The 57671-nt window shown below is 68.8% G+C and carries 46 protein-coding genes (2 of these 46 only partly in view); 27 read left to right on the top strand and 19 right to left on the bottom strand.

What is annotated here, in order from left to right; all coding sequences use genetic code 11:
* The 3 genes from G4D83_RS12635 to G4D83_RS12625 all read left to right on the top strand — a co-directional run.
* A protein-coding gene (locus G4D83_RS12635) for a thiamine pyrophosphate-dependent dehydrogenase E1 component subunit alpha (protein WP_163864970.1) crosses the window boundary here: on the top strand, window positions 1-364 show its 3' end. The gene continues 644 nt to the left of window position 1, outside the view; only the last 364 of its 1008 coding nucleotides appear in the window; its start codon lies beyond the left edge, outside the window; it ends in the stop codon at window positions 362-364.
* 2 nt (window positions 365-366) lie between these two features.
* Window positions 367-1425, top strand: a complete 1059-nt coding sequence (locus G4D83_RS12630; RefSeq protein ID WP_163864969.1) for an alpha-ketoacid dehydrogenase subunit beta — start codon at window positions 367-369, stop codon at window positions 1423-1425.
* Between the two features lie 197 nt (window positions 1426-1622).
* Window positions 1623-2024, top strand: coding sequence for a GNAT family N-acetyltransferase (locus G4D83_RS12625; RefSeq protein WP_240356299.1), 402 nt, complete (start codon window positions 1623-1625; stop codon window positions 2022-2024).
* Window positions 2025-2053: 29 nt separating this feature from the next.
* Here G4D83_RS12625 and G4D83_RS12620 read toward each other — a convergent pair whose 3' ends face one another.
* Entirely contained in the window at window positions 2054-2422 is a 369-nt protein-coding gene (locus G4D83_RS12620; RefSeq protein ID WP_163864967.1) for a TIGR02266 family protein, read from the bottom strand.
* 193 nt (window positions 2423-2615) lie between these two features.
* On the opposite strand from G4D83_RS12620, the gene G4D83_RS12615 reads away from it, so the two are divergent.
* Together G4D83_RS12615 and G4D83_RS12610 are read left to right on the top strand one after the other, a co-directional pair.
* Window positions 2616-3482, top strand: coding sequence for a hypothetical protein (locus G4D83_RS12615; RefSeq protein ID WP_163864966.1), 867 nt, complete (start codon window positions 2616-2618; stop codon window positions 3480-3482).
* Window positions 3483-3695: 213 nt separating this feature from the next.
* Window positions 3696-4964: an SGNH/GDSL hydrolase family protein gene (locus G4D83_RS12610; protein ID WP_163864965.1), complete on the top strand. Its 1269-nt coding sequence runs from the start codon at window positions 3696-3698 to the stop codon at window positions 4962-4964.
* 30 nt (window positions 4965-4994) lie between these two features.
* On the opposite strand, the gene G4D83_RS12605 is transcribed toward G4D83_RS12610, so the two are convergent.
* The 3 genes from G4D83_RS12605 to G4D83_RS12595 all read right to left on the bottom strand — a co-directional run bounded on the left by G4D83_RS12605 (window position 4995) and on the right by G4D83_RS12595 (window position 9352).
* Window positions 4995-5702, bottom strand: coding sequence for a hypothetical protein (locus tag G4D83_RS12605; protein WP_163864964.1), 708 nt, complete (start codon window positions 5700-5702; stop codon window positions 4995-4997).
* 26 nt (window positions 5703-5728) lie between these two features.
* Window positions 5729-8401: a phosphoenolpyruvate carboxylase gene (locus tag G4D83_RS12600; RefSeq protein WP_163864963.1), complete on the bottom strand. Its 2673-nt coding sequence runs from the start codon at window positions 8399-8401 to the stop codon at window positions 5729-5731.
* An 84-nt stretch (window positions 8402-8485) separates the two neighbouring features.
* Window positions 8486-9352 carry an SDR family NAD(P)-dependent oxidoreductase gene (locus tag G4D83_RS12595; protein WP_163864962.1) on the bottom strand — a complete coding sequence of 289 codons (867 nt, stop codon included), beginning with the start codon at window positions 9350-9352 and terminating at the stop codon, window positions 8486-8488.
* A gap of 108 nt (window positions 9353-9460) precedes the next feature.
* Here G4D83_RS12595 and G4D83_RS12590 point away from each other — a divergent pair, with 108 nt between their 5' ends.
* A complete protein-coding gene (locus G4D83_RS12590) occupies window positions 9461-10369 on the top strand; it encodes a LysR family transcriptional regulator (protein ID WP_163864961.1) in 909 nt (302 codons plus the stop codon).
* Window positions 10370-10690: 321 nt separating this feature from the next.
* Window positions 10691-11182 carry a hypothetical protein gene (locus G4D83_RS12585; RefSeq protein ID WP_163864960.1) on the top strand — a complete coding sequence of 164 codons (492 nt, stop codon included), beginning with the start codon at window positions 10691-10693 and terminating at the stop codon, window positions 11180-11182.
* 3 nt (window positions 11183-11185) lie between these two features.
* Here the strand turns inward: G4D83_RS12585 and G4D83_RS12580 are convergent, their stop codons facing one another.
* Window positions 11186-13732 (bottom strand): DEAD/DEAH box helicase, encoded by a 2547-nt coding sequence (locus G4D83_RS12580; RefSeq protein ID WP_163864959.1) that lies wholly within the window; start codon window positions 13730-13732, stop codon window positions 11186-11188.
* 201 nt (window positions 13733-13933) lie between these two features.
* Between G4D83_RS12580 and G4D83_RS12575 the strand changes: the two genes are divergently transcribed.
* Window positions 13934-16636 (top strand): galactose oxidase-like domain-containing protein, encoded by a 2703-nt coding sequence (locus tag G4D83_RS12575; RefSeq protein ID WP_240356298.1) that lies wholly within the window; start codon window positions 13934-13936, stop codon window positions 16634-16636.
* A 29-nt stretch (window positions 16637-16665) separates the two neighbouring features.
* Here the strand turns inward: G4D83_RS12575 and G4D83_RS12570 are convergent, their stop codons facing one another.
* Window positions 16666-19404 (bottom strand): bifunctional acetate--CoA ligase family protein/GNAT family N-acetyltransferase, encoded by a 2739-nt coding sequence (locus G4D83_RS12570; protein WP_163864958.1) that lies wholly within the window; start codon window positions 19402-19404, stop codon window positions 16666-16668.
* A gap of 90 nt (window positions 19405-19494) precedes the next feature.
* Window positions 19495-20217 carry a siderophore-interacting protein gene (locus G4D83_RS12565; protein WP_163864957.1) on the bottom strand — a complete coding sequence of 241 codons (723 nt, stop codon included), beginning with the start codon at window positions 20215-20217 and terminating at the stop codon, window positions 19495-19497.
* A 297-nt stretch (window positions 20218-20514) separates the two neighbouring features.
* Between G4D83_RS12565 and G4D83_RS12560 the strand changes: the two genes are divergently transcribed.
* Window positions 20515-21228, top strand: a complete 714-nt coding sequence (locus G4D83_RS12560) for an iron-containing redox enzyme family protein (RefSeq protein ID WP_240356297.1) — start codon at window positions 20515-20517, stop codon at window positions 21226-21228.
* A 38-nt stretch (window positions 21229-21266) separates the two neighbouring features.
* Here the strand turns inward: G4D83_RS12560 and G4D83_RS12555 are convergent, their stop codons facing one another.
* A complete protein-coding gene (locus tag G4D83_RS12555; RefSeq protein ID WP_163864955.1) occupies window positions 21267-22166 on the bottom strand; it encodes an NmrA family NAD(P)-binding protein in 900 nt (299 codons plus the stop codon).
* 80 nt (window positions 22167-22246) lie between these two features.
* Between G4D83_RS12555 and G4D83_RS12550 the strand changes: the two genes are divergently transcribed.
* The 6 genes from G4D83_RS12550 (at window position 22247) to G4D83_RS12525 (ending at window position 29151) form a co-directional block, all read left to right on the top strand.
* A complete protein-coding gene (locus G4D83_RS12550) occupies window positions 22247-23260 on the top strand; it encodes a LysR family transcriptional regulator (RefSeq protein WP_163864954.1) in 1014 nt (337 codons plus the stop codon).
* A 125-nt stretch (window positions 23261-23385) separates the two neighbouring features.
* A complete protein-coding gene (locus tag G4D83_RS12545) occupies window positions 23386-24006 on the top strand; it encodes a DUF2378 family protein (RefSeq protein WP_163864953.1) in 621 nt (206 codons plus the stop codon).
* A 186-nt stretch (window positions 24007-24192) separates the two neighbouring features.
* Entirely contained in the window at window positions 24193-24990 is a 798-nt protein-coding gene (locus G4D83_RS12540; protein WP_163864952.1) for a DUF3014 domain-containing protein, read from the top strand.
* Window positions 24991-25076: 86 nt separating this feature from the next.
* A complete protein-coding gene (locus G4D83_RS12535) occupies window positions 25077-27191 on the top strand; it encodes a two-component system sensor histidine kinase NtrB (protein WP_163864951.1) in 2115 nt (704 codons plus the stop codon).
* Complete coding sequence (locus tag G4D83_RS12530) at window positions 27181-28542, top strand: sigma-54-dependent transcriptional regulator (RefSeq protein WP_163864950.1); 1362 nt, start codon at window positions 27181-27183, stop codon at window positions 28540-28542. Before G4D83_RS12535 ends, G4D83_RS12530 begins: the two co-directional genes overlap by 11 nt.
* Before the next feature lie 243 nt (window positions 28543-28785).
* The gene (locus G4D83_RS12525) at window positions 28786-29151 is read left to right on the top strand and encodes an OmpA family protein (protein WP_240356296.1); all 366 of its coding nucleotides are present in this window, start codon (window positions 28786-28788) and stop codon (window positions 29149-29151) included.
* Between the two features lie 141 nt (window positions 29152-29292).
* On the opposite strand, the gene G4D83_RS12520 is transcribed toward G4D83_RS12525, so the two are convergent.
* The 8 genes from G4D83_RS12520 to G4D83_RS12485 form a co-directional block, all read right to left on the bottom strand.
* The gene (locus tag G4D83_RS12520) at window positions 29293-30084 is read right to left on the bottom strand and encodes a LytR/AlgR family response regulator transcription factor (RefSeq protein WP_163864948.1); all 792 of its coding nucleotides are present in this window, start codon (window positions 30082-30084) and stop codon (window positions 29293-29295) included.
* Window positions 30081-31160, bottom strand: a complete 1080-nt coding sequence (locus G4D83_RS12515; protein ID WP_163864947.1) for a sensor histidine kinase — start codon at window positions 31158-31160, stop codon at window positions 30081-30083. The genes G4D83_RS12520 and G4D83_RS12515 overlap by 4 nt, the downstream gene beginning before the upstream one ends.
* The gene (locus G4D83_RS12510) at window positions 31157-31747 is read right to left on the bottom strand and encodes a hypothetical protein (RefSeq protein ID WP_163864946.1); all 591 of its coding nucleotides are present in this window, start codon (window positions 31745-31747) and stop codon (window positions 31157-31159) included. The genes G4D83_RS12515 and G4D83_RS12510 overlap by 4 nt, the downstream gene beginning before the upstream one ends.
* A 165-nt stretch (window positions 31748-31912) precedes the next feature.
* A complete protein-coding gene (locus G4D83_RS12505) occupies window positions 31913-32545 on the bottom strand; it encodes a hypothetical protein (protein ID WP_163864945.1) in 633 nt (210 codons plus the stop codon).
* Window positions 32546-32870: 325 nt separating this feature from the next.
* Window positions 32871-34565: an FG-GAP-like repeat-containing protein gene (locus G4D83_RS12500; RefSeq protein ID WP_163864944.1), complete on the bottom strand. Its 1695-nt coding sequence runs from the start codon at window positions 34563-34565 to the stop codon at window positions 32871-32873.
* A gap of 100 nt (window positions 34566-34665) precedes the next feature.
* Entirely contained in the window at window positions 34666-35271 is a 606-nt protein-coding gene (locus G4D83_RS12495; protein ID WP_163864943.1) for a hypothetical protein, read from the bottom strand.
* Window positions 35272-35472: 201 nt separating this feature from the next.
* Window positions 35473-36786, bottom strand: coding sequence for a zinc-dependent metalloprotease (locus G4D83_RS46800; RefSeq protein WP_163864942.1), 1314 nt, complete (start codon window positions 36784-36786; stop codon window positions 35473-35475).
* Window positions 36787-37116: 330 nt separating this feature from the next.
* Complete coding sequence (locus G4D83_RS12485) at window positions 37117-37293, bottom strand: hypothetical protein (RefSeq protein ID WP_163864941.1); 177 nt, start codon at window positions 37291-37293, stop codon at window positions 37117-37119.
* Between G4D83_RS12485 and G4D83_RS12480 the strand changes: the two genes are divergently transcribed.
* The 7 genes from G4D83_RS12480 (at window position 37226) to G4D83_RS12445 (ending at window position 45303) form a co-directional block, all read left to right on the top strand.
* Window positions 37226-37474, top strand: a complete 249-nt coding sequence (locus G4D83_RS12480; protein WP_338041915.1) for an RCC1 domain-containing protein — start codon at window positions 37226-37228, stop codon at window positions 37472-37474. The genes G4D83_RS12485 and G4D83_RS12480 overlap by 68 nt on opposite strands.
* 75 nt (window positions 37475-37549) lie before the next feature.
* Window positions 37550-38818, top strand: coding sequence for a S8 family serine peptidase (locus G4D83_RS12470; RefSeq protein WP_163864938.1), 1269 nt, complete (start codon window positions 37550-37552; stop codon window positions 38816-38818).
* Between the two features lie 58 nt (window positions 38819-38876).
* On the top strand, window positions 38877-39572 hold the full coding sequence (locus G4D83_RS12465) for a hypothetical protein (RefSeq protein WP_163864937.1): 696 nt from the start codon (window positions 38877-38879) through the stop codon (window positions 39570-39572).
* 850 nt (window positions 39573-40422) lie between these two features.
* The gene (locus G4D83_RS12460; protein WP_163864936.1) at window positions 40423-42114 is read left to right on the top strand and encodes a C2 family cysteine protease; all 1692 of its coding nucleotides are present in this window, start codon (window positions 40423-40425) and stop codon (window positions 42112-42114) included.
* Between the two features lie 134 nt (window positions 42115-42248).
* Complete coding sequence (locus G4D83_RS12455) at window positions 42249-43532, top strand: dickkopf-related protein (RefSeq protein ID WP_163864935.1); 1284 nt, start codon at window positions 42249-42251, stop codon at window positions 43530-43532.
* Window positions 43533-43841: 309 nt separating this feature from the next.
* Window positions 43842-44747 (top strand): alpha/beta hydrolase family protein, encoded by a 906-nt coding sequence (locus G4D83_RS12450; RefSeq protein ID WP_163864934.1) that lies wholly within the window; start codon window positions 43842-43844, stop codon window positions 44745-44747.
* A gap of 271 nt (window positions 44748-45018) precedes the next feature.
* Window positions 45019-45303 carry a hypothetical protein gene (locus tag G4D83_RS12445; RefSeq protein WP_163864933.1) on the top strand — a complete coding sequence of 95 codons (285 nt, stop codon included), beginning with the start codon at window positions 45019-45021 and terminating at the stop codon, window positions 45301-45303.
* A 39-nt stretch (window positions 45304-45342) separates the two neighbouring features.
* Here the strand turns inward: G4D83_RS12445 and G4D83_RS12440 are convergent, their stop codons facing one another.
* From G4D83_RS12440 to G4D83_RS12430, 3 genes are all read right to left on the bottom strand, one after another.
* Window positions 45343-45507: a hypothetical protein gene (locus G4D83_RS12440; RefSeq protein ID WP_163864932.1), complete on the bottom strand. Its 165-nt coding sequence runs from the start codon at window positions 45505-45507 to the stop codon at window positions 45343-45345.
* Window positions 45508-45813: 306 nt separating this feature from the next.
* The gene (locus G4D83_RS12435) at window positions 45814-48519 is read right to left on the bottom strand and encodes a beta strand repeat-containing protein (protein ID WP_163864931.1); all 2706 of its coding nucleotides are present in this window, start codon (window positions 48517-48519) and stop codon (window positions 45814-45816) included.
* A gap of 657 nt (window positions 48520-49176) precedes the next feature.
* On the bottom strand, window positions 49177-50100 hold the full coding sequence (locus G4D83_RS12430) for a hypothetical protein (protein ID WP_163864930.1): 924 nt from the start codon (window positions 50098-50100) through the stop codon (window positions 49177-49179).
* Window positions 50101-50821: 721 nt separating this feature from the next.
* Between G4D83_RS12430 and G4D83_RS12425 the strand changes: the two genes are divergently transcribed.
* The 5 genes from G4D83_RS12425 to G4D83_RS12405 form a co-directional block, all read left to right on the top strand.
* Entirely contained in the window at window positions 50822-54109 is a 3288-nt protein-coding gene (locus tag G4D83_RS12425; RefSeq protein ID WP_163864929.1) for an RCC1 domain-containing protein, read from the top strand.
* A gap of 225 nt (window positions 54110-54334) precedes the next feature.
* A complete protein-coding gene (locus G4D83_RS12420; RefSeq protein WP_163864928.1) occupies window positions 54335-54757 on the top strand; it encodes a hypothetical protein in 423 nt (140 codons plus the stop codon).
* Between the two features lie 386 nt (window positions 54758-55143).
* A complete protein-coding gene (locus tag G4D83_RS12415; RefSeq protein WP_163864927.1) occupies window positions 55144-55956 on the top strand; it encodes a hypothetical protein in 813 nt (270 codons plus the stop codon).
* A complete protein-coding gene (locus G4D83_RS12410; RefSeq protein WP_163864926.1) occupies window positions 55953-57164 on the top strand; it encodes a Kelch repeat-containing protein in 1212 nt (403 codons plus the stop codon). The genes G4D83_RS12415 and G4D83_RS12410 overlap by 4 nt, the downstream gene beginning before the upstream one ends.
* A gap of 225 nt (window positions 57165-57389) precedes the next feature.
* On the top strand, window positions 57390-57671 hold the 5' portion of the coding sequence (locus G4D83_RS12405) for a hypothetical protein (RefSeq protein WP_163864925.1). 231 nt of this gene lie beyond the right edge of the window; the window shows 282 of its 513 coding nt (coding positions 1-282); it begins with the start codon at window positions 57390-57392; its stop codon lies off the right edge, out of view.

The following is a 57671-nucleotide window of genomic DNA, read 5'->3' as shown; positions in this document are numbered from 1 at the left end:
CAAGGCGTTCAACATCCGCTCGAAGACCATCAACGGCAATGACCCGGTGGAGGCGTACACGGAGCTGAAGGAGGCGATGGAGTACGTGCGCACCGAGCGCAAGCCGTTCCTCCTGGAGGCCAACGTGTCGCGCCTGTACGGGCACTCGTCCGCGTCCGGCGCCAACTACGTGTCCGAGGAGCTCGACTGCCTCAAGCAGTTCGAGACCCGGCTGGAGGCGGACGGAGTCCTGACGCGCCAGCAGATGGACGAACTGCGCAACCGCTACACCGAGGACATGGCCGCCGCCGCCCGCATCGCCCGGGACGAGCCGCTGCCCGCCCCCGAGACCATCTGGAAGCACATCTTCGCGGAGGACAAGTAACCATGGCCAACATGGCGCAGGCCATTCGCATGGCCCTCCACTACGCCGAGGAGAACCTCGGTGTGACGGACATCTTCGGAGAGGACGTCGGCGCTCCGCTCGGCGGCGTCTTCACCTGCACGCAGGGCTTGAAGACGGCGTGGAACTCGCCCCTGGACGAGCGCGGCATCATCGGCGCGGCCATGGGAATCGCCCTGGGGGGTGGCAGGCCCGTCGCGGAGATTCAGTTCTGCGACTACGTCTACAACACCATCGACCTGCTCAAGCTGGCGGGCAACACCTGCTGGGCGAGCAACGGCGACTGGAACCTGCCCATGGTGGTGCGCACGCCGGTGGGCAGCGGCATCCGCGGGTCCATCTACCACTCGCACTCGTTCGACGCGACGATGACCCACATCCCCGGCTGGAAGGTGGTCATGCCCTCCACGCCGCTGGACGCGTACGGGCTGCTCATCTCCGCGTGCAAGGAACAGAACCCCGTCATGTTCCTGGAGCCCAAGGCGCTGTTGCGCGTGAAGGGCGACGAGCGCATCCCCGGCGAGCCGGACGATGACCGCGCGCTGTCGAAGATGATCGACGCGCCGTTGGGTGACCGCTCGCAGTGGAAGCCGCAGTGGCCCGCGGAGCTGGAGGCCTTCGCCATCCCCATCGGCAAGGGCAAGCTCCTGCGCGAGGGCACGCAGCTCACCGTCGTCAGCTACGGGCGCACCCTGCCCCTGTGCTCGCGCGCCGCGCAGACGCTCGCCGACGAGGGCATCAGCGTGGAGGTCATCGACCTGCGCTCGCTGTGGCCCTACGACTGGGAGATGATCAAGACCTCCGTCCAGAAGACGGGCCGCGTCCTGTTCGTCAACGAGGACACCGAGGTGACGAACTTCGGCGAGCACCTGCTGCGCCGCACGGTGGAGGAGCTCTTCTACTCGCTGCTCGCGCCGCCCCGCCTCGTGGCCGGCAAGTTCATCCCCGGCATCGGCCTGGCCGACACGCTGGAGATGGCCTCCGTGCCCCAGCAGAACGACATCACCGACGCCCTGCGCTCACTCGCTGGCGAGCAGCCGTAAGCGTCGCACCCACAAGTACGCTGACGTTCCCGCACCACGGAAAGTTCCGGGCCGCCGTTCCTCTTTGGAGGAGCGGCGGCCCTTTCGTTAGACTCCCAACTGCCTTGTCACAGCCAATCGTCCGGACCGCCACCCCCGCGGGTGCAGATGCTCCCGCCTTTCGCATTCGCCGCGCCCGTCGGGGCGACGCCGAGGCCATGGCCTTGCTGCTTCGCGAGCTGGGTTATCCACAGGGCACGGACCAGCAGACCGTGCACTGGGTGGTCAGCCATCCGGAGATTGAAATCTTCGTCGCGGGAGACCCGCAGGACAAACCCGTGGGCATGCTGTCGTTCTCCCACCGGCCGCAGCTGCGGCTGCGCGGGCGCGTGGCCACCATCGACGAGCTGGTGGTGACGGAGACCTGGCGCCGGCGAGGGGTGGGCCGCGCGCTCATCAAACAGATTCTGGAGCGCTGCAAGGTGCTCAGCGCCCGTCAGCTCCAGCTCGTCTCGCCGATGACAATCACTCCGGAGGCGCGCAACTTCTATACGGCGTGCGGCTTCTCCGAAATCGACGCGGGCGTGTTCCGCCATGCGGAGACGGAGGGCGGCCGCTAGGGCCAGCCCCGTCTCGCCTCCACCGGACGTCAGCGCTTGAAGCTCTCCACCACCCGGTGGAGCCGCGCGCGGTCCTCGTCATTCACGTCCGTGAAGCGCACGCCAATGGCCTCTTCCTCATCGCGCACCCACGCGATGATGCCATTGAGGTGGAACTCCTCGCCCGCGATGTCCATGGACAGACGCACCTGCGAGCCTACGTCGTAGGCCTTGCGCGTGCGCAGGCACAGGCCGCCCGCTGACACGTTGATGGAGAACACGCGCAGCGCTCGCGCGGCATCCGCCGTGTGTTCGAAACGAACGGCGAACTTCGCCGCCACGCGCTCGTCGGCACGCCGGTTCGCGTACGCGGAAGGATCCCCTGGTGCCATCTCTGCTTCCGCCACCTTGCTAGTCATGTGCACCCGCTACCCCCTGGCCACTGCTGGCGACCCGCTGCCATCCCAACCTCAGGGATTCTGACGCGCCGAGCCACCCCTTGGGCATCGGTCATCCGGCAAGTGTCCGCTGCTTTCCAGGCACGATTCAAGAGGGTCCCCCAGAATGAAGTCCATCAGCTAAGTCCCCGCTGACTTCGATTGGGGAGCATGGATGCGCGCGTGGCTCGCGGTGTTGACGGGGACCCTCTTCCTGGCGCTCTGGGTGCCCGGGTGCAGTGACGACAACAAACCCGGTCCGAACAATGGCGACTCCGGGGTGCCGGGAGACCCGGACGGTGGCGGTGGACCGACGGGAGATGGCGGGACGAACCCCGACTTCGCGTGCAACGTCGCAAGGCAGGAAGGCTGCGGAACAGGCCAAAGCTGCCACTTCGCGGACCTGGGCGGCGGCAGGACGGGCAGCCGGTGCTTCGCGGCGGCGTGCGACGTCGTGCAGCAGAACTGCGCGCAGGGGCAGCGCTGCACCTACGCGGGCGTGGGAGCGACGACGGAGCGGCGGTGCGTGGAGGCGGGCACGGGCGTGGAGGGCGCGCGCTGCACGCTGGCGGCCTCGGACGGCGGCGTCGAATACGACACGTGCGCGGCGGGCCTGTTCTGCAAGGACGAGCGGCAGGACGATGGCGGCACGAGCTTCTTCTGTCGCCGGCTGTGCCACGCGACGACGCAGTGTGGGGACGCGGGCGAGTGCAACACGGTGCTGAGGCTTGCGGGCACGTCGGAGCTGCCGCTGCTCTGCGGGCCGCGCTCGCAGGCGTGCGACCCCTTCGCGCAGGGCTGCACCGCGCCGCTGAGCTGCTATCCGTCCGCGTCCGGCCCCGTGTGCGCGGGCAGCGGCACGCGCGGCACGGGTGAAGCGTGCGATTTCAGCAACCAGTGCGCGCCGGGCAGCGCCTGCGTGAATACGGGGCGAGGGCTCAACTGCCGGCCCCTGTGCCGGTCCTCGGGCTCGCCCGCATGTTCCGCCGGGACGTGTCGTCCACTGAATGACAATCCGGGGGTGGGCGCCTGCATCCCATGAACCGCGGTGCCCACGCTGGGTAACTCCGTCGCCCCACCGGGCTGTCTCGCGGCCGAGCAAGGGCCGTGAGCGCGCACGCGAAGGAAATCCGTCGCTCCGTCTCGCCCGGAGACCAGGGGGGCGTGCGCCGCGCGACTCGGGACTTGCGCGTGTGTTGGGTGGTCGTCGCGGGAATGCGCGGTGAGCATCGTGCGTCCTCGGGAGGGAGCGACGATGCGAATGTGGCGAACGTGGCTCGGGGTCCTGGTGTGTGTGGGGAGTGCGCAGTGGGCATGCGCTCCCAGCAACGCCGATGACCCCGTATGGGAAGAGCCCTCTCAAGAAGAGCAGAGTGAAACCTCGAGCGCGCCGGACGCGTCGGTCGACGTGGCGCCCGCGCTCGTGCTGAACGACGAAGGCCAGGTGCGGACGACGCCTCCACCGTCGCCGCTGCCGGCCATCGGCTTCCAGCCCGGCTTCCACCAGGCGCTGCGCTGGTCCTATAGCGTGAGCAGCGTCACCACGTTCCGGATGCGAGTGCCGGTGGCGCGCACCGGCGACCGGATACAGGTGACGTTCCGCTCCGGTGATGGAGCGCTCACGCTCCAGCGCGCCACCGTGGCCCGTGCGGGCGCGGACGGCTCGCTCCTGTCCACGCCCGTGCCCTTGAACTTCGAGGGCAAGCCGGGCTTCACCGCGGGGGCTCGCACCCTGGTGACGTCGGACCCGGTGGCCTTTCCGGTGACGTTCCGGGACGACCTGGCCATCACCTTCGAGGTGCGAGGCGCGCTGGCGGCCAGCGCCATCAACGCGTTCCCTGGCAGCTTCGCTCGGGTCGGCACCCACTCCCAGGCGCTGACTGCGCTCGGGGGCGACACCTTCGAGCGCTCCGTGGGCGTGGCGACGGTGGAAGTGGAAGGGCCCACCGGCCGGGCGTTCCTGGCCATGGGCGACAGCATCACCGAGGGCTACGTCGACCTGCGCAACGACTCGCGCAACGCGTGGCCCGCGCTGGTGGAGGCGCAGCTCGGCGTGCCCGTGGTCAACGCGGGCGTCAGCGGCCAGGGCTTCTACGACGCGCTGATGATGCTCGACGACGAGGTGCTCTCGGTGAAGGGCATCACCGACTGCCTCGTCCTCCTGGGCACCAATGACTTGGGCGACGCGGGCGCGGAGGAGCAGATGGAGACGCGGATGCTGCTGCTGGTGCAGCGGCTGGAGCCGTTCTGCCACGTCTGGGTGAGCACGCTCTTGCCGAAGGAGAAGACGAACTACGGCGCCTATGAGTACGTGAAGTCGCAGCGGCTCAGCTTCAACGCGTGGCTGCGCGCCGGAGGCACGGGCGCGGAGGTCATCGACCTGGAGTCGGTGATGCGGCGCACGGGCAACGTGCACCTCTACCTGGAAGGGCTGGGCGTGGACGGCATCCACCCGAGCACCGAGGGCCACAAGGTGATGGCGGCCGAGGTGGTGCGCACCCTGCGCGAGCGCGGCCAGATGTAGCCGCGCGCGCCGCATCGGTGTGGCGGCGGCTCAGCGAGGACCGAGCACGCCGTGCAGCACGAGCAGCTCCGCCAGCCCCGGCGGAGCCAGCACCCAGTCGTTCTCCGCGGGCACCCAGCGCACCGGCGCGCCCGCGGACTCCAGCAGCGCATTCACGCGCAGCAGCAACGGAGAGAATGTCGTCGCGGGCGCGTCCCAGTCCCCCTCGCCGACCTCGACCTCCACGCCCCCCGGGTCCAGGACGAAGGCGTTGCGCCCCTGCAGCGGCTTCACGGCGAAGCCCGGGAGGTAGGGCTGCATCGCCGCCTCCAGTCGCTCCAGCAGCGCGGCGTCCTTGAAGGGATGGGACAGCTCCCAGTCGAAGAACGTCGGCAGCTGGGACAACAGCTCCCGGCGCAGCGGGTCCTCGCGGCTGTCGCGCCAGTGGTGCTCCGCCAGCTCCATCGCCGTGGCGGGAACCTTGAGTTCCCAGGGCTCCAGCTTCGCGAGCAGCTCTCCCATGCGCTCCACCAGCTCATACGGAGGCTCCGCGCGTGACACCCAGGCCACATCCGCCACGGACTGTCCCCTCCGCTGGCCCGTCACCCGGTCTCCCGCGCGGAGCTGGAATGGCGGCGCGCCGGACTCCGGCTCTGGATAGAGGGGTGCGTTGAAGAGCCCCTCGCCTGAGTCCGGACGCAGCCTGGCGAAGCCGTGCTTCGGGTTGACGTCCTCCACCGTGAATGTGTCTCTGGCCATCCGTCGCCTCCTCGATGAAAGACGCCCTACCCCGTGTTGCGCATTCCGGCAGCGATGCCGTTGAGCGACAGCAACAGGGGCCTGTCGCAGTCACTGGCTCCCTCACGCTTGCGGCGCATCAGCTCCACCTGGAGGAAGGACATCGGGTCCACGTACGGGTTGCGCAGGGAGATGGCGCGCTGGAGCTGGGGGTTGTGGTCCAGCAGCCGGGCCTCCCCCGTCAGCCGCTTCACCTGCCGACGCGTGCGCCGGTGCTCCTGTTGAATCAGGCGCCACAGCGGGCGCGTGGAAGCGGGAGCGAGCGCCGCGTAGCGACCCGCGATGGCCATGTCCGACTTGGCCAGCACCATGGTGACGTTGTCGATGACGGCCTTGAAGAAGGGCCACTGGCGATACATGCGCTTGAGCAGCGAGGGCCCGCCGGGCTCCTTCGCGAACGCCTCCAGCGCGGAGCCCACGCCGTACCAGCCCGGGATGATGGCCCGATTCTGCGTCCAGGCGAACACCCACGGAATCGCGCGCAGCGACTCCAGGCCTCCCGCCTTGCGCTTGCTGGGGCGCGAGCCGATGGGCAGCGCGGAGATCTCCTCCACCGGCGTCGCGGTGGTGAAGAGCTCCAGGAACCGGGGGTCTTCCCACACCAGGGCGCGGTACGCCTCGCGGCCCGTCTCGGCCAGCGTGTCGAACGCGGCGCGGAACTCCTTCTCGTCCTCGGGCGACGGGCGCGGCTGCGCATCCAGCAGGTGCGGCAGCACCCCACCGACGATGAGCTCCAGCGTGCGGCGAGCCAGCTCGGGGCGCGCGTACTTGTGGTCCAGCGCCTCGCCCTGCTCCGTGGCCTTGTAGCCACCGGCCACCGCGCCTGGGGGCAGCGCGAGGATGGCCTCCTGCGCCGGGCCTCCTCCGCGAGCCACCGACTCACCGCGCCCATGGAACAGCCGCAGCGGGACGCCCGCCTCGCGCGCCGCCTCGGTGAGCGCCACCTGCGCGCGGTAGAGCGCGGCGCTGGCGGCCAGCAACCCCACCTCCTTGCCGGAGTCGCTGTAGCCGACCATGACCTCCTGCGCGCCGCGTGCATCGACGTGCTTTCGGTACTCGGGATGCGCGAAGAGCGTGCGCAGCACGTCCGGCCCGGAGTCCAGCGCGCCGAGCTGCTCGAACAGGGGCACCACGTCCACGGTGGCGCAGCCGCGCGCGGCGTCCCACAGGCCCGCGTGCTTGATGCAGCGGAAGGCCGCGAGCACGTCCTCGGCGGTGCTGGCCATGCTGAGGATGAGGGTGCGGCAGGCGGGCTCACCCGCCTCGGACTGGGCCTCGCGCAGCTTCTCCAGCACCGCTAGCAGGCGCTTTCCACCTTCCGACGGCGCGGGCCCACCCGCCTCCAGCGAGGCCGCCGCGCTCACCGCGTCCTCGGCCGGCACACGCGCCTCCAGCTCGGCCAGCGCCAGGCCCAGCGCGCACACCCGCTCGCGCATGCGGCGCACCTGGCGGAGTCCCGCGTTGCCGGCCTTCGCCTCCGTGAGCGAGCGCGCCAGCAGGTCCAGGTCGGCCAGCAGGGCCTCCGGCGTCCGGTACGCGCTCTCGGGCATCGCCCCCGGGTCACCGGTGCGCTGGGCCAGCACGTGGCGCAGGGCCTGGTTCAGCCGCTCCTCCATGAAGCGCAGCTTGCGACGCCAGGGCTCGCCCACGGTGCGAGGCCCCAGGCGCTGCTCGGCCTCGGGGAGCTGCGCCGCATCACGCGCCAGCGAGGCGAGCAGCTCCTGCGACGGCGTCGCGTGCCGGTCCGACTGAGAGAGCATTCCGCCCAGGCGCTCCAGTCCCTGAATCAGGAGACGCAGCCCGCGAGCGCGGTGCGCGCGCAGCGTGTCGCCGAAGACCTCGGGCGTGACGAGCGGGTTGCCATCCATGTCCCCGCCCACCCACGAGTGGACGCGCACCGGCGTGTCCACGTGCCCCAGCGGCTCGCCATAGGCGCGCTCGAAGGCCCACTCCAGCACCTCGGGCAGCTCCGAGAGCTGCTCGGCGAGCACCTCCTCCACGTACCAGAGGATGTTCTTCACCTCGTCGCCCACGGTGGGCCGCTCGCGGCGCAGCTCGTCCGTCTGCCACAGCGTGGTGATCTCTTCCCGGAGGGACTCGACGTTGTCGGCGCTCTCCCGAGGGGTGAGCTCACAACGGTCCCTCTCCTCCAGCAGCCCCGCCATCCGGTAGAGCTTCTCCAGCAGCGTGCGGCGCACGGCCTGCGTGGGATGCGCGGTGAGCGTCAGCGTCACCTGCATCTGTCGAAGCGCCTCGCGCACGCGTGACGCGGGGATGCCCGCGTCCTTGAGCGACAACAGCGTCGCCTCCAGCGAGCCGCGCTGGGGACTGGGGGACTCGGCGCCGGCATGGGCCCGGGCGCGGCGGATGCGGTGGTGCTGCTCGGCCAGGTTGACGAGCTGGAAGTAGACCGAGAAGGCGCGGAGCACGGGCTCGGCCTGCTCCAGGGGCAGGCGTTTCAGGATGTCCGCCAGCTCGGCCGCGGAGGCACGTCGCCCCGGCACCGGGCCGCGCCGCCGCTGGATGGCCAGCCGGCGCACCTCCTCCTCCAGGTCGAACAGCGCCTGCCCTTCCTGCTCGACGAGCACTTCTCCCAACAGTCGCCCCAGCAGGCGGACATCACGACGAAGCGGCTGATCCACGGCGCGCATACGAGCCATATGTCGTGGACCGTAACCGCTTCCGCCACGGTTCGCCCGGGCAATGTCCGGGCTCCCTCCACTTCTGCGCAGAGGACCTGACAGTCAGGGCTTCGCGTCGAACGCTGTCGCTCGGGCGATGGCCTCCGTCCGGTCGACGTCGGTCGCGATGAACGCGAGCTTCGCGCGAATCTGTTCGACAGCGTCGCCACCGAGAGGCAGTCGGAACGGAAGCGCCTCGCTCGGCCGCGCGACGACGTCGGCGATGGTGCGAGCGGCCTTCGCGGGGTCCCCGGCCTGCTTGCCGTCCATCTGCTTCACCCAGTCGCGAATCTGTCCCACCGTCGCGCCATACGCGTCCATGGCAGGCAGGTGTCGGAACGCCGAGCCGAACAGCGAGGTCCGGAAGGTCCCTGGCTCCACCACCAGCACCCGGATGCCCAGGGGCTTCACCTCCTGCGCGAGGCTCTCCGACAGCCCCTCCAGGGCATGCTTCGCCGCGCAGTAGGCACCGAAGCCCGGCGCGGTGGAGAGCCCCGCGACACTGGAGACCTGGACGATGGTGCCACTCCCGCGCGCCCGCATGTGGGGCAGGACCTCGCGCGTGGTCGTGATGGCGGCGAAGAACATCACCTCCATCGTCGCGCGCAGGGCCTCTTCGTCTGTCTCCTCGACCGCGCCCAGGATGCTGAAGCCCGCGTTGTTGACCAGGACGTCGAGCTGCCCGAAGTGCGAGAGGGCCGCCGCGACAGCCTCACGCACCTGCTCGGGACGCGTCACGTCCAGTTCGATGAGTTTCAGACGCCCATCGGCACGCCCCACGAGCTCCGCGAGGACCTGGGGCCGTCGCGCGGTGGCGACCACACGGTCTCCGCGACGCAGCACCTCCTCGACGAGCGCGCGTCCCAACCCCGACGACGCTCCCGTGACGAACCAGACCTTGGACGACAGAGATGAACCTTGGCTGCTCATGGCGGACTCCCTCGACTTCAAGTTCGCGACACAAGGTAGGGGCCTCGGACCTGCTCAACCATCGGTGGAATTGCGATGGGTTTTTAAGTTTCGCTAAAAGATGAAGACATGAGGGACGACTACTCGGGGCTGACCGCGCTGGCGGCGGTGGCGGACAAGCGCAGCTTCACGGCCGCCGCGACGATGCTGCGCGTGACGCCGTCGGCACTCAGCCAGAGCATCCGCGCGCTCGAGGAGCGGGTCGGCGTGCGACTGCTCCAGCGCACGACGCGCAGCGTGGGCCTGACGGAGGCGGGTGCGCGGTTCCTCGCGCAGCTCAGGCCCGCGATGGCCAGCATCCATGCGGCGTTCGAGTCGCTCGACGCGGTCCGGGGTCGTCCGTCGGGGACGTTGCGAATCAACGTGCCACGCCTGGCCATCACCCCGGTGCTCGAACCCCTCCTGGCGGCGTTCCTCGCCACCTATCCGGAGCTCCGGCTCGACATCGTCGTGGATGACGGTCTCACCAACATCGTCGAGCAGGACTTCGACGCGGGCATCCGCCTGGGCGAGACGCTCGACAAGGACGTCGTGGCGCTGCGACTCACGAGTGACCTGCGAATGGCGGTGGTCGGCGCGCCCGCATATCTCTCGGAGCGCGGGCGGCCGAAGCACCCGAGAGACCTGCACGCGCACGACTGCATCAACTTCCGCTACCTCCGGAGCGGCGCGGTGTACCGCTGGGAGTTCACCGACAAGGGCCGCGAATTCACCGTCGCCGTGGAGGGGCGGCTGGTCACCAACGACAACGCGCTGCAGGTTCGCGCGGCGCTCGACGGGGTCGGCCTCGCCAACGTCATGGAGCACACGGTGGCGAAGGAGCTGGCCGACGGTCGCCTCATCCGAGTCCTCTCCCGCTTCTGCGCTCCCTTTCCGGGTCTGTTTCTCTACTACCCGAGCCGCACCCAACTGCCCCCCAAGCTGCGCGCGCTGGTCGACTTCCTGCGTGCGAGACCTCCCGAGGCGATGGCGCCCTGACCCGCGTCGGAGGGACACGGGTACCGCTCGCCCTGGTCGAGGTCCTGCACGCTTGAGGCCCCCACTGCTCGTCACGGAGCTGTTCTCCTCCTGCCTGCCCGCGCAGGTCACCGCGCGAGGAACCGCGGCAGCCGGGGCGGCCTGGAGAAGTGCCCGCCTTCGACAGTCGCCTCGCGCGGAAACACATGACCGGATTGGCCCCCCGGACACAGACCCACCGCTGTGTCTCCGCGCCCGCACTCAGCCTCGGTCCGCGCCTTGCAGAACCCCTGTGCACGAGACGCGGCCGACAGTGCCGCCGAGGAGCACAAGGTCATGTGGATGACACGGTGTTGGAAGGTGGCGGCGATGTGCGGTTTTCTGGCCGCGCCCGGGGCCCTGGCGAAGCCAACGACGCTCGCTCAGCCCTCCGAGGAGGCAGACACGACTTCGTCCCTCTTCGACGCGGGGATGCCGGAACTCGATGACCACTTCGCCGGCGCACCCGACGAGATGGCCCCGCCCCGCCTCCGCCACGCGGAGCCCGTGTCCTGCATCGCCGCGCCGGAGGGCCGCCTGTGGGTCGCCTCCACCGAGGAGTGTGGCGACAACGAGTGCATCGACAAGATGACCGTCTGGGTCGGCTCCTGGACCGTCGAGGACGTGGAGGTCGACGTCCAGTGCGACGCCGAGCACGTCATCCTCTCCACCCACGACTGGCGGATGGTCCTCATCCCCGACGGCAAGGGCGACTTCGACGTCGAGGAGTCCACCCTGGGCGAGGAAGCCCCGCTGGCCGGAGGCGAGCTGTCCACGCCCGCCTCCGAGAGCTGAACCTCACGGACCGATGCGGCGCAGGATGAGAATGGGGCCCTCGTCCAGCCGCCTGTCCCTCAAATCAATCTCGCAGTCGATCATCCAGTCGCCATGGCCCTCGGGGTCCATGATGCGCTGCTGGACCTCCCAGAGCCTCGGCCCCGTGTCCTTGAGGAACGTGTTGGCCGGCTTGCGAGCCTGGGGCGTGAGCACCACGATTTTGTGCTCCTCGTGGTACGGCACCATGGCCTGCTCCAGCTTCGGCGCGGTCCACTCGCCCAGCGCGTTGTCCAAGAGCGACAGCGCATCCGAGTAACGCTTCTGCCCCAGCGCGCGCAGCAGCCGGTGCAGCTCCTCGCGCACGCGGGCCGCGAACGCGCGCGGGTCCTCGGTGAGCTCCTTCGGCTTGAGCTCCACGGCCGGCTTCGCCTCGACGACGGCGCCCGGGTTTTTCATCCGCTCCCACTCGTCCACCAGGCTGGAGTCCACCTGACGAATCGTGGCCCGCAGGTGGTCGATGATGTCCTCCACCTCCTCCGTGCGGAAGCGCTCCGGCACCGTCTGCGACAGCGTCTTGTACACGTCGCTGACGTAGCGCAGCAGCACGCCCTCGCTGCGCTGCAACCCGTACTCACGAACGTAGTCGTGGAAGGACATGAAGCGCTCGAACATGTCCCGCACCACGGCCTTGGGACGGATGTTCTCCTCGCCCACCCACGGGTGCTTGCGCGCGAAGGCGTTGAAGGTGCCGTAGATGAACTCGCGGTTCGGCTTCGGCCACTCCAGCTTCTCCAGCTCCTCCATCCGGTCGTCGTACTCGACGCCGCGCGCCTTCATCTCTTGAATCTTCTCGCCCTTGAGCTGGTGCAGCTGCGCGTAGAGCACCACGTCCGGGTTCTCCAGGATGGACTCCACCAGCGTCACCACGTCCAGCGCGTACGTCTCCGTGGTGGGGTCCAGCAGCTCCAGCGTCTCCAGCAGGTACAGCGACAGCGTGTGGTTGAGGCTGAAGTCGTACTGGAGCTCCTGCGCCACCTTCACCGTGGCCCCCGAGCCGCCCTCGCCGCGCGTCACCTCCACGATTCCCGCGCCGCGCAGCGTGCGGAAGTCCCGCGCCGCCTCCCTCAAGTGCCTGCGCTTCAGGAAGTCCGAGTCATGGCAGCGCTGGATGAGCTGCACCAGCCGGTGGTAGCCCCCCGTGCCCCGGATGTGGTCGCTCTGGAGCAGGTTGAGAATCATGCCGTGGGACACGGCGAAGCGGGACTCCAGCGGCTCGGGCATGCCCGTCTGGAGCCGCTCGAAGGTGCTCTTGTCGTACTGGACGAAGTTCTTCTGCGGCGGCTTCGCCTTGGGCGTCTTCTTCTTGCCCGCGGCTTCCTTCGCGGCCTGCTTGACGTTCTCGACGACGTACTCGGGCGCCTGGGCGACGACGCTGCCCTCGTTGTCGAACCCCTTGCGGCCCGCGCGACCTGAAATCTGCAGGAAGTCGCGCACGCTCAGCGTGGTGAGCTTCTCGCCGTTGAACTTGAAGAGCTGGGTGAAGGCCACCGTGCGGATGGGGATGTTGACGCCCACGCCCAGGGTGTCCGTGCCGCTGATGACCTTGAGGTGGCCGCCCTGCGCCAGCTTCTCCACCAGCAGGCGATACTTGGGCAGCAGGCCCGCGTGGTGCATGCCGATGCCGTGGCGAAGGTAGCGCTGGAAGTCCTTGCCGTAGGGCGTGTCGAAGGGCGCGTCCATCAGCGCGAGGCGGATGGCCTCCTTCTCCTCCTTGGTGGAGAAGTCCACGCTCATGAGGTTCTGCGCCTGCTCGGCGGCGGCGCGCTGCGTGAAGTTCACCAGGTAGATGGGGTACTTCTTGCGCGCGATGAGGTCTTCAATCGTCTCGTGCAGCGCGGACTCGCGGTAGTCGAAGTCCAGCGGCACCGGGCGCTGGGTGCTGCGCACGGTGGCGACCTCGCGGCCGGTGAGCTTCTGGAGGCTCTCCTCGATGATGTGCGTGGGGCCCAGCGTGGCCGACATCAGGAGGAACGTCGCCTTGGGCAGGGCGATGAGCGGAATCTGCCACGCCACGCCGCGCTCCTTGTCCGAGTAGTAGTGGAACTCGTCCATCACCACGTAGTCCACCCGGGCGCCCGCGTCGCGCAGCGCCAGGTTGGCGAGGATTTCGGCGGTGCAGCAGATGATGGGCGCGTCGCGGTTGATGCTCGCGTCGCCGGTGAGCATGCCCACGTTCTCCGCGCCGAAGGCATCACAGAGCGCGAAGAACTTCTCGTTCACCAGCGCCTTGATGGGGCAGGTGTAGAAGGAGACCTTGCCCTCGGCCATGGCCTTGAAGTGGAGGGCGGTGGCCACCAGGGACTTGCCCGAGCCGGTGGGGGTCTTGAGGAACAGGTGCTTGCCCGCCAGCAGCTCCAGGATGGCTTCCTCCTGGGCCGGGTAGAGGCTGAGGCCATTCGTCGAGACGTAGCCGACGAAGCGGTCCAGGATGCTGTCGGCGTCGAGCGGAGGCTCGCCTTTCTTGGGAAGCAGGGCGGCGAGCGGCGCTTGGGACTCAGGGGTGTCCATCACCCGGCGGACTCTAGAGCAGCCACCGATTCGCGTCCGCTGCGAAATCAGACACCCGTGCCCCACGAACAGTCCCGACCCGGACGCGGGCGCTGGGGCTCGGTCCACCCCGCGTCATTGTCCACGCACGCCGGAACGATGTGGCTCGCAGGGCCCGTGCCTACCGTTGCGCGACCTTTCGACCAACAAAGGGGCAGCGTGATGTTCCATCCGTGGCGTCTTGCCTTCCTCGCTGTCTGGGCTTCGATTTCGGTCGCCCAGGCCCAACCCGCCTCCGTGGGCCAATGGACCCCGGTCCAGCAGTGGCCGTACTCCGCCGTCCACACCCACCTGCTGCCCACGGGCAAGGTGATGTTCTTCTCCGAGTTCGGAGACGGCGACACCCCCACCCTCTGGGACCCGGCGACCAACGTCCTCACCACGCTGCCCAAGGCGGGCTTCAACATCTTCTGCGCGGGCCACGCCTTCATGGCGGACGGCCGGCTGTTCGTGGCCGGTGGCCACATCACGGATGACTCCGGCCTGCCCTACGCCTCCATCTTCGACCCGTTCAAGCTCACCTGGACGCGACTGCCGAACATGAACGCCGGCCGGTGGTACCCCACCGTCACCACGCTCCCCAACGGCGACATGCTGGTGGTGGGCGGCGCCAAGGAGGACCGGACCAAGAACCTGGTTCCCCAGGTCTGGCAGTCGTCGAAGAACTCCTGGCGCAACCTCACGGGCGCGAGCCTGGAGCTCATGTACTACCCGTGGATGTTCGTGACGAACACGGGCAAGACGCTGATGGCGGGCTACTGGAAGCCCGCGCGGTACCTCGACACGGAGGGCACCGGCGCCTGGTCCTCCGGCCCGCGAACCACCTACGCGAACAGCCGCAACGCGGGCAGCGCGGTGATGTACGACGACGGCAAGGTCCTCATCACCGGCGGGGACAATCCCCCCACCAACAACGTGGAGATATTGGACCTCAACGCCGCGAAGCCCACCTGGCGCTCGGTGGCGCCCATGCGCTACGTGCGCCGTCAGCACAACAGCACGGTGATGCCGGATGGCTCGGTGCTCGTCACCGGCGGCCACAGCGGCCCCGGCACGGACAACCCCAAGTTCCCCCGCCTGGAGACGGAGCTGTGGAACCCCGTCACCGAGCAGTGGTCCCTGCTGGCGCCGTCTTCCGCCTATCGCGGCTACCACTCCACCACCCTGCTGCTGCCGGACGGCCGCGTGCTCTCAGCGGGCAGCCGCAACGTGAAGACGATGCAGGTGTTCTCCCCGCCCTACCTCTTCAACGGCCCGCGCCCCACCATCTCCTCCGCGCCGGAGGCCATCGCCTATGGCGAGACGTTCCGCGTCAACACCCCCGACGCGGCCAGCATCACCATGGCGTCGTGGATTCGCCTGGGCTCCGTCACCCACGCGTTCGACGAGAACCAGCGCTTCATGAAGCTGCGCTTCACCGCCAGCGGCGGCGGGCTCAACGTCGTCGCGCCGCCCAACCCGAACGTCGCGCCGCCCGGCCACTACATGCTGTTCCTGCTCAACTCGAAGAAGGTGCCGTCAGTGGCGAAGATCATCCGCATCGGCGGTGGAGGCACCACGCCGCCCCCGACAGACCCTCCTCCCAACACCGGCTTCACCGCCGTGGCCTTCGGCTCCGAGTGGAAGTACGACGACCGCAACGTCGACCCGGGCGCGGCGTGGACGTCGCCTGGCTTCAATGACGCGGCGTGGAAGAAGGGCCTCGCGCACCTCGGCTACGGCGAGACCGACGAGCGGACGGTGTTGGCGAAGACGACGCCTGTCCAGCCCTCCGTCTACTTCCGCCGCAAGTTCACCATCCACGGCATGGTGGAGCAGGCCACGCTCCAGGTGGTTCACGACGACGGCGTGGCGGTGTTCCTCAACGGCACCCAGGTGTTCTCCAAGTACGTCGGCTCCACCGCGCACGGCGCCTACGCCTCCGGCACCAGCGCCGACAACACCCTGAGCACGACGACCATCCCCGGCTCCCGCTTCATGATGGGAGACAACACGCTGGCCGTCATGGTGAAGCAGGCGAACGCCACCTCCAGCGACTTGTCCTTCGACCTGGAGCTCAAAGTCACTACCGACGGCATGCAGCACGATGCCCTCTTCATGGAGAGCCCCAACGGTGGCGAGACGCTGCGCCCGGGCAACGTGCAGATGCTCCAGTGGATGACCCACGGCTCGGGTGTCGACAACGTGCAGGTCCAGTTCTCGCCCGACAACGGAGCCCACTGGACGATGGTCGACCCGAGCGTCCCCAACATCGGCTTCTATGAGTGGACGGTGCCGGGCACCGAGACGTCCAACGGCGTGCTGCGCATCTCCGATGCCTCGCGGCAGGACGTCGAGGACCGCACCGACCTGCCCTTCACCATCAGCCGGACGCCGCAGTTCCGGGCCATCGCCTTCGGTGAGTACTGGAAGTTCGACGACCGCAACGTGAACCCGGGCGCCTCGTGGACGGCACACAACTTCGATGACAGCGCGTGGCGCTCGGGCCCCGCGAAGCTCGGCTTTGGCGACGGGGACGAGCACACCGTGCTCAACAAGACGACGCCCCTGCAGCCCAGCGTCTACTTCCGCAAGAAGCTCACGCTCGGCGAGGCCATCCGCACCGCCAACCTCCGCGTGCTGCATGACGACGGCGTGGCCATCTGGGTGAACGGGAAGCTCGTCTACTCCCGGTACACCGACAACGGCCTCGGCCATGGCACCTTCGCCAGCGGCGTGCTGAAGGACGCCGTCATCAGCACCGCCAGCTTCGACGGCTCCGCCTTCGTCGTGGGGGAGAACACCATCGCGGTGATGGTGAAGCAGGCCAACGCGGAGTCGAGCGACGTGGGGTTCGACCTGGAGCTGAACCTCGAAGCCCGTTAGCCGCCGCGGCGCCCGGTCCCGGACGTGAGTCAGAGCACCTTCACCGCTTTGACCATGTCCGGGGCCAGCTCTTCATGGGCGAGGATGGAGAACCCCAGCCGCTTGCTGACGTTCTGCATGGCGCGGTTGCCCGCGAGGATGTCCGCGACGATTCGGTGCATGCCCCACGCGCGGCCCACCTCCACCAGTCGCCGCAGCATCTCCGAGCCCAGGCCCTGGTGCTGCACCTCGTCGCTGATGAGGATGGCGTACTCCGCGTCGCGAGTCCCCCGCAGCCGCGTCAGTCGCCCCACTCCCAGAATCTCCCCGCCGCGCCGCTCGGCCACCAGCGCCATCTCCCGCGCGTAGTCGTTGAAGCAGATGCGCGCCAGCCGCTCGTGCGCCACACGCGTACTCAACTGCATCAGCCCCGCGTAGCGCAGGAACACCGTCTGCTCCGAGAGCGTCCGATGGAAGCGCTCCATCTTCGGCTCATCCTCTGGACGGATGGGCCTGAGCATCAGCTCCTCGCCGCTCTTCATCCGGAACGGCGCCACGTACTGTTGCGGATAGGGCTCGATGGCCAGTGGGGGCAGCTCCGCTTCCGTCACGTCCGGAGGATGCAGCACCACGCGAGCATCCAGCACGAGCAGCCGCTCCGGCGAGGCCAGCAGGGGATTGATGTCCACCTCCTTCACCAGCCGCTGCTCGACGACGAGCTGCCCGAAGCGAACGAGCAGCCGCTCCAGCTCCGGCAGGTCCACCGGCTTCGCGCCGCGCACGCCGCGCAGCGCCTGGAGGATGCGGGTCTGCTCCATCATCCGCCGCGCGAGCGTCGTGTTCAGTGGAGGCAGCCCCAGCGCCCGGTCCTTGAACACCTCCACCAGCGACCCACCCGCGCCGAAGAGCAGCACCGGCCCGAACTGGGGGTCCAGGCTGCTGCCTACAATCAGCTCGTAGCCTCCCAGCTTCACCATCGGCTGGACGGTGACGCCGTCGAAGGCCTCGACCTGCCCCAGCTCCACCAGTCGCTCACGGATGCCTCGGAACGCCGCGCGCACCGCCTCCGCGTCCGGCAGGTCGAGCCGCACGCCTCCGACGTCCGTCTTGTGCGTCACCGTGAAGGAGTGGAGCTTGAGGACCACGGGATAGCCGAGCGCCTCCGCCTCGGCCACCGCGCCCTCCTCCGTCGTCGCCAGCCGCGTCTCGACGGTGGGGATGCCGTAGGCGGCCAGGAGCTGCTTGGACTCGTGCTCTGTCAGCAGCGTGCGCCCTTGCGCGCGCGCCGCGTCCACCAGTCGCCGAGCCACGTCGCGCCCGCCCGTGGGCTCCTCCGCCAGCGTCGGCGTCTCGTACAGGCCCACGAGGTTGTACGAGTAGCGCCACATGTAATTGAAGATGCGCGCGGCCGTGTCGGGATAGCCGAATGTCGGGATGCCCGCGTCGTTGAGGATGCGCTCTCCCGCCACGACTTCCGAGCCGCCCATCCAGCTCGCCAGCACCGGCTTGCCGGACAGCTTCGCGTAGGGCTTGAGCCGGTCCGCCGTCTGCGTGGGCTCCGTCATGTCCTGCGGGGTGAGGATGACCAGGAGCCCGTCGCTGTTGGGGTCCTTCCCCGCCACCTCCAGCGCCTTCGCGTAGCGCTCCGGGTCCGCGTCGCCCAGCACGTCCACCGGATTGCCGTGACTCCACTGGGGCGGCAGGAAGCCATCCAGCGCCTTGCGCGTCTCGTCGCCGAGCACCGCCAGCTCACCGCCGCCCGACACCAGCGCATCCGTGGCGAGCACCCCCGGCCCGCCCGCGTTGGTGACGACGGTGAGGCGACGGCCCGCGGGGCGCGGCTGCTTCGCCAGCGTCTCCGCCATGTAGAAGAGGTCGGAGATGGAGTCCACGCGCAGCACGCCGGTGCGGCGGAACGCGGCGGTGAGCACCTCGTCGCTGCCCGTCAGCGTGCCCGTGTGCGACGCGGCGGCCTGCGCGGCCTGCGCCGTGCGCCCCGCCTTGATGACGATGATGGGCTTGGTGAGCGCCACCTCGCGCGCGGCCGACAGGAAGGCCCGCGCGTCGCCGATGGACTCCATGTAGATGAGGATGGAGCGCGTCATCGGGTCATCAGCCAGGTAGTCGATGAGGTCACCCCAGCCCACGTCCAACATGGAGCCCACGGAGACGAAGGCGCTGAAGCCCACCGACTCGCGCAGGCTCCAGTCGAGGATGGCGGTGAGCAGCGCGCCGCTCTGGCTGATGAAGGCCACGTTGCCCGGCCGCGCCATCGACCCGGCGAACGTCGCGTTGAAACCCGTGGGCGGACGCATCACCCCCAGGCAGTTGGGGCCGATGATGCGCATCCGCGCCGCCTGGGCAATCTGGAGAATCTCCCGCTCCAGCTTCGCGCCCGCTTCCCCCGTCTCCTTGAAGCCCGCGGAGATGATGATGGCGCCCCGCACGCCCAGCTCCGCGCACTCGCGGATGACGTCCGGGACAGCCGGCGCGGGCGTGACGACGACGGCCAGGTCCACCGGCTCCGGCAGCGAGCGCAGCGATGGCCACGCGCGAATGCCCAGCACATTGGGACGCTTCGGGTTGATGGGGTAGACGGTGCCGCCAAAGGGATTGCTGATGAGGTTCCAGAGGACGGTGCGCCCCACGCTGCCCGGACGCTCACTGGCCCCCACCACCGCCACGCTGCGCGGCTTGAAGAGCACATCCAGCGGCTGCCGGGTGCCCTGCTGGTGCAGCACATTGTAGGAAGGGTCCGACTTCCGGGGGCCAGGCGCGCGCTCGTCCATGAGGACATCGTCTTTGAAACGACGCGCGCGCACACGCAAGCGCTTCGCCCGACAACCGTGCGGCAGCCGTCATCCGTCCGGCCCCATTGCTCAGTCGAGGCCTCTCTTGCCCTCGGCCCAGTACGCTTTCACCTTCTGCCCGGCGTGAGCCACTCCACTCGCGCGGAGCTGACTCCTCACGGCCTGGATGGCGTGCGCCCGCCCCGTCAGGACCAGGTGCGCGCCCCGCCGACGCTCCAGTGCCGTCCGCAGCCGGGCCTGCACGTCCGCGAGGTGCGCCTCCCCCGACTGCTTCTCCACCACGGAAGCACCCGCGAGGCCCAGCTCCCCCAACACCCCTTCTGACTCCGCGCGCGAGGAGACCTCGAACACGTACTCGACGTCCGCCGAGCCCGCCTTCAGGTTCTTCAGCGCGTGAGCGACGGCGAACGACGTCTCGTCCCCGAAGAGGACCACCGGCCCGGGAAGGGACGGGAGCGCGATGGAGCCTCGCGGCCCGAAGAACTGGCAGCGGTCACCCACCTTCACGCCGCGCCCCCACCGCGCACCGGGACCGTCCCCGTGCAGGTAGACAAGGAAGCGCGTGGACCCCAGCGTCGAGTCCCAGCCCAACGGCGTGTACGTCCTCATGCCCACGTCCGGGATGAAGACCTGCACCTTGTCCCCCGGGCTCCACTCGATGTCCCGCAGGCCCTCGCCCACCAACTCCATCCAGCGGAAGTGCGGTGACACGTCGCGGACCTGTCCCACGCGCGCTTCCGTGAAGAAGAACCGACCCAGCAGCCCGCTGATGATTGCCTGCCCCGACGCCATGCTTCTCTCTCCACGTGTGGTGACAGCCGCATCCTCACTCCAACCCTCCCCCTTGGGGATGAACTGAGATGACGCGGCCGTGAAGAAGTGTGAAGCTGATGAAGCGCGGACGCGCACCGACAACGCGTCCCCGCGCATGGCGACGTCGTGGCCCGACTCCCCCGCAGGCAGGTGCTGTCTCCTGGACAGACTCGAGGCCCCACCCGTGTATCGGAACGGTGCAGAACAAACACCTGGGCATGCCCGAACCGTCTGATTGCCATGCCCCAATCACAACCAAAACCCCAGGAGTCACCCGTGTCTCTGACCTCTCCCAGCGCAGCGCCGAAGCTGCGTCATTACATCGCCACGTTCAAGGAGCGTGGCAATCACATCAAGTCCAGCAGGTACCTCAACGCCCTGATGGGGGGTGACTTCGAGCAGGCGGACTTCGTGGAGACGCAGGTCCACATGCGCTTCGCCGTCGCGAACTTCTCGCGCCCCATGGCCCTGCTCATGAGCCGGCTCCCGGACCTCTCCGACCGGCTTCCCATCCTCGAGAACGTGTTCGACGAGCACGGGCGGGGAAAGCTCGGCGATGGCCACGACAGCACCTTCCGCCTGCTCCTGGAACGACTTGGCGCGTCGCGCGCGCAGGTGGAGAAGTGTCGTCCCTGGCCGGAGATTCTCGCCTACAACACGTCACTGGCAGGCACGGCCTGTTTCGAGTCCGTTCACTTCGGCATGGCCGTCTTCGGAATGATCGAGGACTTGTTCGGGGAGGCCGCGTTCGTCACGGGCGAGAGCATCGTCAAGCGCGGCTGGCTTCCGAAGGACCGTGTGGTCCACTACCCGCTCCATGCCACGCTCGATAACGAGCATGCCGAAGGCTTCTACCGGTATCTCGACGCCCCCTATGAGTCAGACCCGAAGGCGGCCCTGGACATCGAGCAAGGTCTGGCATTGGGCGCCCATCTCATCATGACCTTCTTTGACGACCTCTACCGGGCGAGGCATCGCCGCGCGAACTGACCCGGCGCGGCGATGCACGAGGAGCAACGCGCACGGCGCTACGCCGCGGCCGTGCGCGCCTGCTCCAGCGCGGGCTTGAGGACCTCGCGCGCCCACTGAGCCAGCGTGGTGGACGTGGTGGTCTCCGCCGACCGGGGCTCGGCCGCGTCCATCAGCCCCTTGGGGATGGCCTCGTACATCTGCACGTAGAGGTCGACCATGAACCCGGGCAGGCCCATGCCCAGCATCGCCTTGCGCGCGTCGTCGAAGGAGACCTGCACATAGCGCACGGGACGCCCCAGCTCTCGCGAGAGGATTTCCACCACCTCCGCGTACGTGAGGTCCTGGGGCCCGTGGACGCCGACATACCGGTGCCCCTTCCAGCCCGCGTCCAGCAGCACGTCCGCCGCCTTGTGCGCGATGTCCGCCGTCGCGACGAAGGGCGCCCTGCGCTCGGGGGAGGTGGTCAGGAAGAGGGAGCTCGCGTTCAAGAGCGACGGCAAGTCGCGCAGGAGATTTTCCATGAAGTAGCCCGGACGGAGGATGGTGACGTCGGCGACGGCGGCCTTGAAGGCCTCCTCCACGCCCTTCAGCACACTCACGGGCCCCGTCCCCGGGCCCGACTGCGCGCCGACGCTGGACAGCACCACCACCCGCTTCACGCCGTGCTGCTTCGCCTTCTCGGCCGCCAGTCGCGCCATGCCCTGGGTCCAATCGGCGAAGTCCGGCCGCATGGCCGGCGGCGTCAGCCAGAAGACCGCCGAGGCTCCCGCGAAGGCCTTGTCCAACACGGCCGCGTCGTCGGAGGACCCCTCCACCACCTTCGCGCCCCGCTTCGCCAGGTCCGCCACCTTCTCCGCGGTCCGGCTGATGACGGTGATGGACTGCCCCGCATCCAGCAGCCGCAGGGCGAGGTTCCGGCCAATGTTTCCATTCGGGGTGTTGATGACGACGCTCATGGACGCCTCCAGTGACTTCGAGATGGGCCTAGAGTGTCCCTCCCCCCAACATGAGGCCACTGCATGTTACTCATGCGCTCATGAGCAAGTCACATGTCGCCAAGGGCAAGGGCCGCGCCCCGGCACCCCGGAAACCTCGCCCCACTCCCGCGCCGAGCCAGCCGTCGAGCACGGGGTTGGACCTGGCCGGCATCAACCTCAACCTCGTCGTGGCCCTGGATGCGCTGCTGACGGAGGGCAACGTCACCCGGGCGGCCGCGCGCGTGGGCATCACCCAGTCCGCCATGAGCCATGCCTTGCGGCAGCTCCGGGAGCAGCTCGGTGACGCCCTGCTCATCCGGGGCCGGGGCGGGATGATTCGCACCCCTCGCGCCGAGCAGCTGGCAGCCCCCCTCCACCGGGGACTGCTGGAGGTCCAACGCGCGCTGCGCAACGAGTCCGTCTTCGAGCCCCGCACCTCGGCCCGGCGCTTCACCATCGCCTCGGGTGACTACTTCGCCGCCGCGCTGCTGCCCGCCTTGCTGGAGCTGTTCGACAACGAGGCGCCCCGGGTGGACCTCACCATCCGCCCCCTCGTCATCCCCCAGGCGGAGGCCCAGTTGGAGAGCGGCGAGGTGGACCTCATCATCGCCGCCTTCCCGGACCCCAGCCCCGCGCTGCGCCAGGTGAAGCTGTTCACCGAGGACTTCGTCTGCGTGGTCCGGCGCGACAACCCTGTAGTGAAGCAGGGGCTGGACCTGGAGACGTACCTGAGCCTGCCCCACGTCCTCATCAGCCCCCGGGGCGAGGGGGCGGGCGCCGTGGACATGGCGCTTGAAAGACTGGGCCGCAGTCGACGCATCGGCCTGCGGCTCCCCTACTTCCTCACCGCCGCCCTCTCCGTGGTCCGCTCCAACCACGTCCTCACCGCGCCTCGCAGGCTGGCCGAGCTCTTCGTCGACCTCTCCCCCCTTCGCCTCCTGCCCCCGCCCATCCCCCTGCGCCCGTTCGACGTCCTCCAGGTCTGGCACGAGCGTTTCGACGACGAACCCGCCCACCGATGGCTGCGCGGCATGGTCTCCCGCGCCGCCGCCGCACCGCGTGATGACCGCTAAACCATGGAGAATCCAACGGTTTTTCTGTCGGAACAGCCCGGCTGTCGATCACCGACAGAGGCACTGAACGTCGATTCACCTGTAGGCGAGCATCCGATGGGCCGACCGGTGTAGGGTGCGACCCTATGACTTCTTCCGAGAAGCTGATTTTCACGCAAACCGTGGAAGCGCTCTTCGTGCGCGCCCTCGAGAACCGCCTCACGCCAGCGTGTCGGGAGCACCTGCGCCGAGCGGGCCTGGACCTCGACCAGAAGCTTGGGCGGACGTATTCGCTGGAGCAGTGGAAGGAGTTCCTCCGCATCGCCGCTGGGCACGTCTACGGCGGAGTTCCCGCCGAAGCCGCGTACTACTCGCTGGGCGAGCGGTTCATGGACGCCTACTTCGGGACCTTCTTTGGTCGCGCGCTCCTGGGCGTCGTCCGGCTGGCCGGCCCTCGGCGGATGCTGCTGCGCGCGGGGATGGGCTTTCGTGCCGGCAACAACTTCAGTGTGGTCGAAATCGTTGAGCGCAGCCCCACTTTCCTGGAGCTGAAGATGAACGACGTGCTGGCGGACGTGCCGACGTTCTCGGCCGGATTGCTGGCCCGGGCGGTGGAGCTGTGTGGAGGCTTCCGGGTGGTGGCACTACCCGAGGAGTTCGACGGGACGTCGGCGACGTTCCACATCCGCTGGGCGGAAGTCACGGCCGAGTCGGCGATGCCGCCCCCCGAGGACGGCTCCGCGGGTGCATCCCGTCCGCGTGCGTGAGTGAGTCCCGCGCGCCCCCGGCGCAATCCGCCAGGGTGGCGCGCGGAACGCCATGCTCGCGAAGCTTGCGAGCGGGCACGCTGACGGCTCCGGGAGCACGCGCTCCCGAGTGAAGCCTCGCGGCCCACCCTGCTCCCTGTCGCTGGCATCGCCGCTGCAATCCCTGGGTCCGGACGCGGAGGACTCATGGACAACGACGGCGGCGGTGCGATGGTGAAGCTCGAACGGGGCGCGCTCTGGGGTTGGGGGCTGGTGATTCTGGTGGCGGCGGTGCTGGCGGGAGCCGGCGTCTGGCACGGGCTGCTCCATGGAGCGCCCGACACTCCCACCGCCGTCGCCCAGGTGCCGGTGGCGCCCTCGGTGGTGGACCGGGCACCGGACGCGCCCTTGCCGCCCGCGGCGGAGGTCGACGCGCTGTTGCGCTCGCGGCTCGCCGGGGCCTCGTCGCTGCCGCAGTTCGGCGCCTGGCTGCGGGAGGCGGACCTCCTGCGCCGCTTCGTCGCCGTCGTCTCCAACATGGCCAACGGCGACAGCCCTCGGGCCGTGGTCGCCTTCCTGGCGCCGTCCGGAGACTTCCAGGTGAGCAGCCGCGAGGGCCGCACGCTCGTCGCGAAGAAGGGGTACACCCGGTACGACACCGTGGGCCGGGTGGTGGGCAGCCTCGACTCCACGCTGCTGGTGGATACGTACCGCGAGGTGCACCGGCTGACCGAGCGGCTCCATCAGGAGAGCGCCCCGCCGGGCAGCTCCTTCGAGGCGACGCTGCAGCGGGCCTTCGAGCAGGTGCTGGCGGTGCCGGTGCTCGACGGGGACGTGGAGGTGGTGGCGAAGGGCGCGCTGTACGTCTACGCGGACCCGGCGCTGGAGGCGCTCACGCCCGCGCAGAAGCACCTCTTGCGGATGGGGCCCGCGAACCTGCGCCACATCCAGGGCAAGGTCCGCGAGGTGTCCCTGAAGCTCAACCAGCAGGCCTCGAGGCCCTGAGGCCCCGTCAGCCCCCCAGGCGGGCCCCCGAGACGCGGGAAGGGCTTCCCTCCCCTCCTCGCGCCGGGATGTTGGTATCTGCCCTCATGCGCTCCTCCCTCCTGCCCGTGTTGCTGCTGTGCACGGCGCTCACCGGCGTCATCGGTGGCGCCGTGTATTTCATCCAGCGGGACAGGCAGGCGCTGGTGGACCAGTTCGCCCGCGAGCGGCGGGCCCAGCTCCAGGAGGCCGCCCGAGGTGTGTCCGAGGCCCTGGAGGACGTGGGTGAGGACCTGCGCTTCACCGGTGAGCTCTTGTCCCAGCCGGGCACGGCCGAGGAGCACCGGCGCGAGCTGCGCGCGCTGCTCGAGGCCGTGGGGCAGTACAAGGCCATCGTCGTCTTCGGGCCGGATGGGAAGGAGCGCCTGCGGCTCCTGGACAAGCGCACTGGCGCGTCGCTCGCGAAGCAGTACCCAGGCGAGGAGCTGGCCCGCACCGCGAGGAGCGTGCTGGAGGGAGCCTCGGGACACATCGCGTCCTCGCCGCCCCTGTCCGGGGATTCGACGGGGTGGCTGCGGGCCTTCGCCACCGCCCTGCCCGAGGATGCGCCCGATGGCGGCGGGGCCGTCGTCGTACTGGTGGACGCGGAGCCGCTGTTCGCGCCGCTGAAGCTGCTCACCGCGGAGAGCGACACCCATCTCCTGCTGCTCGGCGCGCATGGCTCACCCACCGCGCTGAGCGCCCCGACGCTGGCGGCCCGCTATCAGCGGCTCGGCACGGATGCGAGCGGCACTCCGGGCCTCGCGGCGCTGTCGCGGCGGATGCTCGACGGGGAAGCGGGCTCGCTGGTGATTGAGCGGACGGAGGCGGTGAAGCTGGGGCTGGGAGACGCGGAGGTGGTGGCGAGCTTCGTTCCGGTGCGCATCAAGAACGGCGCGCTGTGGCCGCTCGCCACGCTGTCCTCCACGCGCGGGCTGCGCTCGCACGAGCGGAGCCTGGTGCTGCGGCTGTCGTTCGCGGCGTTCCTCATCTCGACCTTCCTCATCGCGTTTGGCGTGTACGTGGTGCTGGCGCGCAGCCGCGCCGTGGCGCTCCAGGAGAGCCTGCGACATGCGAGCCGCCTGGCCCACCTGCACGACAAGACGCAGAAGATTCTCGACCACATCCCCACGGGGGTGCTGGCCCTGTCGACGTCGGGACGCATCACCTCCGCGAATCGCGCGCTGAGCACGAAGATGCCGCCGGACGTGGTGGGCGCGACGCTGGCCACGGCGTTTCCGCAGGCCCATGCCCCCGTCATCCAGCGGCTGGAGGAGCTGGTCAACGCGGCGGGCGGAGACAACCGCGTGCGCAGCCTGCACGGCGAGCCGCTGCGGCTCTTCGCCGAGGAAGGGCAGTACAACGTCCACGCGGTGCCGCTGGAGCCGCACCAGCCCGACGTCCGCACGCTGCTGGTGCTGGAGGACCTGAGCAACCTGCGCGCGCTGGAGGGACAGTTGCTGCGCGCGGAGAAGCTGGCGACGGTGGGCGTGCTGGCGGCGGGAATCGCGCACGAGATTGGCACGCCGCTGGGCGTCATCCGGGGCCGGGCCGAGTACGTGCAGGACAAGCTGGGCCCCGAGCATCCGCAGTCCGCGGGGCTGGGGACCATCGTCGAGCAGATAGACCGGGTGAGCCGCACCATCCGCCAGCTGCTGGACTTCTCGCGGCTGCAGCCCGCCGAGTCGCGGGCGGTGACGCTGCCGTCCGTCGTGAAGAGCGTGCAGGAGCTCTTGCGCGTCGAGGTGGAGCGGCGGCGCGTGGACCTTCACCTGGATGTGTCACAGCCGTTGCCGGCGTTGGCGGCGGACGCGGACCAGCTTCAGCAGGTGCTCGTCAACCTGCTGCTCAACGCGTGTGATGCGTGTGAGCCGGGGGGACAGGTGCGGCTGACGGCGACGCCGGGCGAGGCGGATGCATCGGGGGCCTGGGGTCGGGTGCGCATCACCGTCGAGGACGACGGGTGCGGCATCGCCGCGAGACATCTGCATCAAGTGTTCGACCCATTCTTCACCACCAAGAAGCGCGGACTGGGCACGGGCCTGGGGCTGACCATGGTGGCGCACATCGTGCGGAACCATGGCGGGCGCATCGAGCTGGACAGCGCGCCCGGACAGGGCACGCGTGTGACGCTGCAATGGCCCGCCGCGGCCCCCGCGCGAGAGGAGCAACATGTCGGTTAGAGCCCGGGTTCTCGTCGTCGATGACCACGTCGAGATGGGACAGATGCTGCGCGAGCCCTTGTCGGATGCGGGCTACGCGGTGGATGTGGCCTCGGGAGGCGCGGATGCCATCGCGCAGCTCCGGGGCGGGGTGTACGACGCCGTCATCTGCGACTTGCGGATGCAGGACGTGGATGGCTTCGACGTGCTGGAGACGGCGCGCAAGCTGGACCCGGACCTGCCGGTGTTGATGATGACGGCCTTCGGCGGCGTGGAGAACGCCGTGGAGGCGATGAAGCGCGGGGCGTGGCACTACTTCGCCAAGCCCTTCCGGTTGGACGAGGTGCGGCTGTACGTGGGCCGCGCGCTGGAGGAGCGGCGGGTGCGCTCCGAGCACCGCACGCTGAAAGCGCAGGCGGAGGACCGGGGCCGGCTGGGGGCGATGGTGGGGCGCAGCGCGGCGATGCGAGCGCTGTATGCGCTGGTGGAGCGCGTGGCCTGGTCCAGCGCGCCGGTGCTGGTGCGGGGAGAGAGCGGCAGCGGCAAGGAGCTGGTTGCCCGGGCCCTGCACTTCGAGGGCACGCGTCGCGCGGGGCCCTTCGTCGCCGTCAATTGCACCGCCCTGCCCCACTCGTTGCTGGAGAGTGAGCTGTTCGGCCATGTGAAGGGGGCCTTCTCCGGAGCGACGAGCGCCAGGCGAGGCCTCTTCGTGGAGGCGGATGGGGGGACGCTGTTCCTGGATGAAATCGGGGACATGGCGCCGGAGCTGCAAGCGCGGCTGTTGCGGGTGCTGGCGGATGGCGAGGTGCGGGCGGTGGGAGCGGACGGCTCGCGGACGGTGGACGTGCGGGTGGTGGCCGCGACGCACCAGGATTTGGAGGCCCGGGTGAAGGAGGGCCGCTTCCGGGCGGACTTGTTCTACCGGCTGAATGTCGTGACGTTGCAGGCGCCGCCGTTGAGGGAGCGGCCCGAGGACATTCCGGCGCTGGCCGAGCACTTCCTCAAGCAGGCGCGGGCGCGGAATCCGCGGTCTCCGGTGCAGCGCTTCGAGCAGGAGGCGGTGTCCGCGCTGTGTGCGCAGCGGTGGCCGGGGAATGTGCGCGAGCTGGAGAACCTGGTGGAGCGGTTGGTGGTGCTGGGGACCCGGGACACGGTGGACTTGGAGCAGCTCCGCCCACACGTCATCGAGGGCGGCGCGGAGCAACACCCGTTGCTGGAGGCCCAGCGGGAAGTGATTCCCCTGCGCCGGCTGGAAAGCGAGTACATCTCCTGGGCCGTCGCGCGGTGCGGCGGAAACAAGACGCGAGCGGCGGAGCTGCTCGGGATTGACGTCTCCACCATCCACCGTCGGGAGCGTTCGGAAGGCAAATAGCCAGGGGTGCCTGGGCGTTCTGCAAGGCCGCGCGGGGAGGACTCGCGGGGCTCTCGACGGAAAGGGCTCCCGGCACGGCGCGTGCTCTGTGACGAGCGCATGCGCCCTCTCCTCTTCACGCTTTTCGTCGTCGTTGGACTCGCGGGTTGTGCCGCGCGGCAGCCCACCCCCACCGCGTCCACGGATACGCAAACACCCCATGCTCCGGTGGCAGTGAGGCCGGAGCCGGAGCGCCCCTCCTCCATGACCGAGAACCCAGACAAGGACCTGCTCCCCCTGGCGTTGGAGCCTGTCTACTTCGAGCTCGACTCGACGACGCTGCGCCCCGAGTTCCGGGACACGTTGACGCAGCTTGCGGACGCGCTGCGCAAGAGGCCGCAGGCCCGCGTCAATATCACCGGGCACACGTGTGAACTGGGGACGACGGAGTACAACCTGGCCCTGGGCCAGCGCCGTGCTTCCGTGGTGCGGGATTACCTGCGGCGGCTGGGTGTGGAGCCTGCGCGGCTGTCCACGCTGTCGTATGGCGAGGAGCGGCCCCTGTCGACGACGGAGTTGGAGAAGAACCGTCGCGCGGAGGTGAAGGTTTCGTCGGAGTGGATGAACTGATTGAGGGCGTTGGGCGGGTTTGGCGCCCATACCTCCCCTCTGCTCCCCCCTTCTCCCCCATTCGCGCTCCTGTCCTTCCCATGCTCGGGATGCCCCAGGGCCGATCTCGCGCACTCGAGTGCCCCGCCCAGGCCCGCTGCCTCATGGCCATGAGCGACGGCCTGAGGAACTCCGCCCCCCGGCAGCGCCACCCAACCGCTCGCGGAGTTCACGCAGCCGGTCGCGCGCCACGGAGAGCACCGTCCCGTCCTTCAGGTGCACGCGCGCGTCGCCGTAGCCCCCCAGGACCTCCACAATCGCATCGAGCTGGACGAGCGTGGCGCGGTGGATGCGCAGCCAGCGCGTCGGGTCGAGTCGGCGTTCGAGCTCCGCGAGCGACATGTCCACCACATCGGCGCGCCCGGCACGCGCCACGTAGACGAGCCGGTCCTCGGCGTACAGGTGCGTCGCGTCCGCGAGCTCCACCACCCGCACGCGTGTGCCCGTCCTCGAGGTGAGCCGCGACAGAGGCGCGGGTGGCTGGAGCGCCGCTTCCAGCGCACGCAGCCGCTCCTGCGCGAGCAGGGGGTGCATGCGCACAAGCTTGTCCAGCGCACGCGCAAGGCCTCGCGCGTCCACCGGCTTGAGCAGGTAGTCCACGGAGCTCACCTCGAAGGCCTGCAGCGCGTACGTATCGAAGGCGGTGGTGAACACCACGGGCGGCGGCATGGGGAGTGCCCGCACCAGCTCGAAGCCGCTCATGCCCGGCATCGACACATCCACGAACAGGGCGTCCGGGGGCGCGGCGCGCAGTGCCTCCGCGGCCTCCACCGGATCGGTGTACGTGGCCACCACCGTCACACGCCCGGTTTCCTCGAGCATGCGAGCGAGGCGCCGCAGCGCGAGCGGCTCGTCATCCACGAGCACGGCGCGAAGGAGCCCGGGTGCACTCATGCGGCCTCCGTGCGCGGAAGCCACACCCGCACGCACGCGCCGACACCGCCCTCGCCACGCGAAATGGACAGGCCCGCCTCCTCCGCCCCGTAGGAGGACACCAGCCGCCTCGTCAGCATGTCGAGTCCGTGCCCTGGCGGCGGCGGCCCCGTGATACCAGGCCCGTCGTCCCGCACCTCCAGGTAGACGCGCCCGGCGTCCGCGCGCACCGACACCCGGACCTCGCCGCCCTCGCGCCTCAGGGACACGGCGTACTTCACGGCGTTCTCCACCAGCGTCTGCACCGCGAAGGGAGGCACCGCGAACCGCTCGAGGCCCGGCTGCACGTCGAGCGAGCAGCGCAGCCGCGCCCCCAGCCGCACACGCTCGAGCTCCAGGTAGTCGGACACCAGGTCCAACTCGCGCCGCAGCGGTACATGGCGCCCCGCCCCCGCATCCAGCGAGGAGCGCAGCACGGACGCCAGCCGCTCCACCATGGCCTCCGCCGCGCGCGGGTCCTCGCGCACCAGCGTGGCGATGGAGTTGAGGGTGTTGAAGAGGAAATGGGGCTGCAGGCGCGCGGACAGCGAGTCGAAGCGCGCCTCGGCCTCCAGCCACTCGGCACGCTCGCGCAGCGCCTCCGCCTCGCGCACGCGCGCGTCCCGCCCGCGGATGCGGCCCGCCATTCGGGAATACACGAACGTGCACACTCCCGCGGGCAGGCTCAGCACCAGGCCGATGCCACCCTCGACGAACAGGTGCCGCTGAAGCTCCGAGGCGGGAAAGGCGCCCAGGCCCGCCAGCGTCACCGTCGCCACCGTCATCATCACGGCCGTGATGACCCCACACGCGGCCATGCACTTGAGCAGGGCGGGCACGGGCGGGCCGTGCATGGCGCGCCGGCCCACCGCGGGCATCAACCTCATCGACGGGAAGCCGATGCAGATGCCGTAGAAGGCGCTGAGCGCGAAGATGCGCGCGACCTTCGCGGGCGGGGCGGGCGAGGCGGGCGCGGGGAGTATCACGAACGCCGTGACGAGCGCCGCGAGCAGCAGCGTGCCGCCCCCGAACAGCGCCCAGCGCACCCCGGGCTTCATTTCGCGCGCCGCACCGTCATCTCGAGGAACTGACCGAATGTCTTGCCCCCATCGAGCGAGAGTTCTCCCTTTTCCACCCACACCCCGTCACGCACATTCAGCGTGAAGCGGACGCGGCCTTGAGGCATGTCAAAGCCCCACTGGAACACCCCTTCGCCCAGCAGCTTCATTTCGGTGTCCACGACACCTCCGCCAAAGCGGTATGCACTGAAGCGCACGCGGCCAGCGGCCTCATCCCAGGAGAGTACTCCGAATGCCTGGTGCGTAGGGACCTCGGGGGCCGTGGGGCTCGCTCGGCTGGTGCCCAGTCCCTCCACCACGAGCACTGTTCCGTCGAGGTGCGGCTGCACGGTCTCCTTCAGCTGGAACGTCTTGCGGCCGCCCGTGTGCGGGCCCATGTCGACCCATCCTTCTCCCCGCCAGTTGCCCACCAGGACCTGGAGCGGCGAGAGCTTCTCGCGGTGCCGCGCGGCCGCTTCCGCGGGAGAGGGTGGCTGCCGCGGCCCGGCGGGAGGGGTGGGCTCCGCGGCGAGGACAGGGCTGGCCAGTGCGAGCGCGAGGGCGGCGAGGAGGCTGCGGGCGTGCATGGTGGGGACTCCCGTTCGTGGGTGCCTTCCCGTCCTAGTTCAGGGGCACACGCCGGGCGTGCGGGTTCCGACGAGAGGTCGGAATTCGGGGGCGAGGGGCTCATGCGTCGACGTCGATGCGCGCGTGTTCGGTGAGTGACGGGGAGGCTTCCGCCTCTGGACGGCTCAACGTCGGACGAGGAGTCGCAGGCCGCCCATGAACCAGGAATGGAAGCGGGCATCCGGTCCGTCGTACCTGGAGAGGGTCCCCGTCACGTAGGGGCCGAACCACACGGGCCCCGCGACGTTGAGATCGATGCCCCCTTGCACGTTGCCCACCTCGAAGCCTTCCAGGCGGCCATACGACGAGGTCGGCTCGAGTTGTCCGGTCGTGATGGAGGGCAACTGGTCGGCATCAAGGAAGTCGTAGCCAACGCCCAGGCCCACCCAGGGGCTGAGCTTTTCCGACCAGGGATGGTGGTAGCTCAGGTTGAGGCCAATTCGCATGGCGCTCACACCGCAGTCCCCCTGGCAGGAGCTGACAGCGAGCCCCACCGCGTACTGGAACGAGGCGCCCACGTAGACACGGGAGCCCAGGAACGTCCCCACGTCGAGCTGCGCGGGGACGATGCCCTTCACGACTTCGTCCAGGTCCATGTTGTAGTGGCCTTCCCCGCCCCTCGCGGTGCCGAGCGGAAGCCCGTAGCCGGCGCGAAGGCCGAAGGAGAGCTTCAGGTCCTCGGATTCAGCATGGGCGACCGGTGCCCCTGCGAGGATGAGCGTGATGAGGGCCCCGAACGTGACGACTGAGCTGTGCATGATGTCTTCCTCTCGCGGTGATGCGATGTGAATCACCGCCGGGCCCAGGGCGGGGTCGGCCTTCCTCGCCTGGCCCGACGTGGCGCCAGTGCAAGCTCGGTGCCTTCCATGTTCTCCCGGTGACACCAGGATGGACCGCGAGGGCAGCGCGACGCGGGGACTCAGAATTTCGCGACAGCGCGCCAGGGAGGCCGTGTCCCAAGGGAGGCATGACTCGCGTGTCGCATCCCGGATGAGGCGAGGGTGGTGATGCGGGGAGTGCTCAACGGGCCATGGCCGTTGGCCACACCGGCATCTTGCGGTGTCGTGCCCCGGGGGGAGACGGCTAGAGCGCGCCGTTCGTGTACGTCTTGCCCAGGAACACCTGCGTGCCCATGAGGTTGGAGCCGAGCAGATCCACCTTGCCGTCGTTGTCGACGTCACCCAGGTAGCGGGGGGCCCCCGGGAACCAGGTGCCGCTGGCGACGGCGAAGTTCTTCAACACCGCCTGGGCGGGGAGGAAGCCCGTGCCCGTCGAGAACGAAACCCAGACATAGTCATGGCCGAATCCGATGATGTCCGCCCGGCCGTCTCCGTTGAGGTCGCCCAGGTGGCGAGGATAGGTCGTCGACGAGCTCCACCCGCCCACGCTCACGTCCGCGCCGTAGTCGGCGATCCACAGCGAGGGCGCGGCGAAGGACACCGTCGTCGCCGTGGACGTCGACAGCGCCACGATGACGCCCCACTCGGAGAACCCCACGAGGTCCGCCTTGCCATCGCCATTCACGTCCGCGACCCGGCGCGGGTGGCGCGCCCCAGCCCAGCCGCCCAGCAACGGCGCGTTTCCAAAGGCCGCCAGGGCCAGCACCGGGGCCGCGAACTGGGTGCTCGGGGTGCAGAGCGCCCCCGTGCATTGGGACAGCGAGACCACCGTTCCGGTGTCATTGAAGCCGATGATGTCGGCCCTGCCGTCGCCATTCACATCGGCCACCATCCGAGGCGTGGAGCTCGCATCCGGCCAGCTCGGGTTGAGGTTGTTGAAGCCGACGAAGGCGATGGCACCCGACGCGAAAGCCGTGCCCGTCGAGTAGGACAGTCCGACGCCTGAGCCCCAGAACGAGATGAGGTCGGCCCGTCCGTCCGCGTTGACGTCGCCCACGGTTCGAGGCTCCAAGAAGCCTGGCGGCGTGTCCGTCCAGTAGTCCGTGCTCCACGACTGGGATGCGAGGAAGAGTCGCTGGGCGGCGTCCACCTTCGCGACCCGTACACCGTCGTCCCGGAAGAAGACCATCTCGTTCTTCCCATCCCCGTCCACGTCCGCGATGTGACGCAGGTCGTACTCGAGAGAGAGGGCGTTGATGGTCGCGAACTCCTGCGACCAGCGCCGGGGGCCATACACGCTGGCCACGCCCACCTTGTCGAAGGCGCTCAGGGCCTCCGACAGGTTGTTGTTGATATTGCAGTAGTCCTGGGACTGCATGAGCGACGCCGGGTCGTACCAGGTGAAGTTCGTGCCGAGATAGATGGTCGAATTGCACGGCGCCACTGCGTCAGACCGGTGCTGCTCGTGGCTGAAGCCGAGGATATGCCCCAGCTCGTGGGATGCGAGGTATTGCAGCCGGCCAAGCCGGTGGGGATAGGTGGTCTTCGGGACGGCGATATGCAGCGAGTGGCCCTCTCCCGGAAGACGCAGCGCGCCCATCCCCGGGAATGCCGAACCTCCGCCTACGCCTAAATCATCCGTGGCCACGTCCAGCTCGACGCGGATGAACTTGTCCGTGCCGGTGGTGGGGCACGTGCTGGTCCAGGCGAACTTGACCAGGGACTCGAACTCCCAGGTGCGCGCCACCGATTCACGGATGAGCTGCTTCTCCGTGTCGAAGTCGGTCGTCACCCAGCAGATGGGAATCACTGGATTGGAAAGGGGCCAGAGCGTGACTCCGTTCTGGGAGTAGAGCGCGTCCGATGCTTCCGCGACCTCCTGCTCCGGGGACTGTACGTCGACCTCTCCAGCGCAGCCCGTGAGGACTGCTCCTGACACCGCAAGCCAACCTGCGCGCTGACGCCACGACACGAGGGTCTCCCGAAATGCCCCGGAAGGTGGAGCTGGGCATTCCTCCTTTCCATACGGAGGGACCCGCTCAATCGGGGCGTCGGAATCGCGTCGGCGCGTGTGCGGCGCGGCTCAGGGCTCCCTTATACAGGGTGGCGGCGGCGACCTTCATCAGCTCCTCCCCGAATTTCGGGAAGGGCGACTCCACGACCCGGAGCTCCCGCGCGCGCCCGTCCGTGTCCACTCGCCCCCGGAGGATGAACACCTGCCTCTTCCGGAGAAGGAACGCCTCCCTCGGGACGTCCGGCGGCGACAGCCCCTCCAGCCGCTTCACGGGCTGGAAGTTCGCGAGCAGGAACTCACAGGCGTCGAACAGGTCGACGGCGCAAGCGGCCGACAGCGTCGCGGAGGCCTGCCGCACCTGCCCCTCCGTGGGCGCGCCCTTCAACAGCGCCACGGCCTCGTCGAAGGCGTCACGCGCCATCTCCGGCGTGACGCCCCCCTGCGCCCCCGGGTTGAACAACGACGCGGGTGGCGGCTCCGAGGCCTCGCGCGGATTTCCTTCCGGGTCCACGTTGTACGCCATCGCGAGGGAGAGCTGCCCATGACTCGCGGGGAGCGACGGCACCCACGAATGGGCGCAGCCCGTCGCCCACAGCACGACCGACAGGAACACGATGCGCGAGAGACGCATGGACCGTCACGCCAACCCCAGCCCACGAGCAGGGATAGGTCACGCTCAGCGAAACGCGAGCACCCAGCTCAACCCGCCACAGCCAGCCAGTCCCCCGCGGCGCAAGGCTGAGACTGCCTGAAAAGACAGCACGGGCCGGCTCCGGAGCTCAACCGGTGCCGGCCCGCGTCTGTTCAGCGACTCCGGGCTACCGAGGCTGCGTCACGGGCTGCAGCAGAGCAGCGCGTGGGGCGCGCCACCGGAGGGGTTGCGGGAGATCCCGCCGATGTACCGGCCGGAACCGCACTCGCCCTTCCAATTGCCGACGTCCCAGTCAACCGAGGTGGAGGACTCGCGTGCGTCCTGGCCGTCGAAGACGCGAGGGGTGCAGGAGTTGTGGGCGACATTGCCAGGGCAGCAAAGCAACGCGGTGATTTCATGCGCGGTGTTCTGGGCCACACCGGCGACGAACTCATTGGCGCCGCACTCGCCCTTGAAGTTGCCGACGTCCCAGTCGCCGGTGGCCGTGGTGCCGCGGCTGTCGGCGGTGGAGAAGAACCGTGAGTAGCAGCCGGCGTGCGGGTAGCGCCCAGCGTCGCCGCCGATGCGGCAGAGCGCGATGCGGCTGTACCGCGAGGCGGGGCCGAGGGACACACCCGTCAGCGGCTCACCGCTGGCGCATTCGGCCTTGAAGTCGCCGTAGGCCCAATCGCCGGTGGAGGCGGTGCGGCGCGCATCCGAGGACTCGAAGTTCAACGACGCATAGCCCTCCTGCGCCGAATACAGGAAGGTCAGCGCGCTGAGGTCGCTGGAGGTGAACTCCCCCGTCTCGACCGAGCGGAAGCAGGAGTTCATGAGCGAGCCACCGATGGTCGCCGTCGTCGGCGTGCCCGGGATGTGGATGGCGCCGACGCCCGCGTCACCTTCGTTGCCGCCACTGCCGCAACTGATGACGCGGTTGTAGTAGTCCGTGTGGCGGAAGCCGATGGTGTGGCCAAGCTCGTGCGTGATGACGTGCTCGATGACGTCGACACTGTAAGAGGAAAGCCCGCCGCCGATGTTGATGGTGCCATACGGCAGCCCGCCCGTGGGGAATCCCGCCGAGCCTCCGACGACACCAGGTTGGATGACCGCGTTGATGGTGAAGCTGCAGTTGGTGCTCGGCGTGCGCGCCATGGCGAAGCTCAGCGGCAGCTCGTCGTAGTTCTGGATGGCCAGGTCGAGTGCCGTGCTGAAGTTGCCGGTGAACGTCGAGCCGTTGATGCAGATCTTCGTCACCGCCGTGCTGACGAGGTTCGTCGTGCGGTACTGCTCCTCGGTGCTGTTGTCCCGCGCGAGCATCTCGCGCGACGCGGCCAGTGAGACCTCGGCGTCTCGGCCGACGTACACCTTCCCCTCGACGACCATGATGTCATCGGCCGGAAACCCGGCCTCGGCCAGGTTGTCGACAATCTCCTGCGTCTCATCGGATTGTCCGGCACATCCGAACATCAACACACCGCATCCCACCGCAATGACAAGACTTTTCGTGAACATGGATATTCCTTGGGTCGACCAGAAGGACCCCGACCCTGAACGGTGTTGAGACTGGAGTGGGTGTATCCGCTCGCGAGACTGTCTCGCCCCGCAGGCGTCACGCCTCCCAGGCAATCAAGGCATAATACGCCTAAACAGTATTCCTTGTCGACAGAAGTGTATCGGCGGGGTGGTGCAACCCCGTCATGCGTCGCCGTGCCTCGTCCCGGTGCCGGCCTGCCCCTGTGGGGTTCCTTCGGGTGACCCGGGTCGTGCGGCACCAAGGCGCATGGGTCGATGCCGACGGCCCACTCGGAGACGTCGTCATGTCACGCACATCTCTGGGTGACTTCAACACCCGGTGGGCGCAATCGCGAGCGTGGCACCGAGGTCGAGGGCTTCGCCGTCCAGGTTCATCTCCGGGAGCTCCACGGCGATGTTGCCGTTCTCCCCCAAGACGATGCGGTCGGGGCCATTGAAGGTCTCTCTGACGCTGGCGTCCATTGGCGCGGGATTGAGTTCGTCCATGGCCACGCGCGCGGACGGGACCGTCTGGGCGTGGGGCTCCAACGCCTATGGACAGCTAGAAGATGGCTCCCTGGTGGACAAGGTCAGTCCCGCGCCGACAAGCATCCACTCGATGGGGATCGGGAACCGCATTGCCAGTCCAGGTCGCGAATCTCTCGGGCATCGCGGAGATTTCGTCTAGCGCTTCGCATTTCCTGGCGCGAAGCGCGGCCGGAATTCTTTGGGCGTGGGGCTCGAATTCCTCTGCCTCCGGTGAATGGATGCAAGACTTCGCCGTGTCCCGTCAAGAAGGGCACGGCCTTCGTCGCTACTCGATTCATCGGGGTTCCATGCGCACGCGACCCACGCCGCGGGCATCATCGGGGCTCGTCAGAACGCCAAGGGCACGGTCGGTATCTCCCCGGGGGCCCCGCTGGTGTCCGTCTCCGTCCTGGGGACCGGCAACCTGGATGCGGTGAACCGCTGCAACCGGGGCGGCTCGAATGGCGGTTCGACCGCCGCGGGCTTCATCGCCGCGCTCGACTGGGTGATGATGGACATCACTCAGCGGGGACAGGTGGGCATCATCAACCTCTCCTTCAATGCTGCCTCATCGGCGGACAACATCTTCGCGGCGACGGGCACCGCCGGCTCGCGCATGAAGGTCGTCGCCAAGAGCGCCGGCACGTACAAGGGCGCATTCATCTCGCAGTCCGCGGGCAACAACTTCCAGAATGCCTGTGGGTATGCCTATGGCCCGGCGACTATCACGGACGGCATCGTGGTAACGGGCGCCCTCGATGACCGGGGCCAACCCCTGACGCCCATGCACTGTGACACCTGGCCCACCGTCGGCTGCATCGCTGGCATCCGCAATCTCAGCACCGTGGCCCAGTCCCAGGCGGGCTCGAACTACGGGGCCTGCGTGGAGGCCTGGGCACCTGGGTATAAGATTACGTCGACCTTCGGCACCAATCCCCAGTCCGGAACGACGGTGTCCACTCTCTACGCCCCCATGTCGGGGACCTCCATGGCCGCGCCCTTCGTGGCGGGGCTGGCGGCATACCTCGCGGAGTCGATGGGGCTTGCGACGCCTTCGGCCATCGAACTCGCCGTCCGGAACAAGCTGTACCCGCTCCAGTCCAAGGACCATGTCAGCGAAGCCATCTACCTGCCGACCCTGAACCCACCCGGCAATGGCCAGGGACGCGCCCTCGGGCGGGCTGAGTTCGCCATCCGCGAGCGCATCACCTCCCGGGTGTTCTTCCTGGAGCACGTCGGGGCGACGCTGCAGCTCCCGACGAACGGGCGGTTCAACCTGAGCTTCGACTCGGTGGGCGCACCCGCGAGCGGCTGCGTGATTACCCAGTACGACTACGCCATACCCGCCATGCCCAGGCCGACACACTTCGCGACAACGGCCCGCAACATCTGGATGGACCTCTATCTACCGCCGGTGGGAGGGCCGCCGGTGACCTATATCTCCTACAAGTTCTTCTCGAGCTGCGAATCGGATGTCAGCGTGGGCCTCTTCGTCGCGCCCTGATGGGTGACGAGAGTGACCCTCCCACCGGAGCAGCGCCATGACCTGGAAACCTTCCACCGTGATTCGACCCCTTGTCGTCTCCCTGTTCGCCTGGGGGGCGTCCGCGTCCGCTCAAGACTTCTCCCTCACGCCTCCCTGCGCGCCGGGTCTGTGTGGCGCGTCGCAGATGGGCGTCGCGGCCACGAAACCGGCGGGCACCCTCCTGGAGACGCACTACATCGAAGTCGACATCGCGGCGACGACGCTGCTGCAGAGCAGCAGCGAGCACATCGCCATCAGCGCCTTCGCGAACGGGCAGCCGTTTGACGCGAGCGGAGCCTTCACCACCACGGCGCCGAATGGCGGTATCGGCATCGCGCTGGGGCGGATCGACACCGCCGCGCATCCGAGCTGCCCCTTGGACTCCTCCAACACAAAGGTCGAGTTCGCCATCGAGCAGTTCGCGTGGAGCGACATCTACGGGTCGCGGATTCTCCACTGCGTGTCGTTCAACAAGTCCGCGCTGACGGGCGTGTGGAAGCTCCGGGTCTCTGTCTTCGTCGAGTGCGTGGGGACGACGTGCAGCGCTTCAGCGAGCGTGGAGAATCCCGTCACTTTCGCGCTGCTCGCCTCGGTCTCCAGCACGGGCATTCCGCTCGCGAATCCCAACACGACGCGACGACCCTGGTACTCGGTGACCAACTTCGTGGACGAGCCGTTCAACTACAGCGCCAGCTTCTGGAAGCGCGCCGAGATGTACGCTCCGTACTTCTGAGCGGGGTTCGCAGGAGGTCGCTTGTGCCGCCTGGAGGCGGGCCTCGATGGCCCAGGCGTCGAACTGTCACCCGATGTAGGGCCCATGTGACTGACTCTTGAACGGCGACGGGATGGAGGGGTCCGGGGACAGGAAGCATCCCACCGCCGGGTCAGGCGCCAAACCGCGGCCATTTCTTGCATCCTCAAGCAGGCACGCAGGAGGCAAGCGCGGGGCTTGAGGCAGCGGCCAGCAAGGAGCGGATGAAGAAAGAGGACACCGCGAATGGACTGGGCCGGGTTGCTCCGCAGGACGTTCGACGGCGACGGGTTCGCATGCATGAGGCGTGGAGGCAGCAAGTACTGGCGTACGTGAAGGAGGCCGGAGGGGTGCGAGCAGTTCTGGAGCACCTGGGCCTGCCCAACGTCAGGTGCGAGACTGGCCCCGGCGCGGGGGCCTCCCCTGGCCGCATTCGGCCAGCGGGAGCACACCGAAGATGTCGCTCGCCCAGTCTGGAGGCTCCTCGCGCCATCCCCGGGAGCGCAGGGAGTGGGCCTTGCGCGCGCGAGCGAGAGTCCTCCGACGTGTCGCTCGAGCTTCCTGCCTCCCCAGGGGCCGGGGCCCTTGACGGCAGAGGGAGTCTGGTGCGTGAGGCGGGAAACGACCTCGCACCCGGAATCTTCGTGCAAGACCTGCAAGGCCGCCTGGCGGAGCTCCGTGCAACGTTTGCAGGCCCTGCAACAACTGCTCGAAACACGCCGGTGCGGGGACGCCGGCGCGCATGTGCAGGGATTGGCTGGGTTCTTGAATGAGCCATGTGTCGACAGCCGCCCTGTCGATGTTTCGGACCTGAACGCGAGGAGTCCATCTCATGAGTCGTCATTCGAGGCCCTGGTTGCCATTGCTCTCATTCACGGCGCTGCTCGCTTGTGGATTGCCACCCACGCCGGAGGAACTGGAGGGCTCCGCGCCCGTGCCGGACGACGCCCTGGCCATGTCTCACGCCAGCCTCATCGGTCTCGATGGCACCGGCACGAAGGTCGTCATCACCGGCACTGCCAGCGCCGACACGGCCGCCGTGAGCTACTACCCGAACGACCCCACCAGCATCATCGTCACGCTCAATGGCACGAGCAGCGTCTACTGGCTGAACCCCCTGTTCGGCTCCGCCATCACCTCCATCTCCTTCTCCGGGGGTGACGGCAACGACACGTTCACCAACAACACCGCCCTGCCCTGTACCGCGAACGGTGGCAACGGTGACGACGTGCTCAACGGCGGGAGCGGCGACGACTTCCTGACGGGCGACCTGGGTGTCGACACGCTCAACGGCAACGCGGGCGCGGACGTGCTCTGGGGCTCGGGTGGCAGTGACATCCTGTACGGAGGGACGGGGCGCGACACGCTCTACGGCCACGGCGGGAACGATGAGATGCACGGCGGTGATGATGCAGACCTGCTCAACGGGGGGTCGGGCAATGACCTGCTGTATGGCGACAATGGGCAGGACACACTCATCACCGTGGGACTCGGCGCAGACATCATCACCGGCGGCAACCAGTGGGACTCCTACTGGGGGGACGCCACGGACAGCTTCCTCGACCTGTCGGCGCTCGAGCTCTCCCTGGGCTATGTGCACGTCGTCTCGGCGTTCCATCATGTGAGCTACAACGGCGGAGGGACGTCGACGCCGGTGGGCCTCGACCCCCTGGGCGAGGAGCTCCTGGACCCGACGTCGTTCTCGGGCGACTCGGGCTTCACCCTCGTCAAGCAGGACTACAGTGGCAGCCCGCTCTTCGGCCCGAGTGGCCCTGGCAAGAACGACATCTTCCAGGGCACCGTCGGAGACTGCTACTTCGTCGCGGCCCTCTCGGCCATCGCGAACTCGGACCCCGAGTTCATCCGGAACATGGTGGTGGCGCTCGGTGACGGCTCCTACGCGGTGCGCTTCTATCGCGACGGAGACCCTGTCTATGTCCGCGTCGATGGAGACCTCTGGGTGAACAGCGCGACCAACGGGCTCCAGTACGCGAAGCTCGGGAGCACGGGCGCGCTGTGGGTGCCCATCGTGGAGAAGGCCTACGCCATCATGCGGTCCGACTCCGCCGACTATTCGGCCATCGACACCGGTGACGGCACCCTCGAAATCAACAAGCCCGGCGGCGGGCACATCAACCTCACCATCACCCACTGGAGCTACGCCGATGGGGTGACGAAGGAGGACGTGCTCGGGTGGCTCGCGAACGGTTCGCCGAGCGGCCCCATCATGACGGCGCGCAACCTGGGCGTGGACGCCTTCCTGGCCTGGGTCCAGCAGCAGCGCGCCCAGGGAGCGGCGCTCGTGACGGGGTCCGTGCCCAACGTGAGCGACACCGCGACGCTCGATGCGAACTCGTGGCGGCGGGGTGCGCACATCCTCATGATCGACCGCGTGGTGACCGACCGCACCGGCAAACCCGTGGGCATCGTGCTGCGCAACCCCTATGGCTTCGAGGTCGAGCTGCGCGACTACACGCAGATCTACTTCCTCCTGGGAGGGGCGGGACGGTGGGACCTGCCTTGACGCTCCAGGTCACGCGACGCCCGTGACGTTCGGGCGCCGCGGTGGGGAGTTCCCCGGCGAAATCGCCGGGGAATATCCGGTGTGCGCGTCGTTCTTTTTCGGGGAGTCACGTGCTCCCGGTCTCAGGAGGCATCATGGCTCGGAAGCAGGGGCAGTGGGCGCTGCTCGTCGTCGTTTGTCTCGCCGCCTGTACGAATGGGTGTCTCAACTATCCCCGCGACAATCAGGTCGTCGACAGCAAGGCCACGAACGTGGCGTTCGAGGGGTTCTATTACAACGTGCCGAGCGCCGAGGTCCGGCCGCTCGTCAAGAACAACGTCTCGGGCACGTTCGACGTGATTCCACACGCGCCCATCCTGACGGGCACGACGCCATACGTCGATAACGCGGGTGAGAGCTGGTACTCCTTCGCCGCGTCCGACGTCGTCATTCCGGCGGCGTCCCAGTACTGGTCCGCGGGCGCGGGCCGCACGCTGATCGCACGAGTGAAGGTCGTGGGGCCGGGCAACCAGGAGCTCGTCTCGTTCGATACGGGCGCCGATACCGACACCTGCATCAACACGGAGCTCCAGCAAGGTGGCGCCGCGGTGATGACCGGGTGCAAGTCCTCGACGAGCCCCGTGGTCCGGCTGGTCGTGCCCTGCGGAACCTCCGGTGCCGATTGCTGTGTGTCGGGGAACGCATGTGACTTCGGCAAGAACTGCTCGGCCGGCTTGTGTACGACGACCTGCGGCGCACAGGGACAGGGGTGCTGCAACGCCGCGCCTGCGTGCTCCAGCGGCAACGTGTGTCTCGGCGGGTCCTGCGCCGCGTGCACGGCCAAGGGCGCTTCGTGCAGCAGCAGCGCGCAGTGCTGCAACGGGCTGTCGTGCAGTGGGGGCGTCTGCAAGCCGCCGTGCACGCCAGGCGCGGCCTGCACCGTTCCTGGAAAGCAGGGGCCCTGCGCGAAGGGCGTCCTGAGCTGCACGGGCGTGGACCCGGTCTGCACGCAATTGGTGTCTCCGCAGCCCGACACGAGCTGCAACGGCATCGACGACAACTGCGATGGCTCGAAGGACGAGGGCTATGTCACGCATGCGTGCAACACGACACCCGACACCTGCCAGTCCGGCTTCACGGTGCCCGGGAAGTCGTCGTGTCACGCGGGCAGCGAGTCGTGCGAGGCCGATGACAACGTCGACTACTGCGACGCCTGCGGCACCGCCGCGTGTGGCGCCTGCGGTGGGACGCCCTGCACTCCCGGAGTGACGAAGTGTGCGCCGGGCTTCGTGTGCAAGATGGGCGCGACGCTGGGCTGCGGCATCTCGGATTCGAGCACGTCCTGCTGGCCCATCGACGGTGGCCATTGCAACGGCTGCGGTCCCAACAAGACGTGCTGGAAGCCGGCCGATGTCACGGTCGGCGGGGCTTGCATGTAGCGGCCCTCGTCTTTCCGGTGCACCGCGGTCACCAATACGTGGTCGATGGGCGTCGGCAGCTCTCCAAAAAGCGCTGCAGCGCTTCTGCATCCGTGGCGTCGAACGCAGCTCTCCGCGGAATGTCGAGTTCCTTCGCCGCGAGCGCTCCGGCTCGCGCCAGCCGGAAGAGGGAGCGCCCTGCCCCTCCAGCGTGCCGTGGGCGAGCCGTTCGAGGCCCGTCCCCATCGGCACCGCTCGCATCGGCGCGACTGCCTGGGGGAACATCCCCCCCATTTCGAATACCTTCTGCTAGGACTTTGAATCCAATCCATGCACACACTCCCATTCGCCCGCCCCTGTTCGCGGTTCCTGCTCGTGGCCGCGCTCGTGACACTCGCCACGGGCTGCCGCACCCTCCCCGCAACCACAACCGTCCGTGAGGACTCCGCCCTGGCGAAGGACTACGCCCTGGCGCGAAGCGGCTTCAAGACGAAGCTGCTTTGGCGGGGCCCTGCCCCTCAAGAGGGAGAGGCGGGCCTGACGCCCAAGGGCGCAACCGTGGTGACCTACCGCTCGGGTGGCCTGGACCTCACCGCTTACGTCAGCCCGGTTCCTCAAGACGGCAAGAAGCATCCCGCGGTGCTCTTCCTGCACGGAGGCTTTGCCTTCGGAGAGGAGGACTGGGAGATGTCGAGCCCCTTCCGAGAGGCGGGCTTCGTGGTGATGATGCCCCTGCTGCGCGGAGAGAACGGTCAGCCGGGCACCTTCACCTTCTTCTACGACGAGGTGGACGACGTGCTCGCCGCGGCCGCCGCGCTCTCCCGCCTTCCGGGCGTGGACCCGTCCCGGCTCTACGTGTCCGGGCACAGCGTTGGAGGAACCCTGGCCCTGCTCGCGGCCCAGACCTCCCGCGCTTTCCGGGCGGCCGCGTCGCTCTCGGGCTCCCCTCAGCAGAAGAGCTTCATCGTCGGGCGCGAGGACATCGTTCCCTTCGAAATGACGAATGCGCGCGAGTTCGCGATGCGCTCCCCGGTGGACTTCGCCACCAGCTTCAAGTGCCCCACCCGGCTCTACTTCGGCAGCGAGGAACCCTTCTTCCGCTCGACGTCCGAGGAGACAGCCCAGGAGGCAGGAAGGGCCGGGCTGGACGTACAGGCGCACATGGTGCCCGGCGACCACTTCAGCTCGGTACCGGAAGCGCTCCAGCGGAGCATCGCGTTCTTCCGCGACAACTAGCCAACCGACACGGCGCCCAGCGATGGCCCGTCCCAGGAGCGCATCGGGCGCTACCCGCGCCACCGGCGGCGGGAGTTCCCGCTGTCCACCCAGTGCGGCAACGGCGCGCCGGCCCCATGACGTGGGCATCGACTGGGAGCGGATGCAGGCCATGGCCGTGGAGACAACGCACGGCCTGTATTGAAACGCGCTGGCGCGATGGGGTTCCCATATTACTTGCAGGCTCGCTCGAATCACCGTGGCCAGGCTTCACACCACCACTGGAGGAGTCATGGGCAAGTATCTGCGACGCTTTCTAGCGGCTTCCGTCGTCCTCACCTTTGCACCCACCGCCGCATCCGCGCTCCCGCCACCGCGCAGCGAGGTCTGTTTCGGCCCGAGCACGTGCAACAGGCTTTGTAGCGAGGGCCTCTTCACGACGACCTGTCGGGCAGCGGGGCTGTGCGAGCCCGAAACACTCGATGAGCCCACGGACGAAGCGGACATGGTCGAGCAGTTCTCCGAGGAGTCGCTGGTTTGCAGTGCGGAGGCCCAGGCCTCCGCGCTGGAGAGCTGATTCAGCACCCCTGGCGGTCAGGGCCTCGATGACGAGGCCCTACCGCCAGGACGTCAGCACGCGAGACCACGGCGTCAGCAGGTTGCGCACCACCGCGCCGTCTTCACCCACCGGACCACCAGGAGACAAGACGTCATCGTCCGGGGGCGTGGGGATGCCGAACTGCTCCTCGGGCTCCGCGGCGCGGAAGCGCTGCAGGTTCATGGCTCAGGAGCAGGGCCCACACGCCAGCCATGTCACTCAACCCCTGGGCGCTGGGGATGGAGCCCTGCCCGCGTCAACGAAGCCCGGCAGGGGTCACCCTGTCTTGCATTGCCAGACAGAGAAGCCGGCGCGGTGACAGCGCATGGAGAGCCGCTGTGCGGACGTGCGGTGCGGGGCAGCGCCGGAGCGCGAGAGGCGGCTCGACGGAAGCAACCCGGCCCCGTCCCCGCCCGTGGAGACGGGGCGGGAGGACGGGGCCGGTGGAACCGGGTCATGCGCCCAGGATGGCGAATGACCTCATGAGGCTCAGAGGTTCGCGGCCTTGGGCGTCCGGGCCACGACGTGGAAGTCCGCCAGGTTGTTGTCGGTGTCCGTTCCGTCCGCCGGATACCGGCTGGCCGAGTTCCCGGAGGAGGGGGCCGCGACGGCGGTGCCCTCGACAAAGGCATTCGTCGCCGTCCCAAAGCCCATGGAGTCGCGGACGGTGTTGGAGCCATCGCGCAAAGCCAGGCCACCGCCGGCGGCGGCGAGGGCGGAGGCCATCGTCCCATCGCCCGCCACGCTCCCCGTGTACTGCGAACCGGTGTAGAGCCGGAACCCAGCCGGCGCGAGCACCGTCGCGGCCGTGAACGAAGACAGGTTGACGTCGGCCGTTCCCCCGGCGGACCGGTACACGAGCTTCCAACCCTTCAGGTCAATCGGGAAGGAGCACCCGTTGTAGAGCTCGACGAACTCGTCCGAGGCCCCGCCAGTCCCGGCCACGGACACCTCGTTGAGGGTGATGTGGCAGGCGCTGATGGTCAGCGTCGTCGCGCCGGACACCGAGTCCACCGTCGCGCTGATGCTCGTGGTGCCAGCGCTGACGCCGGTCGCCAGGCCCACGCTTCCCGCGGCGTTGCTCACCGTCGCGCTGGGGGTGTTCGAGGAGGCCCACGTCGCCGTCGCCGACAGGTCCTGCGACGAGCCATCCGAGTACATGCCCATGGCCGTGAACTGCTGCGTCGTCCCAGCGGCAATCGTCGGGGTGGCCGGAGTCACGGCAATGGACACCAGCGTGGGCACCGCCACCGTCAGCGTCGTCGAGCCCGTCACCGCCCCCGAGGTCGCGCTGACCGTCGTGGTGCCGACGCTGACGCCCGTGGCGAGACCCCGGCTGCCCGCCGCGTTGCTCACTGTCGCGACGCTCGGGCTCGAGGAGGCCCAGGTCACCGTCGCCGTCAGGTCCTGCGTCGTCTCATCCGAGTATGTGCCCGTGGCGGTGAACTGCTGCGTCGCCCCAGCGAAAATCGAGGGGTTGGTCGGAGCCACGGCAATGGAGACCAGCGTCGCCGGCGTCACCGTCAGCGTCGTCGAGCCCGACACCGCACCCGAGGTCGCGCTGACCGTCGTGGTGCCCACGCCCGCGCCCGTCGTAAGCCCCTGGCTGCCCGCCGCGTTGCTCACGGTCGCCACGCTCGGGCTCGACGAAGCCCAGGTCACCGTCGCCGTCACGTCCTGCGTCGTCTCATCGGAGTACGTGCCCGTGGCCGTGAGCTGCTGCGTCCGCCCAGCGGCAATCGAGGGGTCGGTCGGAGTCACGGCAATGGAGACCAGCGTCGCCGGCGCCACCGTCAGCGTCGTGGAACCGGAGACCGCGCCCGAGGTCGCGCTGACCGTCGTGGTGCCCAGGCCCGCGCCCGTCGCCAGACCCTGGCTGCCCGCCGCATTGCTCACGGTCGCCACGCTCGGGCTCGACGAGGCCCAGGTCACCGTCGCCGTCAGGTCCTGCGTCGTGGCATTGCTGTACGTCCCCGTCGCGGTGAACTGCTGCGTCGTCCCAGCGGCAATCGAGGGGGTGGTCGGAGTCACGGCGATGGACATCAGCGTCGCCGGCGTCACCGTCAGCGTCGTGGAACCGGAGACCGCGCCCGAGGTCGCGCTGACCGTCGTGGTGCCCACGCCCGCGCCCGTCGACAGACCCTGGCTGCCCGCCGCATTGCTCACGGTCGCCACACTCGGGCTCGACGAGGCCCAGGTCACCGTCGCCGTCAGGTTCTGCGTCGTGGCATTGCTGTACGTGCCCGTCGCGGTGAACTGCTGTGTCGTCCCGGCGGCAATCGAGGGGTTGGTCGGAGTCACGGCGATGGACACCAGCGTCGCCGTCGTCACCGTCAGCGTCGTGGAGCCCGACACAGAGCCGGAGGTCGCGCTGATGGTCGTCGTGCCGGCCGCGACGCCGGTCGCCAGACCCTGGCTCACCGTCGCCGTGGCTTCACTCGACGAAGCCCAGGTCACCGTCGCCGTCAGGTCCTGCGTCGTGGCATTGCTGTACGTGCCCGTCGCGGTGAACTGCCGCGTCGTCCCGGCGGCAATCGAGGGGGCGGCCGGAGTCACGGCGATGGACACCAGCGTCGCCGTCGTCACCGTCAGCGTCGTGGAGCCCGACACGGAGCCGGAGGTCGCGCTGATGGTCGTCGTGCCGGCCGCGACGCCGGTCGCCAGACCCTGGCTCACCGTCGCCGTGGCTTCACTCGACGAAGCCCAGGTCACCGTCGCCGTCAGGTCCTGCGTCGTGGCATCGCTGTACGTGCCCGTCGCGGTGAACTGCCGCGTCGTCCCGGCGGCAATCGAGGGGGCGGCCGGAGTCACGGCAATCGACACGAGCGTGACGGTGGCAGCCGTCACCGTCACCGTGGCCTTGGCGGAGCGGCCGTCCACCGTGGAGGTGATTTGCGTCGTGCCCGGGCTGGCGCCCGTCACCGTGACGCTTCCATCCGACTGCTTCGCGACGCTGGCGACCGCCGCATTGCCCGACGCCCACGTCACCGCGGACCCCGCGGGCGAGGAGGTACCGTTGGCTTCGACCAGCTCAGCCACCAGGCGCGTCGTCGCGCCCACGGCCACCGTGGCCGTCGCCGGCGTGACGCGGAGCGACTTGCTCGCGGGCTCGGTGCTGTCTCCGCAGGCAGCGACAAGGAAGAGGGCAAGGAGCAACGCGCTCCGTTCAACGGGCGGCGCGAAACGAGCTGTCATGAGGGCCTCGGCAGGTGAAACATGGGGTTAACGCGATACACAGCGCGTGCGTACTGTGTCCGCATCAGGACTTCAAGCGCACCCCAGAAGAAGAGAGGGAATGGAATCCCCCTCCAAGTCAACCTGGGCGACCGCTGATGCGCTGTTTCACCGGATCGCCACATGAAGATCACATATTCCGGAGAGTTCTGGGTCCAATGGAGAGCGGAGATCCCAGGACGGGTGCCGAATTACGGTTTGTGAAGAGATGGGGGGGTGTCGGAGGACCGCCCGGTGTCGAGCCTTGGGGTCCACCGCGTGTGTCTGTCCATCCAGCGTCCGGCGACGCGACTGGGGCATGGAGGAGGCCAGGGATTGGAAGGCCTCGCGCATCGAGGAGGTCGTAGCTGAGCGTGTGTGCGATTCGCTCCAGGCCGGTCCGCATCGGCGCCTTCCTCCTCCGGGCGCCGGTTCCCCGAGGCCTCGGGGCCTCGGCGACGTGGTCGCCGGGCCGCGTTTCTCCCTGCTCTCGTGTTGGGAGCCCAGCCTCGGCGTCAACGATACGCAGTGGGTGCCGGCGCTCCTGGCCGCGGCCGGCCACCGCGAGTCGCGCGACTCTGGAGTACCTGGGCCTGTCCACGACAGCCGCGAGGCGGGCCCCGGCGCGCGGGCCTCCCCTCACTCCGCGGCCAACGGCAGGAAGCGCGCAGGCTCCAGCGGCTCCAGGACGAACCGGTAGGCCGAGTCCATCCTGACGACACCCTTGGCCTGGATGGATATCTCACCCGACAGGCGCTTCCAGCGACCCTCCTCGACGAGGAACTCCCCGCGCCCCACGTAGGACGCCGTGTCGGAGGCGGGGAACCTCCGACGCGACAACAGGGGCTCGTAGTACCCCGCATCCCGAATCGTGAGGGTGAAGTCGATGATGGCCACGGTCCTTCCGGCGGCATCGCGCTCGAGTGCCGTCAGCCGCGCCTGGTCGAAGCGCTCACGCTCGCCATGCCATTCGAATCCCATCTCTCCAATCAGGTCCATGCTGAGCGCCCACGTGTCACCCACGGCGACGGGCCTGGCGGGCAGCTCGAACAGGAGCGCCACCAGGTTGTGCTGCTCCTGGGGCAGGTGTCGGGTGATGATTCCCAGGTCCATCAGCGACGAGTGGGCCAGCACCGTCCCCGCCACCGGGGGCACGAGCGCCTTCGCGCGACGGGCATCCTTGCTCGACGCGCCCTCCGGCGAGGAGACCTCCACCCGCGTCAGCGTCACCCGGGCGGCCAGGTCTTCCGCGTCCACCCGCGCGAGCTCCGCCGTCATCACGACCTCGCGAGGAAGAAGCACCAGCTCGGGCCGCGGCTCGCGCGTGCGGGGCGACAGGCCCCAGAGCCCGGGGCGCGTGGAGTCCAACTGCGTCAGAGCCTCGCGCCCGGGCAGGCTCGTCGCCGTCAGGGTGTAGCGCAGCGGCGCCGCCACGGGCACCTTCCACCGGAGCTCGACAGGCGTGGGGCGCTCCACTTCCACCCCCGAGGCAGGGGCAGCGCCAGTGAGAATCCCGCCGAGAGCCCCCCACCACAGGGAGGCCATGAGAAGGCGATGGGTCATTCTCCTCTCTTCAAATCGTCTGGCATGTCCACGAAAGCCGCAGCCGCGGGAAGGCGCGGAATCGGGCGACGAACCAAGGGGCCCCCCCGATTCGAGGACGCCGAGGAAGAGGCCTGCTTCCGGGCCGCGCGCGCCCGGAGTCTCCGGCGGTGCCTCGCGGGCATCGGCAGCGCCCCCACCGTGGTCACCCCGCCTGCCCATCGTGGACAAGGAACATGGAGTCGTTCGTCGCTCTCCGCCGGGCGGCCCTTGCGCGCGTCCTGAAATTGTCGCCAAGTTGAGCAGGGCCGAGGCGCTCCGCCTGAATGAGAGACAATTCGACATGTCCAATCCCGACGAACTTGTCGCTCAGGCTCGCCACCACCCGCAGCACTGGCGCTATACCGCTGCGGCGCAGGCCCTCCGGGAGGCCGCGGTTTGTCGCATGCTTCTGGGCGAGCCCAGGCAGAGGCAGGGAGATGTCGCGGGTGCCCGCGCAGCCTATGAACTCGCGCTTCGCTCCTTCCAACATTGGCGGATGGTGGCCAGGGCAAAGGAAGCAGTGTCGCGACCGCGCGACCTCCCGCCGTGAAACCAGACATCCGGCATGGGGGGGGCGGCGTCGCGGACGCACAGCGGAAGATTTATCGGTTTCTATTCACCCATAGTGTATGAGCCTTTCCCTTCTGGGGGCACGCTTGTGCGGGTGTCGCCACACGTCATTGCACTGGGAGAGGGGTCCATGCATTCACATCGTCGGTACACGGACGTCGCGTTGAGGGCCGTCTGGCTGTTGTTCGTTTCACTGGCCGCCACGGGCTGTCAGGACGGGACGCCGTCACCCCACGAGGAGGTGGGCACGGTGAGAGCCGCCGAGACGGCCAGCCGTCTGGGCCTCGTGGCCGCCGGTCGCAACCACACCCTCGCGGTGCGCTCCGACGGGACTGTCTGGGCTTGGGGCGACAACGTCCATGGTCAACTGGGCAATGGAAGCGTCCAGGACCAACGCGCGCCCGTCCGGTCCTGGGGCCTGTGGAACATCCGCGCCGTGGGTGCAGGCGACTTGCACTCCCTCGCGCTGAAGTCGGACGGCACCGTCTGGGCCTGGGGCAACAACACCAGCGGCCAGCTCGGCGACGGCACCACCACCGGCCGTCAGGTGCCCGTTCCGGTGCCGGGAGTGGTGGAGGTGGTGAAGGTCGCCGCGGGCTTCTCACACTCGCTGGCATTGAAGTCGGATGGCACTGTCTGGGCCTGGGGCAGCAATGGCTCGGGCCGACTGGGCGATGGCACCACGACGCAGCGCCTGGCACCGGTGCAGGTGCAGGGCCTGCCCTCGATTACGGCGATTGCCGCGGGCAACGCGCACTCGCTCGCGCTCGACGCCCTGGGCCGGGTGTGGACGTGGGGCAGCAACACCAGCGGCCAGCTCGGCGACAACACCCCTGGCCCCCGGACGCTTCCCGCGCAGGTCCCCGGCCTCGGAAACGTGACGGGGCTGTCAGCCGGCAGCAATCACTCGCTCGTGCGAAAGGCGGACGGCACCGCTTGGGCTTGGGGGTCCAACAGCTTCGGCCAACTGGGTGATGGAACCACCACCTCTCGCTTCCTGCCGTTGCAAATATCGGGACTGGGAGGCGTGGACGGCGTGCTGGCGGCGGAGCTCCACTCGCTCGCGCTGAAGTCGGACGGGACGGTCTGGGCCTGGGGCGCCAACCCGCGCGGCCAGCTCGGAGACGGGACGCAAGTGCAGAGGCTGGTCCCCGTGCAAGCGGTGGGGCTGAGCGGCGCGGTGGCCGTGGCGGCCGGCAGCGGCCAGCACTCGGTGGCATTGATGGCCAACGGAGAGGTGTGGACGTGGGGCCACAACGTGGAAGGGCAGTTGGGAGATGGGTCCATGACCTTCAGCGCGGTGCCGAGGAAGACGCAGGGCCTGGTCGAGCGAAGCATCGCGGCCTCGGGTCCGAAACACTCGCTGGCGCTGAAGCCGGACGGTGCCGTCTGGGCCTGGGGCGACAACCTCCATGGACAGTTGGGTGATGGCACCACCCTTCAGCACTTGAGGCCCACGCAGATGCCTGGCCTCACCGGGGTCCTGGCCATCGCCGCTGGCGACACGCACTCGCTGGCGGTGAAGGCGGACGGCACCGCCTGGGCCTGGGGCGGCAACTCCGAGGGCCAGTTGGGAGATGGCACCCTCACCACCCGATGGGCTCCCACGCAGGTGTCCAGCCTCGCCGGGGTCGTGTCCGTGGCCGCTGGCGACTGGCACTCGCTGGTGGTGAAGGCGGACGGCACCGTCTGGGCTTGGGGCAACAACACCCGCGGCCAGATCGGGGATGGCACCCTCACCCACCGCCGGGTGCCCACGCAGGTGTCGGGCCTCACCGGCGTGATATCTCTGTCCGCGGGCGAATATCACTCGCTGGCGGTGAAGGCGGACGGCACCGTCTGGGCTTGGGGCGACAACGTCGATGGCCAGCTCGGGGATGGCACCCTCACCCACCGACAGGTGCCCACGCAGGTGCCAGGCCTCACTGGCGTGGTGTCGGTGACCGCCGGCGACTTCCACTCATTCGCCCTGAAGGCGGACGGCACTGTCTGGGCCTGGGGTGCCAACTACGCGGGTCAACTGGGGGATGGCGCCATCACTGGCCGAACGACTCCGACGCAGGTGCCAGACCTCGGCAACGTGGAGGCCTTGGCTGCTGGCGAGGCGCACTCGCTGGCGGTGAAGGCAGACGGCACCGTCTGGACCTGGGGCAGCAACGTCCTCGGGCAGTTGGGGAATGGCGCACTCACTGACCAACGAGTCCCCACGCAGGTGTCGGGCCTCGCTGGAGCCGTGTTTGTGTCCGCGAGCGACTACCACTCGCGGGCGGTGAACGCGGATGGCACCGTCTGGGCCTGGGGCAACAACATTCAGGGCCAGTTGGGCGACGGTTCGGCGGGCGCCTACCACTCGCCGACTCCCTCTCAATTCATCGGGGGGCGCGGCTTCGCGGCAGGCCCATGGCACTCCCTGGCCCGGAAGCTGGATGGCACCGTCTGGACCTGGGGCTCCAACTTCGCGGGACAACTGGGGGATGGCACCAACAACAACCGAATGGTGCCCGCGCAGGTGCCGGGTCTCGGCAACGTGGAGGCCTTGGCTGCTGGCGAGGGCCACTCGCTGTCGATGAAGGGGGATGGCACCGTGTGGGCTTGGGGCCACAACGCCGCTGGCCAGTTGGGGGATGGCACCCTCACCGACCGATGGGTCCCCGCGCAGGTGCCGGGCCTCAGTGGTGTCGTGTCTGTCTCCGCCGGCGAATACTTCGCGCTGGCGCTGAAGGCGGACAGCACTGTCTGGGCCTGGGGCCAGAACTTCCATGGCCAGTTGGGGGACGGCACCACCACCTACCGGACGACTCCCACGCAGGTGCCGGGCCTCACGGGTGTGATGTCCGTGTCCGCGGGTCTGCGCTACGCCCTGGCCCGGAAGGTGGACGGCACCGTCTGGGCATGGGGCAGCAATGGCAACGGCCAATTGGGGGATGGCACCACCACCAGCCGAATGACTCCCACGCAGGTGACGAGCCTCACGGGCGTGGTGTCCGTGTCCGCGGGCGAGTACCACTCGCTGGCGGTGAAGGTGGACGGCACCGTCTGGGCCTGGGGCAGCAATGGCAGCGGCCAACTGGGGGACGGCACCACCACCCACCGAATGGCTCCCACGCAGGTGCCGGGCCTCTCGGGCGTCAAGGCCGTGGGTGCCGCCGATGCGCACTCGCTGGCGGTGAAGGTGGATGGCACCGTCTGGGCCTGGGGCGGCAATGGCAGCGGCCAACTGGGGAATGGCACCACGACCCAGCAATTGACGCCCACCCAGGTGCCTGGATTGACAGGGGTGGTGAGCCTTCTGGTCGCGAAGACGCACGTGCTCGTCGTTTCCGTGGACGGAACGGTGAGCGGCTTCGGTTCCAACAGCAATGGCCAGCTTGTCACGGGTGCCATGGCCGCCAGGCTGTCTCCGACTCAAATCTGGTGAGGAGCGTCCCACCTACCCCGCTCCCGCCTTCCCGACAGGTCGGGGTTGCGCGGGACTCACCTGAATCGGGACCAGGCAAAATCCTCAAGTCTCGCGACCGCCGCGACTGAAATGCGGCTTCCGCAAATTAAACATGTCTTCCGTGTATCACCGGGCTCGTGCAGGATGGATTCCACGCGGGGTGCTTCACCGCACCCCGTGTTCCCCCCAAGCAGGAGTCATCCCATGAAGGCCGTTTCTTCCGTCGCCGCCGCCGCGCTGCTCGTGTCCGTCCCCGCCCTGGCCGGCCACAGCATCCAGTCCACCCATGGCCTGTACATCGGCGACAACGGAGCGACGTACCCGGCGACGGGCGTCAACATGAACATCAGCTGGAACGAGAGCACGTTCGCCGCGTATGCGAGCTTCAACGGCATCGCGAACGGCAACACCTACGCCTTCGACCTCGTGGGCTCGTCCGTCACGGCCGTCACGGCGTTCAACGTCAACGGCCTGTGGAACATCCACCGCAACGGCGTGCTCATCTGCGGGGGTTGCACCGGCAGCGCCTACGGACTGAACGCGTCGGTGGGCAATGGCATCAAGTTCTACGACAGCACGTACAAGTTCCACTTCAGCGCCTACGTGGACGCGCGCCAGGACTCCTGACGCACGGGGTCCATCCGCCACCTGGAGCGAGGGGCCCCGCCCCGCGCGGCATCCCCCGCGACGTGGAGGTTCGGTTTGGGCGCCCACCTTCCGCGCCACCTTCTCCTGCAAGGGCTGGGTGCGGGAGGCCGCGCGCCGGATGCTGATGAACAACTGGGCGTGAGCCGTCTGCAATCCATGCCCCGGTCCGTTACGCCGAGAGAGGTCCGCCCGGTAGTGGCCTCGCGTGCGACCATTCGTATGGGATTGGACGCTGGAAAAGCCTGACGCTTTTCGAGTGTCGAGAGGTGGTGAGGCCTCGCGTCCCCTGTCTGGAAATCAAGCGGGGACATCCAGACAGAATGGAATCCATGCCAACGAATGGGTCTGCCCGGGAGCGCCCCTGGGTGCGGGGTATTTGTCATGGGGTCCTGCTGCTGGGGCTCGCGCTGCTTCCTCCCGGCGCGCGGGCGGAGGTCTCCGGGGACACGCGGCGCTACCTGCTGTCCATCCATCGGCTGATCGAGGACCTGGAGTACGAGCGGGCACTGGAGCAGGTGGCTCGCGCGAAGCGGGTGTCTCGGGGGCCCGAGGACGACGTGGCGGTGTCGCTCTATGAGGGCGTGGTCCTGGCGGAGCTGAGCAAGGAGGGGCAGGAAGAGGCGGAGGCCGCGTTCAAGTCCGCGCTGTTCCTGAATCCAGACGCGGTGCTGCCGCTGAGCGTGTCGCCGAAGCTGCGGCAGCGCTTCGAGGCGGTGCGCGTGAAGGTGCGTGAGGAACTGGCCGCGCGAGGCGAGCCCTCGGAGGCACTGAAGCGGAGGGCCCCGGAGCCTTCGCGCGAGGCGTTGGGGCCAGGGCTCTCCACGGGGCCCGTGGCGGAGGTCTCTGAAGGGCGCTCGTCGCCGCGCCAGCGGGCTTGGATTCCGGCCGTCACCGGCGGAGTGCTGGCGGTGGGGGGCGGGGTGATGTGGTGGGGGGCCTCGGGGGAGAGAGCGAGGCTGGACGGGCCAGATGAGGACATCGGCTCGGAGAAGGATGCGCGGAAGGTGGCGTCGCGCACGCGCTCGCTCCAGACGGTCAGCGTGGGCCTGCTGGTGGGCGGCGCGGTGGGATTGGGAGTCGCGACGGGGATGTATCTGATGGGCGGACCCGGGGATGCCATGGCCTTGTCGGTGGGCACGGACGGGACGTCTGCCTTTGTCTCCGGGAGGTGGCCGTGAGGGGCCTGCTTCGAGTCGCCGCGGCGGGGGTGCTGGCGCTGGGACTCCAGGCCGTCGGCGGCTGCCTCGACGTGGATGCGGCCGTGGAAGAGGTGTGCCGCAAGAAGCCGGAGCTCTGCGCCGATGGCGGTGTCCCGGACAGGGACGATGGCGGTGCTCCCGACGGGAGCGACTCGGGGCCCACGGAGCCGCACTGGGAGCCCGTCCAGTCGATGGGCGCGCGGCGGTTCGGCCACACGGCGACGCTGCTGGGCAATGACAAGGTGCTGGTGGTGGGCGGCTTCGAGGCCGGGAACGCGGCCGTGGCGACGACCGAGCTGTATGACCTCGCCTCGAACACCTGGACCGATGCGGGGACCCTGTCGGCGGCTCGCGCCTTCCACACGGCCACGCTGCTGGGGAACGGCAAGGTGCTGGTGGTGGGGGGACGCGTGGGGACGGAGGCGCTGAGGAGCGCGATGCTGTACGACCCGGCGGATGGCGGCTCGTGGACCTCCGCGAGGTCCATGGCGAACGCGCGCGCCAGCCATGCCGCGGTCCTCCTGTCCTCCGGAGCGGTCCTGGTGATGGGCGGCGGCGAGGACGACGAGGGAGGGCTCACGACGTCCGAGCTCTATGAGCCGGACACGGAGATGTGGTCGAGCGTGGGCAACCTCACCGCGGCACGCAATGCGCTCGCGGCCACGGAGCTGCCGGGGGGCGGGGTGCTGGCGGTGGGAGGCTATGGCCACATCGACGCGAGCGACACAGCGGATGTCTATGACGTGAGCACGCGGAGCTGGACGGCGGCGCCCAACGCCATGTCCGAGACTCGCTCGGGCCATACCGCCACCCTGGTACCGTCGTTGGGGCAGGTGCTGGTGGTGGGCTCGGCCGGGCCTGAATTCAGCACCAGCACGCAGCTCTACGCGCCGAGCACCCGGACGTGGACGGACTCGGGCTGGCTGAGTGTTCCTCGGGCCCACCACACGGCGACCGCGCTGACCTCTGGAGGCGTGCTGGTGGTCGGCGGACTGCCGGGCTGGGATGCGGCGCCGGTGAAGGATGTCGCGCTCTATGACCCCGACCGGGGCTGGGTGAGCAGGCCCGAGCTGTTGCGCCCTCGCGCCTTCCACACGGCCACGCCGCTGAAGGACGGCGGGGTGCTGGTGATAGGGGGACTGGGGGCGGAGGGCGCGGAGCGCTCGGCGGAGCAGTACGTGCCGTGAGCCGCGGAACCTGTCAACGCGGATGAGACCGAGATTGGGTGAGAGTGCCGCGCGGTCTACATGGTGCACATCGTGAGGCGTGAGCAGGCCGAGGCCCGAGTGGTGATGCTCCAGAGCCCACTCGGTCCAACCTGGCGCAGCAAGCAGCCAAACAGGCAATTCAAGACTATCAAGCAAGTATTCTGATAGGCTGACTCCGCATCGTTCCCTTACGGAGGCAGTCCCATGACGTTCAAGTCCAAGCCAGTCGCCCTCATCCTTTGCCTGGCCTTCACCGGCTGTGGCCCCAGCGAGGAGCAGGTGCCCGCGCAGCCAGAGCCCATCGCAGCGGAGGTGGACGACCGCGAAGTGTCGGCCCAGGCCTTCGACGGCGCCTGCGCCTCTTCCTGTGACGACGAATGCGTCCTCTACGCGCGCTGTCGGACGGAGCAGGATGCCTACGGCATCAATCTGCCCTACGGCTTGTTCACCTGGGCGGACAAGAAGGCCATCATCAACAGCAACCAT

The organism is Myxococcus eversor (assembly GCF_010894455.1).
In the GTDB taxonomy this organism is placed as follows: Bacteria; Myxococcota; Myxococcia; order Myxococcales; family Myxococcaceae; genus Myxococcus; species Myxococcus eversor.
This window is presented reverse-complemented; position numbering and strand designations above follow the sequence as displayed.

Bases quoted from the DNA above. Each gene is read 5' to 3' on its own strand.
- G4D83_RS12630 (WP_163864969.1), top strand. From the start codon at position 367: ATGGCCAACATGGCGCAGGCCATTCGCATGGCCCTCCACTACGCCGAG.
- G4D83_RS12625 (WP_240356299.1), top strand. From the start codon at position 1,623: ATGGCCTTGCTGCTTCGCGAGCTGGGTTATCCACAGGGCACGGACCAG.
- G4D83_RS12620 (WP_163864967.1), bottom strand. From the start codon at position 2,422: ATGACTAGCAAGGTGGCGGAAGCAGAGATGGCACCAGGGGATCCTTCC.
- G4D83_RS12615 (WP_163864966.1), top strand. From the start codon at position 2,616: ATGCGCGCGTGGCTCGCGGTGTTGACGGGGACCCTCTTCCTGGCGCTC.
- G4D83_RS12610 (WP_163864965.1), top strand. From the start codon at position 3,696: ATGCGAATGTGGCGAACGTGGCTCGGGGTCCTGGTGTGTGTGGGGAGT.
- G4D83_RS12605 (WP_163864964.1), bottom strand. From the start codon at position 5,702: ATGGCCAGAGACACATTCACGGTGGAGGACGTCAACCCGAAGCACGGC.
- G4D83_RS12600 (WP_163864963.1), bottom strand. From the start codon at position 8,401: ATGGCTCGTATGCGCGCCGTGGATCAGCCGCTTCGTCGTGATGTCCGC.
- G4D83_RS12595 (WP_163864962.1), bottom strand. From the start codon at position 9,352: ATGAGCAGCCAAGGTTCATCTCTGTCGTCCAAGGTCTGGTTCGTCACG.
- G4D83_RS12590 (WP_163864961.1), top strand. From the start codon at position 9,461: ATGAGGGACGACTACTCGGGGCTGACCGCGCTGGCGGCGGTGGCGGAC.
- G4D83_RS12585 (WP_163864960.1), top strand. From the start codon at position 10,691: ATGACACGGTGTTGGAAGGTGGCGGCGATGTGCGGTTTTCTGGCCGCG.
- G4D83_RS12580 (WP_163864959.1), bottom strand. From the start codon at position 13,732: ATGGACACCCCTGAGTCCCAAGCGCCGCTCGCCGCCCTGCTTCCCAAG.
- G4D83_RS12575 (WP_240356298.1), top strand. From the start codon at position 13,934: ATGTTCCATCCGTGGCGTCTTGCCTTCCTCGCTGTCTGGGCTTCGATT.
- G4D83_RS12570 (WP_163864958.1), bottom strand. From the start codon at position 19,404: ATGGACGAGCGCGCGCCTGGCCCCCGGAAGTCGGACCCTTCCTACAAT.
- G4D83_RS12565 (WP_163864957.1), bottom strand. From the start codon at position 20,217: ATGGCGTCGGGGCAGGCAATCATCAGCGGGCTGCTGGGTCGGTTCTTC.
- G4D83_RS12555 (WP_163864955.1), bottom strand. From the start codon at position 22,166: ATGAGCGTCGTCATCAACACCCCGAATGGAAACATTGGCCGGAACCTC.
- G4D83_RS12550 (WP_163864954.1), top strand. From the start codon at position 22,247: ATGAGCAAGTCACATGTCGCCAAGGGCAAGGGCCGCGCCCCGGCACCC.
- G4D83_RS12545 (WP_163864953.1), top strand. From the start codon at position 23,386: ATGACTTCTTCCGAGAAGCTGATTTTCACGCAAACCGTGGAAGCGCTC.
- G4D83_RS12540 (WP_163864952.1), top strand. From the start codon at position 24,193: ATGGACAACGACGGCGGCGGTGCGATGGTGAAGCTCGAACGGGGCGCG.
- G4D83_RS12535 (WP_163864951.1), top strand. From the start codon at position 25,077: ATGCGCTCCTCCCTCCTGCCCGTGTTGCTGCTGTGCACGGCGCTCACC.
- G4D83_RS12530 (WP_163864950.1), top strand. From the start codon at position 27,181: ATGTCGGTTAGAGCCCGGGTTCTCGTCGTCGATGACCACGTCGAGATG.
- G4D83_RS12525 (WP_240356296.1), top strand. From the start codon at position 28,786: ATGACCGAGAACCCAGACAAGGACCTGCTCCCCCTGGCGTTGGAGCCT.
- G4D83_RS12520 (WP_163864948.1), bottom strand. From the start codon at position 30,084: ATGAGTGCACCCGGGCTCCTTCGCGCCGTGCTCGTGGATGACGAGCCG.
- G4D83_RS12515 (WP_163864947.1), bottom strand. From the start codon at position 31,160: ATGAAGCCCGGGGTGCGCTGGGCGCTGTTCGGGGGCGGCACGCTGCTG.
- G4D83_RS12510 (WP_163864946.1), bottom strand. From the start codon at position 31,747: ATGCACGCCCGCAGCCTCCTCGCCGCCCTCGCGCTCGCACTGGCCAGC.
- G4D83_RS12505 (WP_163864945.1), bottom strand. From the start codon at position 32,545: ATGCACAGCTCAGTCGTCACGTTCGGGGCCCTCATCACGCTCATCCTC.
- G4D83_RS12495 (WP_163864943.1), bottom strand. From the start codon at position 35,271: ATGCGTCTCTCGCGCATCGTGTTCCTGTCGGTCGTGCTGTGGGCGACG.
- G4D83_RS46800 (WP_163864942.1), bottom strand. From the start codon at position 36,786: ATGTTCACGAAAAGTCTTGTCATTGCGGTGGGATGCGGTGTGTTGATG.
- G4D83_RS12480 (WP_338041915.1), top strand. From the start codon at position 37,226: ATGCGGTCGGGGCCATTGAAGGTCTCTCTGACGCTGGCGTCCATTGGC.
- G4D83_RS12485 (WP_163864941.1), bottom strand. From the start codon at position 37,293: ATGGACGAACTCAATCCCGCGCCAATGGACGCCAGCGTCAGAGAGACC.
- G4D83_RS12470 (WP_163864938.1), top strand. From the start codon at position 37,550: ATGGATGCAAGACTTCGCCGTGTCCCGTCAAGAAGGGCACGGCCTTCG.
- G4D83_RS12460 (WP_163864936.1), top strand. From the start codon at position 40,423: ATGAGTCGTCATTCGAGGCCCTGGTTGCCATTGCTCTCATTCACGGCG.
- G4D83_RS12455 (WP_163864935.1), top strand. From the start codon at position 42,249: ATGGCTCGGAAGCAGGGGCAGTGGGCGCTGCTCGTCGTCGTTTGTCTC.
- G4D83_RS12450 (WP_163864934.1), top strand. From the start codon at position 43,842: ATGCACACACTCCCATTCGCCCGCCCCTGTTCGCGGTTCCTGCTCGTG.
- G4D83_RS12445 (WP_163864933.1), top strand. From the start codon at position 45,019: ATGGGCAAGTATCTGCGACGCTTTCTAGCGGCTTCCGTCGTCCTCACC.
- G4D83_RS12440 (WP_163864932.1), bottom strand. From the start codon at position 45,507: ATGAACCTGCAGCGCTTCCGCGCCGCGGAGCCCGAGGAGCAGTTCGGC.
- G4D83_RS12435 (WP_163864931.1), bottom strand. From the start codon at position 48,519: ATGACAGCTCGTTTCGCGCCGCCCGTTGAACGGAGCGCGTTGCTCCTT.
- G4D83_RS12430 (WP_163864930.1), bottom strand. From the start codon at position 50,100: ATGACCCATCGCCTTCTCATGGCCTCCCTGTGGTGGGGGGCTCTCGGC.
- G4D83_RS12425 (WP_163864929.1), top strand. From the start codon at position 50,822: ATGCATTCACATCGTCGGTACACGGACGTCGCGTTGAGGGCCGTCTGG.
- G4D83_RS12420 (WP_163864928.1), top strand. From the start codon at position 54,335: ATGAAGGCCGTTTCTTCCGTCGCCGCCGCCGCGCTGCTCGTGTCCGTC.